Source organism: Microbacterium sp. VKM Ac-2870, from assembly GCF_015350795.1.
Classification (GTDB): Bacteria; Actinomycetota; Actinomycetes; order Actinomycetales; family Microbacteriaceae; genus Microbacterium.
The window spans coordinates 685473-741985 of the sequence record NZ_JADKSH010000002.1 but is presented as its reverse complement, the minus strand read 5'-3'; the positions used below and the strand labels follow the sequence as shown (position 1 = coordinate 741985).

The following is a 56513-nucleotide window of genomic DNA, read 5'->3' as shown; positions in this document are numbered from 1 at the left end:
CGCCGAGGTGTAGTTGGCGGTGAGCAACGAGTCCATCCGGCTCTGGGCGTTCTCGGCCTTCCAGCCCTGGGTGGCCGTCTGCTGGATGTCGGTCTGACCCGACACGACCTTCAGCGTGCCGTCGTCGATCTTCGGCTGCAGCACCTTCATAGCGCCGTTGAAGAAGACCGCCGAGTTGGCGTCGTCGGGCGAACCGGAGAACAGTTCGATGTTCCACGGCGCGCCGTGACCCGAACGCTTCTGCAGACCGTCGAGCAGAGCCTGGCCCTGCAGCTCGCCGACCTTGAAGTTGTCGAACGCGACGTAGAAGTTGACGTTCGGCGTGTTCTCGATGAGTCGGTCGTACGCGATCACCGTGACACCGGCATCCGCAGCCTGCTGGAGCTGCGTACCGAGCTGCTTGCCGTCCTTGGCACCGATGACGATGACCTTCGCGCCATTGGTGATCATCGACGAGATCTGGTTCTGCTGCTCGGCGACCGTGTTGGATGCCGGGGCGTACTGCACGTTCGCCTTGAAACCGGCCGCCTTCAGGCCGTTGTCGAACAGGTCACCGGCGAGCACCCAGTTCTCCGACGTCTTGTCGGGAAGGGCGATGCCGATCGTGGCGTCTGCGGCGAAGCCCGCCGCAGCGCCGGGCGATGCAGACGCATCGCCGCCGCGACCGGAGCTCGAGCAGCCGGTGAGCGCGAGTGCCGTGACAGCGGCCAGGGTGGCTGCTGCAAGAGCGATTCTCTTCATTGATTCATCACTTTCTCTGGTGAGGGTGAGGCGAGTCGGTCCGCGGACCTAGCCCTTGGGAAGGTCGGCCGGCTGGCTCGACTCGTTCGTGCCCGACGTCGGAATGACGGCAGGGACGTCTGTGGTCATCTCGGTGCCTTTGTCACGACGACGCGTGAGCAGACCGATGATGGAGGGGCCGCCGCGTCGCTTGCTGATGACGTCGATGGCGACCGCGAGAAGGAGCACGAGGCCCTTCGTGATCTGAATGGCGTCGGCCTGAGCGCCGATGAGCTGCAATCCGTTGTTGAGGAATGCCATGACCAGACCGCCGATGATGGAGCCGATCACGGTGCCGATACCGCCGGAGACAGCCGCGCCGCCGATGAAGACGGCTGCGATCGCGTCGAGCTCCCAGCCGTTGCCGTCCTGAGGGCCGGAGGCCGTGGCGCGTCCGACGTAGATCATTCCGGCGATGGCCGCGAGCACCGCCATGTTCATCATGACGAAGAAGTCGACGCGACGATCCTTGATGCCGGACAGGGCGGCCGCGAGTCTGTTGCCGCCGACCGCGTAGATGTGGCGGCCGAAGACGGTGTTGTTGGTGAGGAAGGAGTAGATGACCACCAGCACCAGCAGGATGACGCCCGAGATCGGGAAGCTCGTTCCGGGGCGACCAGTCGCGAACAGCCACGCCGCCCAGAGGATGGCGGCCGAGAGGATGACGACCTTGAGGATCGACACCCACACCGGAGCCGAGTCGGCGCCGATCGCGGACTGCTGGCGGCGCAGGCGCCACTCGTTGTAGATGATCCACGCCACGCCGACGAGACCCAGGAGCATCGTGAGCACGTTGAAGTCGACCGCGAGCGGGAGCTCGGGAAGGTAGCCCGAGCCGATGAAGCTGTACTCGGGCGGCACAGGGGTGGTGGTCGACTGTCCGATCCACTGGTTGCCACCGCGGAAGATCAGCATGCCGGCCAGCGTCACGATGAATGCCGGCACGCCCACGTAGGCGACCCAGAAGCCCTGCCAGGCGCCGACGAGTGCGCCAACGACCAGGCCGATGAGGATCGCGACCGGCCACGGCATATTCCACTCGCTCATCGACTGCGCGACGATGATGCCCACGAAGGCGGCGACGGAGCCGACGGAGAGGTCGATGTGCCCCATGATGATGACCATCACCATGCCGATCGCGAGGATCAGAATGTAGGACTGCTGACTGACCACGTTGATCAGGTTCTGCGGCGACAGCGTGGTACCGCCGGTCCAGATCTGGAAGATCACGATGATCAGGATCAGCGAGGCCAGGATGCCGAACTGACGCAGGGAGGAGGTGCTCCCCCCGAACATCTTCTTGATGTCGGCGATGCCGCCGCTTCTCTTGGTGGGAACCGTTTCGGTGCTCATCGCTGTGCTTTCTGTCGTGCGGAGGTCATGCTGCGCATGAGGTTCTCGGGGGTTGCGTCGGCGACGGGCAGATCATCGGTGATCTGGCCCTCGAAGATCGTGTAGATACGGTCGGAGATGCCCAGCAACTCCGGCAGTTCGCTGGAGATGAGGATCACGCCCTTACCCTGTGCGGCAAGCTGCTGGATGATCGCGTAGATCTCGTACTTCGCCCCCACGTCGATACCGCGCGTCGGCTCGTCCAAGATCAGCAGCTCGGGATCGGTGAACATCCACTTGGCGAGGACGACCTTCTGCTGGTTGCCGCCGGAGAGCTTCGAGACACCCACATCGACGCTGGGCGTCTTGATCCGAAGGCGCTTGCGGTAGTCCTCTGCGACGTCGTTCTCGGCGTAGGGGTCGATGACCCCGCGCGGGGCGATCTTCTTGAGCTTGGCGGCGACGATCGAGCGCTTGATCGTGTCGAGCAGGTTGAGGCCCAGCACCTTGCGGTCTTCGCTGACGTAGGCCATGCCGTGGTCGATCGCGGACTGCACGTCCTTGATCGCCACTTCCTTGCCGTCGATGAGGATCTGGCCCGACTCATACGTGCCGTACGAGCGCCCGAACAGGCTCATCGCGAGTTCGGTGCGCCCCGCCCCCATCAGACCGGCGATGCCGACGATCTCGCCGCGGCGCACGTAGAGATTCGAGTGCTTGGCGACGAGGCGCTCGGGGATCTGCGGGTGACGCACGGTCCAGTCGCGCACCTCGAAGAAGACCTCGCCGATGTGCGGCGTGCGGTCGGGGAATCGGCTCTCCAGAGACCGGCCGACCATTCCACGGATGATGCGGTCTTCGTCGACGCCGCCGGAGGCGACGTTGAGTGTCTCGACCGTGCGTCCGTCGCGGATGATCGTGATCGAGTCGGCGATCTGCTCGATCTCATTGAGCTTGTGGCTGATGATGATCGACGTGATCCCCTTGCCCTTCAAGGAGAGGATCAGATCGAGCAGGTGCTGCGAGTCGTCCTCGTTCAGCGCGGCCGTCGGCTCGTCGAGGATGAGGAGCTTGACGTCCTTCGCAAGGGCCTTCGCGATCTCGACGAGCTGCTGCTTGCCGACGCCGAGGTGCTTGACCTGCGTGTCGGGATCGTCGCGCAGGCCGACACGGGCGAGGAGTTCGACGGCCCGCTGTCGCGCCTGAGCCCAGTCGATGACACCACCGCGCTGGATTTCGTTGCCGAGGAAGATGTTCTCCGCAACCGAGAGCTCGGGAATCAGCGCGAGTTCCTGGTGGATGATCGCGATGCCTGCGTTCTCGCTGGCGCGGATGTCGCGGAACTGGACGATCTCGCCGCGGTACCAGATCTCACCGCTGTAGGTGCCGTAGGGATAGACCCCGGAGAGGACCTTCATCAGCGTCGACTTACCGGCGCCGTTCTCCCCGCAGATCGCGTGGACTTCGCCCGTCGCGACGGTGATCGTCACGTTGTTGAGCGCCTTCACACCCGGGAACTCCTTGGTGATGGAACGCATCTCCAGGATCGGCACTGCATCTGCCATCGTGCGCGACCTCCTCGTCGTCGGCTCGTCGTTCTTCATTGATCGGGTGCAATGTGACCGTTCACATCGCTTGAACATCGTGCACCTTCCGAGCGACGTTGTCAATCGCCCGAAACGGCCGTTACCGAAGCGTCACTTTCGCGGTGATGCCGGCGGCGCAGACGACTCTCGGACGACGAGAGACGGCTCCACATTCATGCCCTGAGCGGCATCCTCCGGCACGTCGGGCGCACCGATCGCGCGCAGCAGCGCCGTCATCGCGCGCTCCCCGAGGCCGGCGAACTGCTGGTGCACGGTGGTGAGCGGAGGCCAGCCGTGAGCCGCGAGCGGGATGTCGTCGAAGCCGACGACGCTCACCCGTCCCGGAACGTCCACCCCGACATCGCGGAATCCGTGGATCATGCCGAGGGCCATCGCGTCGTTGGCGACGAAGACCGCCGTGAAATCGAGGCGCCGCGACAGCTCGACCGCCGCGTGGTAACCAAAATCGGCGGTCCAGTCGCCGAGGATGGGCGGCCGTGTGGGCAGGTCGGCATCCGAGAGGGCATGCAGATACCCCTGCATGCGACTCTCCGCTTCGATCCAGTCCTGCGGCCCCGCGACGTGGAGGATCTCGGCGTGCCCGAGAGAGATGAGATGCTCCGTCGCCAACCGTGCGCCCCGCACCTGGTCGTCTGCCCGCTCGGCGATGCCCCGCTCTGCGCTGTGCAGGCCCAGGTACGGGATATCGACGTCCAGCTCGGCGAGCACATCGAACACTCGCACCTGAGGTGCATGGACGATGATCCCCTCCACCGACTGACGGCGCAGATGCTCCACGGCCGCAGCGATGGTCTCCGGCCGCGTGTCGCGAAGATACGCGGAGTTGACCCAATAGCCCCGCTCACGTGCCGCGTCTTCGAGCGCGGCCAGACTGGAAGAGGGGCCGTATTCGCCGCGCGAACCGAGCACGACGCCCAGCGTGTGCGACCGGCTGGTCACGAGGGCGCGCGCTGCCTGGTTGGGCCGGTAGCGCAGCTGCACCATCGCATCGAGAACCCGCTGCTTGGTCTCCGGCCGGATCGAGGGGTGATCGTTGAGAACCCGCGAGACGGTCTGGTAGGACACGTCAGCGGCACGCGCGACATCGCGGATGCTCGCGCTGCGCGCCTTTTCCTCGCCAGCCGACACGGTGCCCTCGCCTTCGATGTGCACGTTCACATTACCGCTCTGCGGCGCGGGCGCCGTCATGCGGGGATCGTCACGTGCGACGGCGCCGGTTGGCCACGATGGCGATGCACAGCACCAGCGTCGCCGCGCCCCAGAGGGCGCAGGCCGGCGGCAGCACACGGTAGGCGAGATGCGCGGCGGTCCACGTGGGTGTGAGCGGTCCGTAGACGAGCAGGCCGATCACCCACGCCGCGACGAGCACGACGGGCAGCGACACCCACCAGAGCCGGCGGACGATCGGCGCCAGGCCCGTCTCGACGTCGGCGGGCGTGCGGCGGCGCAGCCACACGACCGCGGCGATCACCAGGACGATCAGACCGAACGCGCTGGACCCGTACTGCAGCCACTTGAGCCCCATGAGCGGCCCCCAGCGCTCATCGAGCACGGGGAAGAGCCGAGTGCCCCATCTGCCTTCGTGCGTGAAGGCGTCCCAGGCGATATGGGAGGCGACGCCCGCCAGAAGCGACACCAGCACGAGCACCGACGACAGCCACGCCGGACGACGCGACCACCACCTCGGCACTCCCTGTCGGTCCCAGTCGACCGGTAGCCGCTCGGCCAGCCACGACGGTGACAGCGATCGCACGGCGGGACGCAACACGGCGTACCAGAGCACGAGGAGCAACGCCGCGACGAGCGTCGAGACGACGAGGTTCGTGTGCGTCAGCTGGTATGTCAGGGGCGTTCCGCGAAGAAACAGCGGAAGGTCCGGGGTCATCGCGCCGATGGCGATGGCCGCCGCCGGAAGCGGGGTGCGCGCGAACGGCAACGCCACGACGGCGTGCGAGACGGTGAACGGCACGGCGACTCCTTCGGGGCGGATGCCGCCGTCAGCGCCGAGGCTCGAAGAAGATGCCCGCGAGCGTCTTCTTGCCGCGGCGCAGCACAGAGACACCGCCGGGCAACCCACCCGTGACCACCGCACCGTCGTCGTCGGCCTTCACGCCGTCGACACTCACGCCGCCCTGACCGACCGCGCGACGTGCCTCGCTCAGGCTCGTGCACAAACCCGTCTCCACGAGCGCCTGGGCGACAGTGGTCCCGTCGGCGACGGTGGCGTGGGGCAGCTCTTCGAGCGCGGTGCGCAGCGTCGCGGCATCCAGTGCGGCGAGATCACCCGCACCGAAAAGGGCCTCGGATGCCGCGATCACGGCGGCCGTCGCCTCTTCGCCGTGCACCGTGGTCGTCACCTCGAGCGCCAGGCGCTTCTGCGCCGCGCGCCGGAACGGCTCGGATGCCACGAGTTCGGCATACTGCTCGATCTCAGCGCGGGTGAGGAACGTGAAGATCTTGAGGCGCTCGATCACATCGGCGTCGTCGGTGTTCAGCCAGAACTGGTACATCCGGTAGGGGCTGCACATCGCGGCATCCAGCCAGATGGCGTTGCCCTCGCTCTTGCCGAACTTCGTGCCGTCGCTGTTGGTGATCAGCGGTGTACCGATCGCGTGCACAGAGGTTCCCTCGACGCGATGGATGAGGTCGGTGCCACTCGTGAGGTTGCCCCACTGGTCCGATCCCCCCGTCTGCAGGACGCAGCCGTACTGGCGGTGCAGCTCGAGGTAGTCCATCCCCTGCAGGATCTGGTAGCTGAACTCCGTGTAGCTGATGCCCGCTTCAGAATTGAGGCGCGCCGCGACGGCATCCTTCTTCAGCATCGTGCCGACACGGTAGTACTTACCGATCTCGCGCAGGAAGTCGATGGCACTCATCGGCGCCGTCCAGTCGAGGTTGTTGACCATGCGGGCGGCATTGTCGCCCTCGAAGCTCAGGTAGCGCTCCACCTGAGCCCGGAGGTTGCCGACCCACTCCGCGACCGTGTCTTTGGTGTTGAGAGTGCGCTCCGCGGTGGGCCTCGGGTCGCCGATGAGCCCGGTCGAGCCGCCGACGAGCCCCAACGGTCGGTGCCCGGCCAGCTGGAGGCGACGCATGAGCAGCAACTGAACGAGGTTTCCCAGGTGCAGGCTCGGCGCGGTGGGGTCGAATCCGCAGTAGTACGTGATCGGCTCCCCGCCCACCAGGTCGCGCAGGGCGTCCTGGTCGGTGGACACGTGCACGAGGCCGCGCCAGACGATCTCATCCCAGACGTTTTCGAACGTCGGATCGTTGGCGGGAGCCAGCGCACTGGCACTCACAGAGACGGTTTCAGACACGCGTTCCAGGCTATCAGCGCCAGGTACCGCACCTCGGAGCGGCGACCGGGGACGGACCGTTCGCCCGTGCCAGACTGACCGATATGGCCCCGCACATCCCGGCGATCATCACCACCGTCATCGCGATCGCGCTCCTCGTGGCCCTGTGCGCCGCTCTCGCGCTGGTCACGATCGCGCGACGGCGACCGCACGGCATCCTGTTGTCCATCGCTGCGGCGATCATCGCGGCCACCCTCATCGCACTCACTGTGCTGCCGGTCAGAGTGCCGGAGCTCTACGCCGCCGGTCTGGCGCTTCTGGGCGCGGCGCTCGCGGTGGTCGGTGGCGATCCGTTCGCCCGCTGGGTGCTCACTCTTGCCGACGGCGGGCGCACACGGGAGGGCACCCGCGGAGGCATCCTCGTGGAGATGATGACGGAGCGGGTCGGCGACGCGCCCCGTGAAGAGGAGATCCTGCGGGGTGGCACGACGATCGGCTACCTCGAGCGCACAGCCGCGGCACTCGGCATCCTCGCCGGATTCCCCGGCGCCGTCGCCGTCGTCATCGCGTTGAAGGGCATCGGCCGGTTCACCGAGCTCGCCACACCGGCGGCGCGGGAGCGGTTCATCGTGGGGACCATGGCGAGTTTGCTGTGGGCCTGCGCCGTGGCCGGTGTGGTCTGGCTCGCGATCCGCTGACTCACCCGCGCGAGCGGGAACCATCGATCTGATCGCGCAGCTGCGCGAATCCGTCGACGAGGGCGCCGGCGCCGGCCGCACCGAGGGCCTGCGAGACCGCCGACTGCGTGATGCCCTCCGCCGCCGCCAGTTCGGCTTGGGTAACGCCGAGCAGCCGCCCGTAGACGAGACGACGCGTGCGCGCGCTCATCGCGCTCACGAGCTGGTCGCGGGCGAGGAGGTAGGCGTTGGCGAGCCCCAGCTGCACGTGGGCGGCATTCGCGTCGACGGCCACCCAGGTTCGGGCCCCCGGAATCGTCCGGGCTTGCTTCGCATGGATGACATCGATGGCCTCGCGCGCCGCCCACCATCCCGGCCCTTCGGCGAGCGCACCGGCGCGTGAGGGCACCTCGCCGAGTGCGCCGACGCCGACGCCGAACCGGCAGTCGACATCGTCGGGCAAAGCCAGCCGCAGCAGCAGCAGCGCCGCCATCGCGGCATCCAGCGAGGGGTACACCCCCTGCAGCTCATCGCCCACCGTGGATCGCAGCTCGCGAACAGCGAGGGGCACGTCGCGCTCGACGCGGGCGATCGCGTCTTCGAGTAGGCGCTGCGCCGCGGCCCGATCGGGCAGGGTGCGCGAACCGACGATGTCGGCGATGACGGCGACGTTCATGAAAACAGCATATAGCTGATATCGAGAAAATATCAGCCCTTGGCTGTTAATTCAGATCGATCAGGGTCGCCGCCGCGCTCTGCGCGCGAGCGACCAACTCGGCGCGCTGCTCGGATACACGTGCTCCCGCCGTACCGCCGGCCCCCGTACGACTCGCGACCGATCCCTCAATGGACAGCACGCTACGCACCTCAGGAGTCAGCGTCGTCGACACCTCGGCGAGCAGCGCATCATCGGCATCCTCGAGCCCGATGCCCCGATCTTCGCAGGCCCGCACGAGGGAGCCGGAGATCTCGTGTGCATCGCGGAACGGCACGCCCTGCTTCACCAACCATTCGGCGACGTCCGTCGCCAGCGAGAACCCGGCCGGTGCGAGCTCGGCCATCCGCGCCGTGTCGAAGCGCATGGTCGCGACCATTCCCGCGAAGGCGGGGAGCACGAGCTCCAACGTGGCCGCCGAGTCGAACACCGGCTCCTTGTCCTCTTGGAGGTCGCGGTTGTACGCCAGCGGCAGCGCCTTGAGCGTCGCGAGCAGCCCGGAGAGGTTACCGATCAGTCGCCCCGCCTTACCGCGCGCGAGCTCGGCGATGTCGGGGTTTTTCTTCTGCGGCATGATGCTCGAGCCCGTGGAATAGCCGTCATCGAGCGTGACGAAGCCGAATTCGCGGGTGTTCCAGATGATGATGTCCTCGGCGAAGCGGGAGATGTCGACCGCGATCATCGCAGCGATGAAGGCGAACTCCGCAACGACGTCGCGTGAGCTCGTGCCGTCGAGGGAGTTCTCAGCCGGTCGCGCGAGACCGAGACGGTCGGCGATCAGCTGCGGGTCGAGACCGAGCGTCGCCCCGGCGAGCGCTCCCCCACCGTACGGCGAGACGGCCGCGCGCACCGACCAGTCGCGCAGGCGCTCGAGATCGCGCACCAACGGCCACCCGTGCGCCTGCAGGTGATGGGCGAGCAGAATGGGCTGCGCGTGCTGCAGATGCGTGCGTCCGGGCATGATCGCCTCGGCGTGGGCATCGGCCTGCGCGACGATGGCGTCGATGACGCGGAGGACGTCGCGCGCGATGACCCGCGCATGATCGAGCAGATACAGACGCACGAGGGTCGCGATCTGGTCGTTGCGGCTGCGTCCGGCGCGCAGCTTGCCGCCCAGCGCGGGCCCGACCTCGGCGATGAGCGCAGCCTCGAGCGCGCCGTGCACGTCTTCGTCGCCAGGCTGGGCGACGAGAGTTCTGTCCTGCACGGCGGCGGCGAGCGTGTCGAGTGCCGCGTGCATCCGCGCCTCTTCGTCGGCCGTGAGGTAGCCGGCAGCGGCGAGCGCGGCGGCGTGGGCGTGCGAGCCGGCGAGGTCGTAGGGCGCGAGCACCCAATCGAAATGCGTCGAACGGCTCAGCGCTGCCAGTTCGGGCGAGGGCCCCGAGGCGAATCGAGCGCCCCAGAGCGCGCCGTCGTTCGTACCGTGCGGTGTCGTTTCGCTCACCGCACCAGCCTACCGAGCCCGCTGACCGCCCCCGTTGCCGCCGGCTCGCTTCGGTCGCTTCACCTGCGCAGTCGCCCCGGATCCGGAAGGAGAGGCCGGTCAGCCGGGGACGACGACCCGCGTGGCGAAACCCAGTGCGCGCTCGAGCGGCCCGCGGCCGAGGAACACCGCCCAGGCGGTGCAGAAGACGAGCGTCGCGAGGACGAACGGCCAGAACGGTTGCAGCGCGCGGAACCCGGCCAGGTCGTGGACGTCTCCGAGCGACAGCGACGCCCAGATCCCCCACGCCACGATCTGCCCCACATATGCCGTCAGCGGCATCGCCCCGACGGCGCGGATGGGCAGCACGGCGACACGCATCGGCGTGCGACAGATCAGCAGACAGAGTCCGATCACGGCGAGCGCGAAGCCGCCGGAGCCCACGGCTTCGAAGACGCCGCCCGAGTGCGCCTCATCGGAGAGCACGCGTCCGAGGTACGACCCACGCGGCGCGGACGAGAACGCCGATGCCGCGAGGGCGACGATCGCGCACGTCGCGCCCGCCGCCACCAGCACGACCTGGGTGCGCCACGCCCGCAGATCGGACCGCGCGGCGGCCAGTCCCGCGATCATGAAGGCCGCCCACAGCGGGAACGGGTACTGCCACCCGAGCAGCAGCACGAGGTCGCCCCCGACCTCGCCCGCGTTCAGGAGAGCGGTGTCGATCGACGGCAGCACCCAGGGCACGACGAGTGCGATCGATGCCGCGAGCATCCACAGCGTGCGCACCGACAGTCGCACGAGCGGAAGGGCCAGCAGGAAGAGGATGCCGTAGGCCTGCAGGATGACGAACACGGGAACGCCGGTAGCGCTCAGCATCATGCCGATCGCCCAGAGAATCGCCGCGCGGACTGCCAGCCGGCGCCGCGCCACCGTCAGCGACCTCCCGGACAGGGGCTGGGTGCCCGCACTGCCAGCCCGCCCCGTCATGAGCGCGATCGACACGCCCGCGACCGTGGCGAACAGGATCGACGAGCGCCCGTTGACCACATCGAGCCAGGTCAGCGGTTGCGTCGGGTCGAAGGGATCGATGACGAGGAGGTGCGCCGCGAACATTCCGAACACCGCGAGCCCGCGCGCCAGGTCGATCCCCGCCAGGCGGCTCACGGCCGACAGCGCGCGGGACGGAAGCATGCCGCGGCCCGTCGCGCTCATCAATCCCCCGGCGCCCGGGTCACTGCTGGCGCAGCAGCCAGACGAGCAGCGCCTTCTGCGCGTGAAGACGGTTCTCTGCCTCGTCCCAGACCACACTCTGCGGACCGTCGATGACCTCGGCATCCACCTCGTATCCACGATCCGCGGGCAGGCAGTGGATGAAGATGGCGGCGGGATCGGCGAGCGCCATTGTCTCCTGCGTCACCTTGTAGCCGCCCAGGTCGTGGACGCGCTGGATCTTCTCCTCCTCCTTGCCCATCGACACCCACGTGTCGGTGACGATGACGTCGGCGCCGGCCGCGGCCTCGGTCGGGTCAGTGAACAGTGTCACCGACCCGCCGGTAGCGGCGGCGATGCGATCGGCGTCGGCGATCACGTCGGCACGCGGCGCGTAGGAGGCCGGCGAGGCGACCCGCACATGCATGCCTGCGGTGACACCGGCCAGCACGTACGAGTGGCCCATGTTCGAGGTGCCGTCGCCGAAGAAGGTGAGGGTCAATCCCTTGAGCTCGCCCTTGTGCTCACGGATGGTGAGCAGGTCGGCGAGCAGCTGGCACGGGTGGAAGTCATCGCTGAGAGCGTTGATGACGGGAACCGTCGTGCCGCGCGCCATCTCCTCGAGACCTGCCTGCGCGTAGGTGCGCCAGACGATGGCCGCGACCTGACGCTCGAGCACGCGTGCCGTGTCGGAGGGGGTCTCCTTGCCGCCGAGCTGGCTGTTCGCGGTGGAGATCACGAGGGGTGATCCGCCGAGATCGGCGATGCCGACGGCGAAGGACACACGCGTGCGCGTCGAGCTCTTGTCGAAGATCACCGCGACGGTCTGGGGCCCCTCCAGGGGCTTCAGCTTCCAGCGGTCCTTCTTGAGCGAGACCGCGAGGTCGAGGATCTCGGACTGCTCGGCCGGGCTCAGGTCGTCGTCGCGGAGCAGGTGGCGGGTCATGCGGAGACCTCCGTGGTCGAGGAGTCGGTGTCGGATGCGTCGAGCACGAGCGCATCGGCGACGGTGGAGAGGGCGCGCGCGAACAACTCGACGAACTCGTCGATCTCGACGTCGCCGATCGTGAGAGCCGGCGCGATGCGGATGGTGCTGTCATTGGCGGCGTTGACGATGAGGCCGTGCTGCTGGGCCGAGGCGACGACGGCGCCGGCGACGGGATGCCGCAGGGCGACGCCGATCAGCAGGCCCTGACCGCGGCATCCGTCGACGAGGGGCGACGCGATGTCATCGATCGCCGCCCGCAGCTGCGCCCCGCGGGCGGCGGCGTTGTCGACCAGACCTGTGCGTTCGATCTCGCCCAGCACGGCCAGCGAGGTGGCGGTGGCCAGCGGATTGCCGCCGAAGGTCGAGCCGTGCGTGCCCGGATAGAAGAGCTCGCTCGCCGCACCGAAGGTGATCAGGGCGCCGATCGGGAACCCACCGCCGATGCCCTTCGCGACGGTGATCGCGTCGGGGACAATGCCCTCGTGCTGGAAGGCGAACCATGCCCCGGTGCGTCCCGCTCCGGTCTGGATCTCGTCGATGATCAGCAGGGCGCCGTGGCGCTCCGTGATCTCGCGCGCGGCAGCCAGGTAGCCGTCGGGCAGCGGCACGACGCCGGCTTCCCCCTTGATCGGCTCGACGAACAGCGCCGCGACGGTCTCATCCATCGCCGCCTCGAGAGCCTGCACCGTCGAGTCGAGGAACTCGACACCGGGCACCATGGGGAGAAACGGCGCCTGCATGTAGGGCTTTCCGGTGAGAGCGAGCGTACCCATCGTGCGTCCGTGGAAGGCGTCTTTCAGAGCCAGGATGCGGGGGCGCGCGGCGCGACCGTCGCCTGCAGCACCGTGGAGTCGGGCGAGCTTGAACGCCGCTTCATTCGCCTCGGCGCCCGAGTTCGCGAAGTACACGCGTCCGGCATCGCCCGCACCGGAGAGGCGCTTGAGTTCGGCGGCGAGCGCCAGCTGCGGCGGCGTCGCGAAGAAGTTCGACACATGCGACAGGGTCGCAGCCTGACGGGACACGGCCTCGACGAAGACGGGGTGGGCGTGACCGAGCGAGGTCACAGCGATGCCCCCGAGGAAGTCGAGGTAGCGGCGCCCGTCGGCATCCCAGAGCGACGATCCCTCACCGCGCACGAACAGAGCCATGCGCTCACCCGCGTTGCGGACGAGGTCTCGCGACGCATCGTCCTGCCACATCGCCGCTGCCGCCTGCTGCACGCCGGTCATCGTGCCACCACCTCTGTTCCGATTCCGTGTTCCGTGAAAACCTCCACCAGCACCGAGTGGGGCTGACGGCCGTCGATGATCGCGGCCGTATCGACCCCGCCGTCGACGGCGTCGAGGCAAGCCTGCATCTTGGGGATCATGCCCGACTCGAGCCGCGGCAGCATCGCGCGCAGCTCCTCCGCCGTGAGGTGCGAGACCAGAGAATCCCGGTTGGGCCAGTCGGCGTAGAGACCCGCGACATCAGTGAGCACGACGAGCTTCGCCGCACCGAGGGCGATGGCGAGGGCGGCCGCCGCGGCATCCGCGTTGACGTTGAGCGAATGGCCGGGGTTATCCAGGTCGGGAGCGATGGAGGACACGACGGGGATGCGCCCGGCCGCCAGCTGGTCGAGCACGGGCTGGGGGTCGACGCGCACGACATCGCCGACCGCGCCCAGGTCGTGCTCGGTGCCGTCGATGACAACGCCGCGGCGCCGCCCCTGAAAGAGCCCCGCGTCCTCACCGGAGACGCCCACGGCGAACGGGCCGAACGCATTGATGCGGCCCACGAGCTGTGGATTCACCTGGCCGGTGAGCACCATCCGCACGACACTGATCGCCTCGGTGGAGGTCACCCGGTATCCGCCCTTGAACTCGCTGGGGATGGCGAGCCGGTCGAGCATCTGCGAGATCTGCGGACCCCCGCCGTGCACGACGACCGGCTTCACCCCGACGAAGCGCAGGTAGGCGATGTCCTGCGCGAAGGCATCTTGCAGCTCTTCGGAGACCATGGCGTTGCCGCCGTACTTGATCACGATGACCTGGTCGCGGAAGCGCTGCAGCCAGGGCAGCGATTCGATGAGCACCGCAGCCTTCTCGGCGGCCTGCTCGGGCGTCGTCTGCTGCACGTTGTCTGTCATGAGCTGTACGCGCTGTTCTCGTGGACGTAGTCGTGCGTCAGATCGTTCGTGCGGATCGTGGCCTGCGCGTCACCCGCTTTGAGGTCGATGAGCACGTCGGTGGCGCGGGGCGTGAGGTCGACCTCCTCGCGCGGACGGTCGGGCGCCCCGGCGCTGCACAGCCGCACGCCGTTGAAGCTCACATCGACCGCGTAGGGGTCGAAGACGGCCTGGGTCGTACCGATCGCGGCGAGCACACGGCCCCAGTTCGGGTCGTTGCCGAAGATCGCGGCCTTGAAGAGGTTGTTGCGGGCGACAGAGCGGCCGACCTCGACGGCGTCATTCTCGGATGCCGCACCCACCACCCGGATGGTGATGTTGTGGCTGGCGCCCTCAGCATCCGCCTGCAGCTGCGCGGCGAGATTCGTGCACACCTCGATCAGTGCCGCGCGGAACGCGTCGCCGTCGGGCGTCACCCCGCTCGCACCGCTGACCAGGAGGGTCACCTGGTCGTTGGTCGACATGCAGCCGTCCGAGTCGAGCCGATCGAAGCTCACCCGTGTGGCGGCACGCAGGTGCGCGTCGGCGTGCTCCGCCGTGAGGATCGCGTCGGTCGTGATGACCACGAGCATCGTCGCCAGCCCGGGCGCGAGCATGCCGGCGCCCTTCGCCATGGCGCCGATCGTCCAGCCGTCGCCTCGGAACGTACTCGTCTTGGGCACGGTGTCGGTGGTCATGATGGCGCGCGCCGCGTCTTCGCCGCCGTCGGGCGTGAGCCCAGCGATCGCCGCCTCGGTACCGGAGAGCACCTTCGCCCGGAAGACCTCGTCGCCCGTGCCGATGAGTCCGGTGGAGCAGACGAGCACGTCCCCCGGACTGACGTGCAGCAGCTCCCCCGCCTTCTCGGCGGTCTGGTGCGTCGTCTGAAAGCCGAAGCTGCCGGTGAAGCAGTTCGCGCCGCCGGAGTTCAACACGATCGCCTCGACCGCTGCGTCCTGGATCGCTTGCTGCGACCAGAGGATCGGGTTCGCCTTCGCGCGGTTGCTTGTGAAGACGGCGGCACCGACCTTCAGCGGACCGCGGTTGACCACGACGGCGACGTCGGGCTTGCCGGTGGACTTCAGGCCGGCGACGACACCTGCCGCCTCGAATCCCTGGGGGGCGGTGACGCTCACGGTGCCACTCCATTCACGGTCAGGCCCGTGGCCTCGGGAAGGCCGAGGGCGATGTTCATCGACTGGATGGCGGCACCGGCGGTGCCCTTGACGAGGTTGTCGACGGCGGTCACCACCACGACGCGGTTCGCCGCACGGTCGATTGCCATCCCCATGAGCGCGGTGTTGGCACCGAGCACGTCCGCGGTCCGCGGGAAGCGTCCAGCGGGCAGCAGCCGCACGAACGTCTCGTCGTGGTAGGCCTGCTCCCACGCGGCGCGGATCTGCGCATCGGTCACGTCGCCCACGATCGGGGCGGTGGAGGTGGCGAGGATGCCGCGGGCCATCGGCACCAGCACGGGCGTGAACGAGATGCGGGCGTCAGCGGCCCCGGCCGCGGCGAGCGCCTGCTGAATCTCGGGAATGTGGCGGTGCGTGCCGCCGACGGCATAGGGGTTGGCGCTACCGAGGATCTCGGTCGCGAGGAGGTTGGTCTTCAGGCTCTTGCCCGCGCCCGACGGGCCGACGGCCAGGACGCTGACGATGTCGGACGGATCGATGACGCCGGCGGCGACTCCGGGAACGAGACTGAGCGCGACAGTGGAGGCGTTGCAGCCCGGGGCGGCGATGCGCGAGGCCCCGACGAGGCCCTCGCGCTGCTTCGCGCCGCCCGACCCGACGATCAGCTCCGGCACTCCGTAGGTCCACGGGTCGTGGAACTCTCCCCCATAGAACGCGTCCCACGCCGCCGCCGACGTCAGCCGGTGGTCGGCGCCGGCGTCGATCATGAGCGCCGTGTCGGCGAGCGCGTCGGTGTACTGCCCGGACTGTCCGTGCGGGAGGGCGAGGAAGACGATGTCGTGGCCGGCGAGCACCTCGGGCGTCGTCGGCTGCAGCGTGAGGTGCGCGAGCGAGCGCAGATGCGGCTGGTGATCGATCAGCGGATCGCCGGCGTTGCTATGCGCGGTGACGGTGCGGATCTCGACATCGGGGTGGGCAGCGAGCAGGCGCAGGATCTCGCCGCCGGCATAGCCGGAAGCGCCGGAGACGGCGACCGAAGAGGTCATTGTTCAACCTTATTGTCTGGAAGCGGTGGGCTCGGGACGGCGACACCGGCGGCTCGACCCGCTGCAGCAGCGGGGAACACGCGGAGTCGCCTACAGTCGGCGGCCGGCCAGACGTCGGCGCGCGCCACGCACCGTCGAAACGGTGAGAGCGGCGGCCGAAGACATGCGGTGACCGTATCGCGCGACGCGGGTCGGCCGCAAATCGGGGCGACGCGACCGTCGGGCGAGTCGGCGAGGTCAGGCGAGGTCGGCGATGAGGGCGAGTTCGTCGGCACGGCGCAGCCCGGCCGCCCGTGCTCGCTCCAGGCCGCGGGCCCGCTCATCGGCGAGCACGCGCTCGATCGTGGCGACCAGCGGGGCGAGCTGCCCTCCTTCCGCGCGGTACCGCGCGTGGGATCGGCGCGCGAACCCCGGCACGTCGTCGGGCAACCAGAGGGGCAGCGACCGCGGTCCGGCCCAGTACTCGACCCCGTGCTCGCGCAGCCAGCGCGGTGGCGCCGCGACCGGCTCGCCCGTGTGACCGGCCACCGCACGGGCGGCCTCCAGCATGGCGCGCAGCGGCAGGCTGTCGCCGACGGCGTTGACGGCGCCGGTGGCCGTCGACTGGCCGCACGAGACCACGAAGGCCGCGAGATCGTCGATATCGATCACCTGCGCCGCCGCGTCGGGAGCGTCGGGCACGAGCACGGGACCGGACCCGGCAGCTGCGAAGCGCGCGGCCCAGTAGCCGAATCGGTCGGTCGGGTCACCGGCGCCGACGATCAAGCCCGGGCGGACGACAGCGGCACGACCGACGAGCCCCGCCCGCACGGCCGCTTCGGCGGCGGACTTCTCCCGCCGATAGTCGTAGGGATCTCCCGGCTCGGCCGGCACCGCGAGCGGGGCCGACTCGTCGGCGCCCGGGTCGTCATCGTCGGCGTAGGCCGACACGCTCGACACGTAGGTGAGGTGCCCGGCGCGCTCGCCGAGAGCCGCGACGGCGGCGCGCACATGAGAGGCGCGAGAGGAGATGTCGACGACCTCGTCCCAGGAGCGATCTCTGACGGCCTCGTACGCCGCCTCATCGTCCCGGTCGCCGACGATGTGTCGGACGCCGTGCGGCGAGGGCCGAGATCCGCGCGTGAGACAGGTGACGGCGGCCCCGGCATCCCGCCACTTCTCTGCGATGCGCGATGACAGCCAGCCGCTGCCACCGAGGACGAGGACGTCGGTCATGCGCTGTGCCGTCACGTCGTGGGGAACGCCTTGATGCGCTGCAACAGATCGGGACCGGTGCGATCGAGCGTGCGACCTCCGAGCCACACGCCCAGAGCGGCGGCACCGCCGCCGACGACGATACCGACGGCTAGTGACACCCAGCCCCACACCGCCGCGCCGGTGACGAGTCCGATGATCGCGAACACGGCGGCGGGTACGCCGATGACCGCGCACGCCCCCATCACGACGAACACGAGCAGGCCGGTGAGGAACGTCTGACCCGGCACGCTCTTGAACGGACTGTCACCGGGTGCGGCGACGGGGGTGACGATCAGCGCGGACGACACAGCCGACACACCGTAGCCGCCGAGCACCAGCCCGAGCGAGGCGCCGAGGATGCCTGGCAGGTGCTGGGTCTTGCCGCCGATGGTGGTCGTCACGATGGCGACGAGGACGACGAGCGGGATGCCGATGGTCGCTGCACCGAGTGCACGACCGAGGCGATCGTCGCGACCGCGGATGCCGGTGGAGAGCACCGAGGCGAACGCGGTGCCGTCGTACGACACATCGGTGTATCCGGCCAGGCACAGCACGAAGGCGACGAGGACGGCCGACGCCGCGAACGTGAAACCGTGGATGCCGCCGGTGAAGGCGAACAGCAACGGGAACAGGGGAACGACGAGCAGCTGGCGGAGGTACCGCGGATCGCGCAGCCACGCGGTGAGCGCGCGCGCCCAGGTCGCCCCGATCCCGCCGGTGGGCATACGTCCGAACAGTCCGAGTGCGCCGCGACGCGCGACGCGCACCGTGCGCTGACGCGGCGCCGTGGTCGCACCGTGGAGGGCACGCGCCCAGAGCCACCAGAGCACGCCGAGGGTCGCGACGGCAAGCAGGAACCGCAGCGTCGCGAGGCCCCAGGCGCCGGAGGCCACGTCGGCCGGAACAGCCCACGCGGCGCCGATCGGGGTCCACCCCAAGACGTCCGCGATCTGCTGAAAGCGCTCACCGATGTTCCGCGTCGAGGTGAACAGCGCGAGTGTTCCGGTGACGATGGGGCCGGCCATGATCAGCAGCACCAGCACGACGGTACCGATCAGCTCGCGGCCGCGGCGATTGCCGCCGAGGCCCGTCGACAGCGCCGACACGAGCCGCGAGGCCACCACGCACGTGAGCACCGCCAGCGCGACACACGGAACGGCGATGACCGCGGCGAGCGGCCAGCGCACCCAGAGCGCCAGGGTCGCCAGCGTCGCGATCGACGTGGCGATGCCGGGGATGCCGGTCACTCCGGTGGCCGTCAGCGCGGTCATGATCTGCCGCGTGCTGAGCGGGAACGGTGCGAGCTTCTCGGCGTCCACCGTGGTGTCCATGCCGGTGACGAGCACGGGGCCGAGCACCCAGCCCAGCAGGAGGGCGGATCCACCGACCACGGCGAAGGCACGGGCGACATCCAGTCCCTGGAACAGTGCGGTCGCGATGAGGCTCGAGATCGTCACGCCGAGGATGCTGATCGCCCACAGGATGCCGAAGCAGAAGCCGACGAGCTGCCACGGGCGCCGGGCGAGCGTGTTACCGAGAATCCGGTACCGCAGCCTCAGGACTGTCGCAACCACTGCGGGCCCTCCGAAGTGTGGCGGCCGCCGACGAGCGAGAGGAAGCGGTCCTGCAACGACTCGCCCGCGCGCACCTCGTCGACGGTGCCGGCGGCGAGCACGCGACCAGCCGCGATCACGGCGACGTGGTCGCACATGCGCTGGACGAGATCCATCGAGTGGCTCGAGATGATGATCGTGCCGCCCGACGAGGTGTACGAGCGCAGCACATCCTCGATGTTGGCCGCCGAGACCGGATCGACCGACTCGAACGGCTCGTCGAGCACGAGCAGTCGCGGTGCGTGCACGAGCGCGCAGGCCAGAGCGACCTTCTTGGTCATGCCGGCGGAGTAGTCCGCGACGATCGTGCCTGCGGCCTCGCCGAGATCCATCAGCGCGATCAGATCGGCGACACGCCCCGCGATCTGCTCCCGCGGCACGGAGAACATCATGGCGGTGTACGTGATGAGTTGTTCGCCCGTGAGTCGATCGAACAGGCGCACGCCGTCGGCGAGGTTGCCGATCATCGACTTCGCACGCACCGGATCTGCCCACACGTCCACCCCGTGCACCCACGCCGTGCCCGCATCGGGCCTGAGCAGGCCCGTCGCCATGGACAGCGTCGTGGTCTTTCCGGCACCGTTGGGGCCGACGAGACCGTAGAACGATCCCGGCGGAACGATGAGATCGACACCGCCCACGGCCATCTTGTCGCCGAAGCGTTTCGTGAGCCCGGTCAGCTGCAGGGCGGGGACCATCTGCGTGTCAGTCATCCCCACCGACACTAGCCCGAGCCATCGGGTCGGCGCGATGGTGTGCTCTGGAGCGCGGGCTACCGCAGAGTCCACGAGCGCAGATGCCGCCAGGTGAGTGTTTCCCACCAGGCGTCGTACCAGCTGTGCGCGGTGTGGAACTCGAACAGTGACACGGTGTCGCAGAAAGATCGCGAGGGAATTGCGACCGGCAACCCGTCGACGAAGTCGCGCACCTCGCGGTAGAGGTCGGGGCGTCGGGCCAGATCGTGCGAAGCCAGTGAGAGATGCGCGTGGAACTGATCGGGGGTGCGGGGGCTCAGACGGTCGTCACCGATGACCCCGAGCGGCAGCACCGCATCGAAGATCGCGCGCGCCAGACGCTGAAGCTCGCCATCCGGCTCTGCGCGTTCGCCGGTGTGGACGTCGATCGGGATGCCGGGGTCGGGCGTGCGGATGCCGGCAGTGATCAGCAGGACGGGTGGCCTGGCGGCCACCGCCCGGTCGACGGCCGCCTCCAGCTCCTCCACCGACGTCGCGATGGCGAGCGAACCCTGGATGGTCACGTGCGGCGGAAAAGCCGCCGCGGAGATCAGGCCGAATTGCGCGCGTAGCGCGTGGGTGATCTGAGTGACCGCCCACGCCATGGTCGGATCCGGACGCAGGAAGATGCCGTACCGCGGCTCAGGCATTGCTCTGCTCCTTTCGAGAGGGGAGCATCCACGAGCGCAGGTGGGTCCACGCCAGGTCGTCCCACCACCGGCCGTCCCAGTCCGCCGTGAAGGCGAAGAGGGAGACGACCTCCGCGACAGAACGCGCCGGCCAGGTGATCGGCAAACCGGCGATGAAATCCCCCACCTCGGCGGCCAACCGCGGCTCGACCAGCAGATCGTGCGAGGCGAGCGAGAGGTGCGCCCAGAAGTGCGGGCTGTCGATGGGGCCGACCAGATAGTCCTCGCGCGGCAGGGCGAGCGGCAGCACCGCACCCCGCACCCGATCGGCGAGCGCGACCAGGGGCTCGTTGACGCCGCCGACCCCGTCGGAGTGGACATCCATCAGCCAGCAGGGGCCGTCGGCGACCACGCCCGCATTGTGCAACGGGAAGCAATCAACTCCATCCAGCGCCTCATCGATCGCCGCCTCGACCTCGGCGGCCGAAGCCGCCCTGAGATTGCCGATCAGGGTGGCATGCGGCGGGAAGGCTCCGGCCGAGACGAGACCGAACTGCGCACGCAGCGCATCCGTGATCTGGGTTACCGCCCAGCACGTGGCCGGGTCGGGGCGGAGGAACACGCCGTAGCGCACATCGTCCATGGTTCTGCTTTCGTGTCGAGGTGTCGGGGTGTGAGAGCGGTGCGGGATGCCGCGCGATGCGGATGTCACCCGCCGAGCTGGTCGCGGTACTGCTGCAGCACGTCGGCGGTCGCCGCTCGCGCCGTCGTCAACGCGTCGGCGACTGACGTCTTGCCGGAGAAGGCGGACTGCATGGCCGAGACGATGACCTTGCGGATGCCCGTCATCGCCCCGGTGAGACAGCCGGCGGTCGCGGGTACCTGCGGCACCGCGTTCACCTGGTCGAGGAACACCTGCGCCGAGGGCTGCGCAGCGAGGTAGGACTTCTCGGTCGACGAGGAATCGACCCCGATGTTGATCGGGATGTAGCCCGTCGTCTGGGAGAACTGCTCCTGGGCCGGCGCCGAGGCGAGGAACGACTCGAGCTTCCACCCCGCGACCTTCTGCGCATCGTTTGCTGTCGCGCTCAGCCAGAGCGCCGATCCGCCCACCACAGTGCCGGACGAGCGGGGATCACCGGACAGCGGATAGCGAGCGGCCGTGTAGCCCGTCATGCCCGACTTCGCGATCGCGCCGGCGGCACCGGAGCTGTTGAACATGAGCGCGACCTTGCCGGCGGCGAAGGCAGCCACGGCGGCGTTTCCATCGGTACCCACGTCGAGTCCGGCACCCGAGGTGTAGATGTCGGTGAGGGTGGAGAAGGCAGCCACCTGCGCCGGGTCGTCGAAGGCGACGGCGGTCGGCTGACCGTCGGCGCCACGCCCATTGTCGGGTGCGCAGTACTGCGCGCCGGCTGCGGCGGTGGCCTGTTCGAACCACCAGCCGTCCATCGCCTGGACGAAGCCGGCCTGACCGGTCTTCTGGGCCACCAGCTTTGCGACGCGGGCGACGTCGTCGAGCGAAGACAGGGGAACATCGGCCGGCAGCCCGGCCTGGGCGAGCAGTTGCGTGTTGACCCAGAGCACGGGAGTGGAGGTGTTCATCGGCACCGCCATGAGATGCCCGTCGGTGCTGTAGTAGCGCCGTGCCGCAGGGCGCAGATCGTCGAGGTTCAGCTCGCCGGGATTGGCCGCCGCCATCGCTTCGGGCGACATCGAACGCTGCACGTCCCGCATGTACCCCGACGCGATGTCGCCGGCCAGCATGACGGTGGGGCTCGAGCCGTCCTTCACGCTCGCGGTGTACTTCGCGAGGAGATCGTCATAGGTGCCCTGGAACACGGCATCAACGTGGATCTTGCCCGCATTCTGGGCGTTGAACTGGTCGACGAGGCTTTGCAAGGCCTGTCCGTTCACGGCGCCCAGGCCGTGCCAGAGGGTGATGTCGACCTCGCCGGCACCGTCCAGTGCCGAGGCGCCGGGTGCGGCCGACGTCGACGCAGGAACGGCGCCGCCGGACGAGCAACCGGCAAGAGCGAGGGCGGCGAAGGCGGCGATGGTCGCCAGGGTGAGCTTCTTCATGAGGGTTCTCCGGGTTCAGGTGAGAGGGGAACGGAATGAGCGGACGGCGTCAGCGCAGCGCGCCGGCGGCCATGCCGCCGATGAGAAAGCGCTGGCTGACGATCACCAGCAGCACGGTGGGGATCAGAACGAGCGCGGCGCCGGCGAAGATGACGGGCGGAACCGCGATCTCCCCCGCCACGAGCTGGCTGACACCCACCTGAATCGTGCGGTTCTGGGGTGAGTCTGTGATCAGCAGCGGCCAGAAGAAGCCGTTCCAGGCCGACAGTGCGCTCCAGAGTGCGGCCGTCGTCAGGTGGGCACGGCACGACGGCAGCACGACGCCCATCAGCGAGCGAACGTGACCGCAGCCGTCGAGCCGCGACGCCTCCCACACCTCGAACGGGAACGCCGCGAATGCCTGACGCAGGAGGAAGACGGTGTAGCCGGCGGCAAGGTACGGCAGAACGATGCCGAAGACGGTGTCGCGGAGCCCCATGGAGCTCACGAGGTCGTAGTTCGAGATCGTCAGGCTCTCACCGGGGACGCCGAGGGTGACGATGATGGCTCCGAACGCGATGCCGCGCAGGCGCCAGCGCGGAAACACCAGCGCGTAGGCCGCGAGCACCGAGGTGATCAGCTGCGCGGCGGTCTGCAGGACCACGACGGTGATGCTGGTGAGGTACTGGGGAACGAAGGGGACGGCCCCGAGGGCAGTCGCGATGTTGTCGAAGGTGAGCCGGCTCAGTGGCGGAAGCAGCCCCGAGCGGAGGAACTCCCCCGTCGGAAAGAACGCCGAGGCGAACGTGAGGTAGACCGGCAGCAGAACGATCGACACGAGGACGGCAATGGCGGCGCCGCGCGCGACGCGTCCGAAGCTCGACCGCGGTGCGCGATCGCGACTCCGGCGGGCCGGGATGGTGAGTGAGGGGTTCATGCGTTGTTCTTTCGACGCGACAGCAGGAAGGGAATGGCCGTGACGGCTCCGACCAGGAGCACCAGGAACGTCGCGACGACCGACGCCTGCGAGTAGTTCGCCGTGCCTCCGCCGAAGGCGAGCTCGTAGAGCGTGAAGACGAGGGTGCGCGTGCTGTCGCTCGGGCCTCCGCGTGTGAGGACGAACACCTGCGCGAATGTCTGCAGCCCGCTGATCATCTGGGTGACGATCAGGAAGAAGATGCTCGGCCACAGCAGAGGAAGCAGGATGGAGCGGATCAGTCGCACGCCGTGGGCTCCGTCGAGGCTCGCTGCTTCGAGCACGTCGTCAGGCAGGTTACGCACGGCGGCGATCATCACGAGGAAGGCGAATCCCGACTCGTACCAGCCGGTCGCGAGAGAGATCGACGCGACCGCCCACCCCGGGTCCTGAAGCCACGGCGGGCCGTCCACCCCGATGCGCGCCAACATGTCGTTGATGACCCCCACCGACGGAGCGAACAGACCCGCGAAGACCGCGGAGGCCGTCGCCGCGGAATAGGCGAACGGCAGGGAGAGGATGACCTGGAACACCCCACGGCCCGGAATGCGCTCGCGCAACAGCAGCGCCCCCATGACGGCGATCGAGACCGCGATCGCCGTCGCACAGGCCGCGATCACCAGCGACGTGCCGACGCTGCGCACCAGCGTCGGGTCAGTGAAGAAGCGCCCCCAGTTGGCAAGCCCCACGAATCGACTCGGGTTGCCGAGCAAGTCGCTGCCGAACAGACTCAGCTGGATGCCGCGGCCGACAGGGATGTAGACGAAGACGGCGAGCAGGACCAGAGCGGGCAGCACCAGCCACGGCCCGATGCCGGCGCGTGCGCGTCGCGTGCGCACCCCCGATGTTGTCGTCGGCATCCCGCCTCCTCGTCTGCGTTCCGGGAACGTTCCCGGACACACGACGATAACAAGCGGATCCGCGGATTCGGGAACGTTCCCGGAACGCGGAAGTGAACAATCGGTGACACGTCGAGGGCTATGACGCGAGTGGGGGCGGGCCGGTCGTCCGACCGACGACGAGCTCGCCTCGGAGCACCTGTTCACGCGGGAGCGCACCGTCTTCCAAACGTTCGACGAGATCATCGATCGCGGCGCGGCCCATCTCCGGGACGGGCTGACGGAACGTGGTGAGCCCCAGCAGGGGCGTCGCCAGCGGAGACTGCGCGTCAAGCCCGGTCACCGACAGATCGCGCGGCGCCTGCAGCCCGGCGCGGTGCACCTCTTCGAGCGCCCCGACGGCGGCCTCGTCAGTGGGACACATGATCGCCGTCGCCCACCGCTCCCCCACGATGTAGGCGACCTGGGCCCGGACGTTGCGATCGCTGGGAACCGGATACCACCGCGCTTCGCCTCCGGCCCCGCGCACGGCCTCGGCCATCGCGACGGTGCGGAGGTTCTGGCTGAGCGAGTAGGAGGCGTCCACGCCCAGCACGGCGATGCGACGATGCCCGAGCGCCATGAGGTGGGCGGCCAGGTCGGCACCGGCACCGGCGTCGTCGGCCGAGATGAAGCTCGCTCCCTCGACGCTCTCGCGGCGGCCGACCGAGGTCAGCGGTACGCGCGCGACGACGGGAACGAGTTCCTCCACCGACAGCTGCGCCGACGACAGGACGATCCCGTCGACGCGGAGCGAAACCAGAGTGCGCAGGGCCCGCACCGCCGACGCGGGGGTGAGTTCGGCGCCGCCGACCACGGTGATCAGGCGATAGTCACGCTCTTCCGCTTGCTGTTCCAGAGCGGTGGCCAGCACGCCGTAGTACGGGCGGGTCATGTCGCGCAGCACCGCTCCCAGGATCCGGGTGCGTGTGCGCAGCCCCTGCGCCATGGAGTTCACGACGTAGCCGAGCTTCTGCGCGGCCGCTTCCACGCGCTCTCGCACCTCGGGACTCACCTCGCCCTGGCCGGCGAGGGCGCGCGAGACGGCCGACTTCGAGACCCCGGCCTCCGCCGCCACATCCAGAATGGTGACCGAGCGGGCTCGAGAGCTCACGAAGCCCCCGGCGAATCGGTGGGCACCAGGGCAGCCAGGGTATCGGCGGTCACCCGATCAGACTCCCACAGGCGCGCATCCCATCCAGCCCGACACGCAGCGGCCACGTTGGCGGGTCGGTCGTCGAAGAAGAGGAGGTCTCGTCCGTCGACCCCGAGGACCTCCTGCACGTGCGCGTAGATCGCCGCCTCCGGTTTGAGCACGCCGAGCTCACCCGAGAAGAACCAGTCGTCGATCAGTGGCGCCCACTCGCGGGTTCGTGCGGCTTCAGCAAGCTCGCGAGGCGCATTCGAGACCACCGCGAGCGGAACTCCGGCCTCCGACAGTGCAGCCAGAGTCGCCCTCGCTGCAGGGCGGATGTCGGTCCATGCCTCGGCATCCATCAGCGAGAGCTCCGCGATCAGGTCATCCTCGGCGCCCATCCCGAGATCGGTGAGCACCGCCGTCCAGAACCAGGATGCCGGGGCGCCGCGATCGTGGCGGTCGCGGTGCCGCCAGTACGCCGCCGACAGCTCGGATATTGCCGATCCCGCACGGGCGGCGAGGGCGGCGAAGAGCGAGGGGGCAGAGGCGAGCACCTCACCGAGGTCGAACGCGACCGTGCGACGCGCGACGATGTCACGCATCGGTACGCCGACGATGGCGGCCATGGCGAGATCCGACACCCACAGGTGGGCCGCCCACCCCGCCGCCCGCGCGGCCTCGACGTTCTCGGCACGATCGTCGATGAAGACGATGCGGGCGGGATCGCAGACGCCGAGCTCCTTCGCGACATGGGCGAACAGGGGGGCATCGGGCTTGGCGAGACCGATCTCCGCAGAGAAGAACCAGTGCGTGACCGATCGCGCCCAGCCGCGCTCCCGCGCACGCGCCGCCAGTGCGCGCGGGGCGTTGGAGACGATGCCGATCTCCGCCCCTGAGGCGGCTACCGCCCGCAGGATCGCGGCGGCCTCCGGGCGGATGCGCGTGGCCGACTCGGCATCGGCGCGGGCGAGTTCCGCGATGAGGTCCGGACCGGGTTCACCGCCGCCGGCGTCCCTGATCACCGCTCGCCAGTAGTGCTCGACGCTCGCACCCAGGTCGTATTCGTCCCGGTACCGCCAATAGGGCTCGGCGAGCGCCGAGGCATCCACCCCGGCGACGCGACCGAGCGTTTCGAAGCGCTGGGGAGCCGACGAAAGCACGCCCCCGAGGTCGAACAGGACGAGGGCAGGGGCGGCTGTCATGGTCCCATCCAACCGGGAACGTTCCCGGTTTGCAACTGGCGCCGTGCGCTGCGAGGTCGCGGTGATGTGCGCACAATGTCCGGGCACGATGCCACGATGAGGCCATGCTGCAGACACTCGCCGTCGCCGGCTACCGATCGCTCCGCGACGTGATCGTGCCGCTCGGACCGCTCACCGTGATCACCGGTCCCAACGGATCGGGCAAGTCGAACCTCTACCGCGCGCTGCGCCTGCTCGCCGCGGCCGCCCACGGGGAGATGATCGGCGCCCTCGCGCGCGAGGGCGGGCTGCCGTCGGTGCTGTGGGCCGGCCCGGAGAGCGGTGGATCGCAGGGAACCGTACGCCGGGGGCCCATCGCGGTGCAGCTCGGTTTCGCGTCGGATGAACTCGGCTATCTCATCGACCTCGGCATCCCGCAGTCCGACCCGACGATCGCCAATCCCTTCGCCCGCGATCCGGAGATCAAGCGCGAACAGGTGTTCGCCGGCCCGACCGCTAAGCCCGCTGCGCTCCTGATCGACCGGCTGCGGCAGAACACGAGGGTGCGCGACGGACGCTGGATAGACCTGGACCAGCGCCTCGCCCCGTACGAGAGCATCGTCACCGATCTCGCCGACGGCGACACCGCCCCCGAACTGCTGGCACTGCGCCGCATGATGGGCGGCTGGCGGTTTTACGACCACTTCCGCGTGGATGCCGATGCGCCGGCTCGGCGACCGCAGGTCGGCACCCGGACGCAGACCCTATCGCACGACGGGGCGACGCTGGCGGCGACGTGGGCGACAATCGCGGATGCCGGTCAGGGTGCAGCGCTCGAGCGTGCCGTCGACGATGCCTTTCCCGGTTCCGGTGTCGACATACAGGCGAGCGAGGGACTGTTCCGACTCACCCTGCGCCAGAGCGGATTGCTGCGTCCGCTCGACGCCGGGGAGCTCTCCGACGGCACCCTCCGGTACCTCCTGCTGTGCGCAGCCCTTCTGCCCGCACGCCCCGCTCCCCTGCTCATCCTGAACGAGCCCGAGGCCAGCCTGCACGTCTCGCTGCTGCCTGCCTTGGCACGGCTGATCGAGAGCGCCGCAGCGCATACGCAGGTGCTCGTCGTCTCGCACGCGAAGGAGCTCGTCGATGCCCTTCCCGCGTCGGCGCGCGTGCATCTGAGCAAAGACACGAAGGGCACGGCGGTGGAAGGCCAGGGGTTCATGGATGTGCCGGCGTGGCATTGGGGCTCGCGCTGAGCCCCAATGCCAGGGACTACTCGCGAATCGTGGCCCCGTAGCGCTCCGCCGCCACGGCGACACCGGCGAGCTTCGCCTCGGTCGCCTCGGACGCCGTGAGCGTGCGGTCTGCCGCACGGAAACGCAGCGCGAACGTCAGGCTCTTGGTCCCCTCCGCCAATCCCGCACCCCGGTAGTCATCGACCAGACGCACCGACTCGAGCAGATCGCCGGCACCCTCGACGAGCGCGGCCTGCACATCGCCTGCCACGACGTCGTCGCCCACGACGAGTGAGACGTCCTGGGTGGCGGCGGGGTAGCCCGACAGCGACGGCGCGGCATCCGGAGCGCCGGCCAGCCCCAGCACGCCGTCCAGGTCCATCTCGGCGACGTACACGCGACCATGCAGGTCGGCGTCGGCGGCCACCTGCGGCAGCACCTCGCCGACGTAGCCCACCTCGACGCCGGCGACGGTGAGGATGCCGGTGCGTCCGGGGTGAAGCGCTGCGCGCTGCCCCTGTGCAACGTCGATGCGCACCCCAGCGGCTGCGGCGATCGTCCGCACGGCGCCGAGCGCGTCGGAGAGGTCGGCGGCCACGGCGGACTGACCCGGGTGCTTCGACACGATGTCCCCGGCCAGCAGCACGGCCGCGTGACGCGGCTGCGGCGGCAGCGCCGCGTTGAGAGCGGCCAGCGTGTCGTCGTCGGGGCGGACGGCGAGCGGCGGCACCGTCGCGGTGCCGTACTCCACCCCCTTCTGCGGCGCGAAGACGGAACCGGTCTCGAAGAGCGCCAGATCGGTGAAGCCGCGCGCCTGATTGCGGTGCGCGACCGCCAGCAGACCCGGAATCAGCGAGCGACGCAGGTACGGGGCCTGACCGTCGAGGGGGTTCGCCAGCTTGACCGATGGGAGCGGCTCGCCTGAGGCAGAGCCGTGCAGAGCGTTGGCCTCGGCGGTCGAGAACGGGAACGACGGCGTCTCCACGAAGCCCGCGGCCGCGAGCGCGTTGGCGACGCGGCGCCGGCCCTTCTGCAGCGCCGTCAGCCCGCGGCCGGAGGGCGGCGTGGGCAGGATCGAGGGGATGCGGTCGAGCCCGTGGATGCGGGCGACCTCCTCGGCGAGCGTCCACTTGTCGGTCAGATCGGGGCGCCACGTCGGCGGGATCACGATCCACCCGCCTCCCGCGATGTCGCGGGGCTCGGGCTCGTCGAAGACGAGAGCCTCGGCGAGCGCATGATCGATGTCGGTGACTTCGCAGCCGACCATGTCGAGGGCGCTCGTGATCTCGGCATCCGTGTAGTCCACGCCGATCAGCGTCGACACGAACGTACCGGGCAGCTCTATGCCCTCGACGAACACCTCTGCGAACAGCGCGCCGCCCACCTCGGTGTCGAGCGTGCCGCCGGCGAGCTCGACCATCAGGTCGGCAACACGACGCGCCGCGACGAAGGGCAGCAACGGGTCGACGCCGCGCTCGAAGCGACGCGACGCCTCGGAGGGAAGCTTGTGCCGGCGTGCCGTGCGGGCGATCGTGATGGGGTCGAAGATGGCCGCCTCGATCAGCACGTTGCGCGTGGCATCCGTCATCTCGGTCGTGCCGCCGCCCATCACACCGGCGAGGCCGATAGGACCCGACTCGTCGGTGATGAGCAAGTCTTCGACGCTAAGCGTGCGCTCTTTGCCGTCGAGGGTCGTGAGCTTCTCGCCCTCCGCGGCGCGGCGCACCGTGATGCCCCCCCGCAGCAGATCGAAGTCGTACCCGTGAATCGGGTTGCCGAGCTCGAGCATCACGTAGTTCGTGATGTCGATCAGGATGCCGAGAGAGCGGACGCCGGCAAGCGTCAGTCGTGAGACCATCCACGGCGGCGTAGGCCGGGTGGGGTCGACACCGCGGACGACGCGCACGACGAACTCACTCGCCCCGATGCGTCCGCGAAGCGGCAGCTGGTCGTCCACGACGATCGGGAAGCCGCTGCCGGGCTGGACGTCGTCCCACTCGTGTGCGGCGGGGTCGCGGAAGGCGGCGCCGGTGGCGTGCGAGTACTCGCGCGCGATCCCGCGCAGCGAGAGCGCATAGCCACGGTCGGGGGTGACGTTGACGTCGACCGCGACGTCGTCGAGGCCGAGGAGGGCGATGGCATCGGTGCCGACCTCGGGGTCGAGGCCGAGCTCGACCAGGCGGAGAATGCCGTTGTGCTCGTCGCCGAGGCCCAGCTCGCGCGCCGAGGCGATCATGCCGTCTGAGACGTGGCCGTAGGTCTTGCGTGCCGAGATCGGGAAGGGTCCGGGCAGCACCGCGCCCGGCAACGACACGACGACCTTGTCGCCTTCGACGAAGTTCGAGGCACCGCAGACGATGCCGCGCACTCCCCCGTTCGCCTCGCCGACGTCGACCTGGCACCACCGGATGGTCTTGCCGTTGGACTGCGGCTCCGCGTCGAACGAGAGCACCTGGCCGACCACGACGGGTCCGCTGATCTCGAACGCGATCGCCTCTTCCTCCTCGAAGCCCACCGAGACGAGCGCCGCGAAGACGTCGTCGGTCGTCGCGTTCTCGGGAAGCTCGACGTACTCACGCAACCACGACAGAGGGACGCGCATCAGACCACCATTCCGAACTGTTCACTGAAGCGGACATCGCCTTCGGCCATGTCGCGCATGTCTTGCACATCGGTGCGGAACATGAGCGTGCGCTCGATGCCCATTCCGAATGCGAATCCGGAGTACACCTCGGGGTCGATACCCGCCGCGCGCAGCACGTTGGGGTTGACCATGCCGCATCCGCCCCACTCGATCCATCGGGCGCCGCCCTTGAAGGTCGGGTGCCAGAGGTCGAGCTCGGCGGACGGCTCGGTGAACGGGAAGAAGTTGGTGCGAAAGCGTGTCTTCGCCTCGGCGCCGAAGAGCACCTTGGCGGCGTGGTCGAGCGTTCCCTTGAGGTTCGCCATCGTGATGCCCTTGTCGATCACCAGGCCTTCGAACTGAGTGAAGGCGGGCAGGTGGGTCGCGTCGAACTCATCGGTCCGGTAGACGCGTCCCGGGCAGAGCACGTAGATCGGCAGCTCGCGCTCGAGCATCGAACGCACCTGAACGGGGCTCGTATGCGTGCGCAGCACGAGGTGGCGCTCGACCGGGTCGACGAAGAAGGTGTCCTGCATCTGACGGGCAGGGTGATCGACGTCGAAGTTGAGGGCGTCGAAGTTGAACCACTCATGCTCGAGTTCGGGGCCTTCCGCAATCTCCCACCCCATACCGACGAAGAGGTCGGCGATCTCCTCCTGGAGCAGTGAGATCGGATGGCGCGCCCCGACGCGGCCGCGCGGTGCGATCGCCGTGATGTCCACCCGCTCGGCTTCGAGCTTGGCAACCGACTCCGCGGCAGCGAGCTCTTCCTCTCGGGCCACGAGCGCCTGGGTCACGCGTCCGCGCGCCTGTCCGACGAGCTTGCCGAAAGCGGCCTTCTGGTCGTTCGGGACGTTCCGCAACTGCGCATTGAGCTGGGCGAGGGGCGAACCATCGCCGGCATGCGCCGCGCGGGCCGCCTTGAGCTCGGCCGTGGAGCCCGCCGCAGCGATCGCCGTCAGGGCGTCGGCGACTGCGGCATCCACGTTCTCTGCGGTGATTGCGCTGGTGATCTCGGGTGCGTCAGACACAAAAGAGGAGTCTACCGGCGGGTCGGCCGACCCTCAGGACGGGGATGCCGAGCTCGGCGATCTCCACCTCAACCCCGACCGGCGCTGCCCGGGTCGTGCTTGCCTGCCCGCGTCTGCAGCGCGATCAGCTCGGTGTCGGTGCCCTGCGCGACCGGATGATGAGGCGCACCCCCCTCGTTGGCTTGCTGCTGCTGACGGCGCTTGCTGCGCTGCTCGATGCGGTAGGCGACGTAGCTGAGAGCGAGACACATGGCCACGTAGATGGACCCGCCGATGATGGCGGTCTGGATGAGCGGCGAGGCGTAGACCGCGTTGGAACCGAGCAGCTTGATGACGTAGAGCAGTTCGGGGTAGGTGATGATGAAGCCGAGCGCGGTGTCCTTGAGCGTGACGACGAGCTGCGCGACGATGACCGGCATCATGGCGCGGATGGCCTGCGGCAGCAGGACGAGGCGCAGGACGCCGGCCTTCCGGAGCCCGATCGCGTAGCCTGCCTCGCCCTGCCCGCGCGGCAACGATTCGACTCCTGCGCGGATGACCTCGGCGAGCACCGATCCGTTGTACGCGATGAGCGCGATGACGACGGCCCAGTAGGGCTCCATCCGCACCCCCACGACCGGAAGGCCGTAGTAGAGCAACATCATGAACACCAGCACGGGCACGGCCCGGAGGATCTCAGTGATCCATCCCACGGGTACGCGGATCCACGCGTGTTCGGAGAGCCGACCGATGGCTAGCACGAAGCCAAGAACAAGGGCACCGGCGGCCGCGGCAGCGAAGGCCGCCAGGGTAGCCACCGCGCCGCCCAGCAGACGCTGCCAGATCGCACCGTAGGAGAAGATCTCCCATTTGTCGGCCGCGAACTGGCCGGTCGCCGCGAAGCGCCAGATCACCCATCCCACAGCCGCGAGGATGACGAGAATGGTGGCCGCACCGAGAATGCGGTTGCGCGCGACGGCGCGCGGGCCGGGGACGTCGTACAGCACCGAGCTCATCGCGCGACCTTCCATCTGCGCTCCATCGCGTTCTGCAACCACGCGAGCAGCAGCACCATGGCGACGAAGATGATCATGACCCACAGCAGGGTCACCAGCTGGTTTTCGCCGCGCTCACTGAGGTTGCTCCGCACGGATCCGAGATTCAGAACCGAAAAGCCTGCAGCGACGGTCGTGTTCTTCAGCAGGGCGATGAGAACGCTCATCATGGGCGGGATGACCGACCGGGTGGCCTGCGGCAATACCACGAGCGTCATGACCTGGCCGAACGTGAGCCCCAGAGCGCGGGCCGCTTCGGCTTGCCCCACCGGAACGGTGTTGATACCGGAGCGCAGGGTCTCGGCGACGTAGGTGGCGGTGTAGACACCGAGCGCAAGAGTCGACAAGAGGATCGCGTCGATGCGTTCACGTAGGAGGATCGGGAGGCAGAACGCGAAGAAGAACATCACGAGGGTCAGCGGGGTGTTGCGGATCCAATTCACGTAGACCGCGCCGACCGCACGTGCGACCGGAATGGGCGACACGCGCATAGCTCCCACGATGAACCCGAGGACGAGCGCGAGAACGCCGCCGCCGAAGAAGAGCACGAGCGTGCCGCTGATCGCCTCGCCCCAGAGGTCGAGGTTGTCGGTGATGACTTCCACCGTGCCGCCTTCCGTCGTCTACTGTCCTGTGCGGGCTAGACAGCGGTGGCGGCGCGTCGGGCGCCGCCACCGCTGTGGGTCAGCCGGCCGCGTCGACCTTCGGCTGCGTGGCCTTGACGCCGGACGCACCGAGGTTCTTGTCGAAGATCGCCTGCCAGGTCGAGCCACCATCGGTGAACATCGCGTTGATGAATGTCTGCAGCGCGGTGTCACCCTTCGCGATGCCCACGCCGTAGCGTTCCTCGCTGAACGGCTCGCCCACGACCTTCAGAAGGTCGGGTGTCTGCGCCGCGTAGCCGATGAGGATGGCCTCGTCGGTCGTGACGGCGTCGACCTGCCCGTTCTTGAGGTCTTCCACGCACGCGGAGTAGGTGTCGTACTCCTTCGTCTTGGCGGGAGTCTCCTCCTTGATCCGTTGGATCGAGGTGGAACCCGTGGCCGAGCACACGGTTTCGTCGGCCGTCAGGGAGTCCTTGCCTGTGATCTTGTCGTTGCTCGCGGCGACGAGCAGGCCCTGGCCGGTGATGAAGTAGGGGCCGGCGAAGGAGATCTGCTGTTTGCGCTTGTCGGTGATGGAGTACGTGCCGACGTAGTAGTCGATGTCGCCGTTCACGATGGCCTGCTCGCGGTTTGCGGAGGCGATCGGCTGGAACTGGATCTTGTCCTCGGCGATACCGAGCGATGCGGCGATCCAACGCGCGATGTCGACATCGAACCCACTGCGCGTGTTGTCGACCGGGTTGAGGTAGCCGAGACCGGGCTGGTCCTCCTTCACGCCGACCTTGACGACGCCCGCGCTCTTGATCTTGTCGAAGGTGGGGCTGCCCGCGATCGTCACGTCCGTCGCGACGGTCCACGGGGTCTCGGCGGCGGCGCTGGCCCCGTCCGTCGACCCGGGTTCTGCACCCGGAGTGCCACTGTTGCACGCCGTCAGGGCGAGGGCGGCGATGGCGAGGCCGGCCAGTGCGCCGGCGATTCGAGTCTTCTGCATGTGAGTCTCCTGTTTCGTATCTATCTCTCGTTGACCGCGCCGGTGCAGGGCGCGGACGTCTTCATCAGTGCGTGATCAGCTTGGAGAGGAAGTCCTTCGCGCGGTCGCTCTTGGGTGCCGTGAAGAACTCGTCGGGGCTCGCCTGCTCGACGATCTGGCCGTCGGCCATGAAGACGACGCGATCGGCGGCCTTCCGCGCGAAACCCATCTCGTGAGTGACGACGATCATGGTCATGCCGTCCTGCGCGAGGCCGACCATCACGTCGAGCACCTCGTTGATCATCTCGGGGTCGAGCGCACTGGTGGGCTCGTCGAAGAGCATCACCTTCGGCTTCATCGCCAGGGCGCGTGCGATCGCGACGCGCTGCTGCTGACCGCCGGAGAGCTGAGCCGGCAGCTTCGACGCCTGGTGGGCGACACCGACGCGCTCCAGAAGCACCTTCGCTTCGGCCTCGGCATCCGCTTTCTTCATCTTCTTCACCTTGATCGGCCCGAGGGTCACGTTCTCGAGGATCGTGAGGTGCGAGAACAGGTTGAACGACTGGAAGACCATGCCGACGTCGGCACGGAGCGTCGCGAGCGCCTTGCCCTCTTTCGGCAGCTCTTTGCCGTCGATGGTGATCGTGCCCGTGGTGATCGTCTCGAGGCGATTGATGGTGCGGCAAAGCGTGGATTTGCCCGAACCGGACGGGCCGATCACCACGACGACCTCTCCACGGTCGACCGTGAGATCGATGTTCTTCAGCGCGTGGAAGTCGCCGTAGTGCTTCTCGACGTTGCTGACCACGACGAGCGGATCCCCACGGCGCACCGTGATGTTGGAGGTCGCCGGGGTCGCATTCGGAATCGACATGGGGCCAGCCTAGGCAGAAGCTATGGACCCGTCACAACTTATGCACAGGATCTTGACCGACTCGTCATCGATCCGGAACAATCCGCTCTAGCGGCTGCCGCGCTGCGCGAAAGCCGTTTCGTACAGGCAGACACTGGCCGCCGTCGCGAGGTTCAGAGACTCCGCACGGCCGTAGATCGGCAGACGCAGAGAGACATCGACGAGGTTCAGTGCGTCGTCCTCGAGACCGCGGGCCTCGTTGCCGAACAGCCACGCGGTGGGCTCGGCCAGCACGTCACGGCGGGCGAGGAAGTCCTCTCCCCCGACATCGGCGGCGATCACCCGCAAGCCCGCGGCGTGCGCGCGTTCAATGGTGCTCGCCAGGTCTGCGCCGACCGCGACCGGCAGGTGGAACAGCGACCCGGTCGTCGCGCGGACGACTTTCGGGTTGTAGGGATCGACGGTGCGGCCCGTCAGCACCACGGCATCCGCTCCCGCCGCGTCGGCGGCACGGATGATCGTGCCCAGGTTGCCGGGGTCGCGCACCTCTTCGCAGATCGCGATGAGGGTCGGGGATGCCGCGAACACGTCCTTCAGCGACGTCGGCGACTGGCGCGCAACGGCCACGATCCCCTGCGGAGTGACGGTGTCGGCCATGGCGTCGAGCACCGCCTCGGTCGTGAAGACGACCTCGAGGTCGGCCTCCCGCGCCGCGTCGCGGATGTCCTGATGCCGCTCCATCGCCGTGGGGGTCGCGAACAGCTCGACCAGGGTGTCGGGACGGAAGGCGAGCGCCTCGCGGGCGGCCTGCGGTCCCTCGAGCAGGAACAGCCCGGTCTCCTGCCGAGCGCTGCGCTTGGTCAGCTTGGCCACGGCGCGCACACGGGGCGATCGGGGGTTTTCGAGCACGCTCTCATCCTAGAGAAAAAGAAGGGGCGCCCTCCGTACGGGGGGCACCCCTTCTTCGTGCTGTGTGCGGTGATTACGCCTTGGGCGCGTTCACGTCCGCCGGCAGCGCCTTCTTGGCGGTCTCGATGAGCGACGCGAACGTCTTGGGCTCGTTGACGGCCAACTCGGCGAGCATGCGACGATCGACCTGCACGCCCGCAAGACCCAGACCCTGGATGAAGCGGTTGTACGTGAGGCCGTTGGCGCGGCTCGCGGCGTTGATGCGCTGGATCCACAGGCGACGGAAGTCGCCCTTGCGCTTGCGACGGTCGCGGTACGCGTAGACGAGGGAGTGGGTGACCTGCTCCTTGGCCTTGCGGTACAGGCGCGAACGCTGACCGCGGTAACCGGATGCGCGCTCGAGGATGACGCGACGCTTCTTGTGGGCGTTGACTGCCCGCTTGACTCTAGCCATTTCTTCTGTTTCCTAGCCTTATCTGCAAATCAGGATGCGTCGGCGCTCAAAGGCCGAGGAGCTTCTTGGCGACCTTGGCGTCGCCGGGAGCGAGAACCTGCTCCTGGTTGAGGCGGCGGGTGCGCTTGCTGGCCTTGCCCTCGAGGTTGTGGCGCATGCCGGCCTGCTGCTTCATGAGCTTGCCGCTTCCGGTGACCTTGAAGCGCTTCTTGGCACCCGAGTGGGTCTTCTGCTTCGGCATTTCTCTTCCTTCGTTGTGGTTCCCGCGGAGCGGGGATTCAGGGGTGCGTCACTCCGCCGGGGTGGCGGCGGGTTCGGCGACGGGGGCGTCGTCGGGCTCGTCGCCCGTCGTGGTGCGCGCCTGGCGCGCCGCCTCCTTGTTGGCAGCGCGCTGTGCGTTCTGCTCGGTCTTGACCTCGGACTTGTTCTTGTGCGGTGCGACGACCATGACCATGTTGCGACCGTCGATGGTCGGGTTCGACTCGACCGTGCCGAATTCGGCGACATCCTCGGCGAACTTGCGCAGCAGACGCACGCCCTGCTCGGGACGCGACTGCTCGCGACCGCGGAAGAGGATCATGGCCTTGACCTTGTCGCCCGCCTGCAGGAAACCCTCGGCACGCTTGAGCTTGGTCGTGTAGTCGTGCGCCTCGATCTTCAAGCGGAAGCGGACCTCCTTGAGGACCGTGTTGGCCTGGTTGCGGCGCGTTTCCTTGGCCTTCTGCGCGGCCTCGTACTTGAACTTGCCGTAGTCCATGATCTTGACCACAGGCGGCTTCGAGTTGGGAGCGACCTCGACCAGGTCGAGATCTGCTTCCTGAGCGAGGCGCAGCGCGACCTCGATGCGGACGACGCCGACCTGCTCACCCGCGGGTCCAACGAGGCGAACCTCGGGAACGCGGATGCGGTCATTGGTGCGGGGATCGCTGATGCGGAACTCCTTAGTCGTACGGGTGGGTGCCACCGGACACAGGGGTGTGTCTCGGGCGGAAGATCATCACAGCCACCCCGCACGACGCGGACGTCGGCTTCGTTTCTGCACCCTCACCCGAACGGGTTTCCCCGAGGGCTACCCCGTCGGACGGGGCGGAGTGCGCGACCCGGTAGCCTGGAGCGGCAAGCGCGGGTGGGATGTGATCCTCTTTCGATCCGGAGTAGAACACTCCGGCGCCCGCATAGTCTAGCAGAGAGCAGCACGTGGATACGATTCCCTCCTCCCCCGACCATTCCGAAGCCGAACGGCTCGCCCGCTGGGAGGAACGGGAGCGCGCCGCGGCGGCCGCCAGCCGTGACATCGCCGACGTCCCCGCCGTCGAGGTCATCACGACCGCCGCCGTTCACCTGATGAGCGCCGCCGCTGTGAAGACGGGGCTGGCGGACGATCCCGACGAGCAGCTCGACCTCGACGAGGCGCGAAAGCTGATCAATGCTCTTGCCGGGCTCATCACCGCCGGAGCACCCGAGATCAGCGACATGCACGCACGATCGCTGCGTGACGGCCTGCGCTCGCTGCAACTCGCGTTCCGCGAGGCGTCCGTCATCGCCGATCCCATCGGCAAGGGCCCCGGGGAGAAGTGGACCGGGCCCGTCACCTGAGCCCGGTGCGGCAGGCCAGACGGAGAGGAACCGCGGATCAGCCGCGGACGAGTTTGACGGTCAGCGAATCGACCAGCACGGCGATGCGATCGTCGTTCGCCCATCGGGCCGCAAGGCGCTGGAGGATGGCGTCGAGTTCGGTCTGATCCAGTCCGTCGACGAGGTGCAGCCGCACGATGAGCTCCGGCCCGCGCAGGCGGGCATCGGGGTCGCCGTTCGCGACGGAGAGATCGAGCACGCCGAGTTCGGCTCCGATCGACGCCTGCAGTCCTGCGAAGACCTCGGGCGAGGTGTGCGCCGGCTCCCAGGCATGGCCCTGACCGATGGCCCAGACGGCCGGGCGGCGCAGCACGAACTCCGTTTCGGATGCCGGATCGATCACGATCAGGTCGGTGTCGTCGGCCGCGGCGGACAGCGCCGTGCGGATGCCGTCGGCCGGCACCGGGCGCGCCGTTCGATCCCATGCGGCCATCGTGGCCACCGACGTGAAGACCGGCAACACCGGGCGACCGTCGGGTGCGGCCACGGTGACGATCGACAACTCTTGGGTCTTATCGACGGTGTGACCGGAGGGCGCGATGCCCACATCGCCGGCCTCGGCGACGAGCGGGATCAGCAGCCGCGCCGAACGATAGGCATCGACGATCGCACCGGCATCCCCGGTGCCCTCGCGGAACGCCGTCAGCGCGGCCAGCAGCGCCGGGTCGGCAGAGCCGTCGTCGCCGGAGCGCGGGTTGGGTTCGAACGCCCGCCCGCTCCAGGGCACACCGGCGGAGTCGGCACCGCCCGCGGCCTCATCAGCCTGCGGCGACATCCAGCGCCTCGGCGAGCGTGAAGGCGCCGGCGTAGAGAGCCTTGCCGACGATGGCACCCTCGACGCCCAGGGGGACGAGCTCGCGCAGCGCCGCGATGTCGTCGAGGTTGGAGATTCCACCCGAGGCGACGACGGGCTTGACCGTCCGGGCCGTGACCTCGCGCAAGAGCTCGAGGTTCGGGCCCTTGAGCGTGCCGTCCTTGGTGACGTCGGTCACCACGTAGCGGCTGCACCCGGCATCCTCGAGGCGGGCGAGCACCTGCCAGAGGTCGCCGCCGTCGCGGGTCCAGCCACGGGCGGCGAGCGTCGTGCCGCGCACGTCGAGACCGACGGCGATCGCGTCGCCGTAGCGGCCGATCACATCGGCGGCCCACTCCGGGTTCTCCAGCGCGGCCGTGCCGAGGTTGATGCGCGCCGCGCCAGACTCGAGAGCCGCGTCGAGCGTCGCATCATCGCGGATGCCTCCGGACAGCTCCACCTGCACGCCCTTGAGCTGTTTGATGACCTTGCGCAGCACGGCGGAGTTGTTGCCCCGGCCGAAAGCGGCGTCGAGGTCGACGAGGTGCACCCACTGAGCCCCGTCGCGCGCCCACGTCAGGGCCGCCTCGACCGGGTCTCCGTAGCTGGTCTCGGTTCCCGCCTCACCTTGAGTGAGGCGCACCGCCTTGCCGTCGGCGACGTCCACAGCGGGCAGCAGGATCAGTTCGGGGGTCGACGCGAAATCGTTCATGGCTCCAGTGAGGGTTTCAGTGACCGCGCGATGCGGACACGGGACACACAAGCAGAGAGACTACCGGGCCTGTGGGAGGGCCGAGATCCAGTTACCGAGCAGGCGGATGCCGGCCGCGCCGCTCTTCTCGGGGTGGAACTGGGTGGCGGAGAGCGGACCGTTCTCGACGGCGGCGAGGAAGGGTGTTCCGTAGTCGCACCAGGTGACGGCCGGCTCACGGAAGGGGCGCGTGACCTCCATCGACCAGTGCTGGGCTGCGTAGGAGTGGACGAAGTAGAACCGCTCGTCTTCGATCCCGCGAAAGAGCGTCGACCCCGCGCCCGCCCGCACCGTGTTCCACCCCATGTGCGGCAGCACGGGAGCATCGAGCTCCGTGACGGCACCGGGCCATTCGCCGAGGCCCTCGGTCTCTTCGCCGCGCTCGACACCGTGCTCGAACATCACCTGCATCCCCACACAGATTCCGAGCACCGGAAGACCGCCGGCCAATCGCCGCTCGATGATCTCATCGCCCCGCGTGGCCCGCAGGGCATCCATCACGGCGCGGAAGGCGCCCACACCGGGCACGACGAGGCCCGCGGCATCCTGGATGAGCCCGCGATCGGATGTCAACCGCGCGTCCGCCCCCGCGGCGACGAGCGCCTTGACCGCCGAGTGCACATTGCCTGAGCCGTAATCGAGAACAGCGACGAGGGGGGCGCCGACGGTCTCCTCGCCGCCCTCGGTCACAGGGCTCCCTTGGTGCTGGGAATGCCGTGCACGAGAGGATCTGGGGCCTTCGCCTGGCGGAATGCTCGCGCGAAGGCCTTGTACTCCGCCTCGGCGATGTGGTGAGGATCGCGCCCGCCCAGCACCGTGACATGCACCGTGAGCCCGGCGTTGAACGCGAGCGCCTCGAATGTGTGGCGCACGAGCGAACCGGTGAAGTGACCACCGATGAGGTGGTACTCGAATCCGACCGGCTCCCCCGAGTGCACGAGATAGGGACGCCCGCTGATGTCGACGACCGCCTGCGCCAGCGCCTCATCGAGGGGGACGAGCGCGTCGCCGTAACGGGAGATGCCGCTCTTGTCGCCGAGCGCCTGGCGAATCGCCTGACCTAGGACGATCGCGGTGTCTTCGACGGTGTGGTGAGCGTCGATGTCGGTATCTCCGGACGCCCGCACCGTCAGGTCGGTGAGCGAGTGCTTCGCGAAAGCCGTCAACAGGTGGTCGAAGAACGGCACCGTCGTGTCGATGTGGCTCTGCCCCGTGCCATCCAGGTCGAGGTCGAGCTCGATGGTGGACTCGCTCGTCGCGCGCCGGAGCGACGCCGTGCGGGAGGCAGAAGTGCTCATGGTCCGAGTCTACCGAGCGCCCGCGACCGCGCCCCGTGTGTTACCCCCGGCCGCCGCCGGGCCCGAGCGCAGCGAGCGCATCGAGGAAAGCCGTCGACTCTTCTGCGGTGCCTGCCGTCACCCGGAGACTGTGGGCGATGCCGACATCACGAATCAGCACGCCGCGGTCGTAGAGCGCCTGCCAGGTGGATGCCGGGTCTTCGACACCGGAGAACAGCACGAAGTTCGTCCAGCTCTCGAAGGGCTGGTAGCCCAACGCATCGAGCGTGGCCGAGATGCGATCGCGCTGGGCAACGATGTCGTCGACCATGGCGAGCATGGCGGGAGCGTGGCGCAGCGCGGCTGTTGCAGCCGCCTGCGTAAGGGCACTCAGATGGTAGGGCAGGCGCACGAGACGGAGCGCGTCGATGACGGCCGGGTCGGCGGCGAGGTAGCCGACACGCGCCCCCGCGAAAGCGAACGCCTTGCTCATCGTGCGCGAGACGACCAGCCTCGGACGATCGGGCAGCAGCGCGAGCGCCGAGCGCGAATCGCGAGGGGCGAACTCCTGATAGGCCTCATCGACGATGACCATGCCGGGGGCGGCGTCGTAGACGGCTTCGATCACGTCGAGGCCGAGCGGCGTGCCGGTCGGATTGTTGGGCGCGCACAGGAACACGATGTCGGGCTGCGCGCGATCAACCTGCGCGGCCGCGTCTTCGGGCGTCAGCGCGTAGTCGACGCCGCGCGTGCCGTTCACGTATGCGGCGCCGGTCGCGCGAGTCAGCAGCGGATACATGGAGTACGTCGGCGCGAAACCGAACGCTGTGCGTCCCGGCCCGCCGAATGCCTGCAGCAGGTGCTGCAGAACTTCGTTGGAGCCGTTCGCTGCCCAGATGTGATCTGCTGCCAGCCCGTGACCGAGGTAGTCGGCGAACCCCTCCCGCAGCGACGTGAACTCACGATCCGGATAGCGGTTCACCTCACGCAGCGCGCGAGCGATGCTGTCGAGAATGTCATCCGCCACCTCTTCGGGTACCGGGTGCGTGTTCTCGTTGACGTTCAACGCCACGGGAAGCGGTGCCTGCGGGGCACCGTACGGGGTCAGACCGCGCAGGTCGTTCCGGAGGGGCAGATCATCGAGGCGGACACTCACCTTGAACATCGTAGACGGCCGCACGCACGCGGGATGCGGCCGAGGCGTCGGGACTCAGTTGCCCGAGGTGTACTCCGCCGGGATCGCGATGCTCTCTCCCACGTCGAGGCTGCCGGACGGCAGGGCGTTGAGACGCACGATGGCGTCGACCGCGTCTCGCGGGTCGACGTCGGGAGCGACGGCGCGGGCAATCGACCAGAGCGTGTCGCCGGGCTGCACGGTGATGTGAGTGAACGTCACGCCGGATGCCCCCTCGTTCGACGCGAGAGCCCCGCCGCCGGAGACGATACCGATACCGAGGGCGACCACGACGGGAACGGACGCGAGGAACGCGACGACGCGACGACCACGGACGGTCAGCCGCAGACGCGTCGTCGGTGCCGCCGCGATGACACGGCCGCGGGGCGAGGCGCCGAGGATGTCGATCGTGGTCATGGGTTCCTCCTAGGAGTATGTCTCCGGGTGTCGAGAGATTCGCATCCGATTCTCGGCCGGGAGGACCGGATGCGAATCTCTGTACCGAATGTATCTTCGATTTTGTTCGAGTGTCAAGTACCCGCTTCTCGCAGATGAATCGAAGACGACACGCGGGCGCGTGCCGGTCGAGACTGCGAAAACCGGATACGGTTTCGACAAGACGACCCCATCACCTACCTCCGACATTCGAAGGCGACGCCTTCTGGGGGACGCGATCGAAGGAGCGCGCGACATGGCCGAGAAGCCTCAGACACGCCGACGGAAGAGCCTCAGCGAAAAGCAGCTGAAGATCCTCGAGGTGATCCAGACCTCCATCGCCCGCCACGGCTACCCGCCGAGCATGCGCGAGATCGGCGATGCCGTCGGACTGAAGTCGCTGTCGAGCGTGACCCACCAACTCAACCAGCTGGAGCTCAGCGGCTACCTGCGGCGCGACGCGGGCAAGACCCGCGCGATGGAGGTCCTCATCGACCTGCCCGGCGCGGCCGCGGAGAACCCCGCCGACCTCGCGCCCGCCCTCGGCGATGCCGCCCTCGTTCCCCTCGTGGGACGCATCGCCGCCGGCGTGCCGATCACCGCCGACCAGCAGGTCGAGGAGATCTTTCCGCTGCCGCGTCAGCTCGTGGGCAAGGGCGATCTGTTCATGCTCAACGTCAGCGGCGAGTCCATGATCGACGCCGCCATCTGCGACGGCGACTGGGTCGTCGTGCGCTCACAGCCGACGGCCGAGAACGGCGACATCGTGGCCGCCATGCTCGACGGCGAGGCCACGGTGAAGACCTTCCGCCAGCGCGACGGTCACACGTGGCTGCTCCCCCGCAACTCGGCATTCGAGCCGATCCTCGGCGACGACGCCGTGGTACTCGGCCGCGTCGTCGCGGTTCTCCGCGCCATCTGAGGATGGCCACCGCGCGCGCGACACCAGAGACGTCGGCGCGCGGGGGGATGCGCGGCGATCAGGCCACGCCGACGCGCTCTCGCACCCGTTCCGTCGCTGAGACGAGGTTCTGCAACGCCGCCACGGTCTCCTCGTAGCCGCGCGTCTTCAGCCCGCAGTCGGGGTTGACCCAGACCTGGTGCAGGGGAAGCTCGTCCGCGGCGCGCTGCAGCAACTCCTCGATCTCGTCGACGGTCGGAACGCGCGGCGAGTGGATGTCGTAGACGCCCGGCCCGATGCCGTGCGAGAAGCCCGACGCGGCGATGTCGTCGATCACCTCACCGCGGCTGCGCGCCGCCTCGATCGAGGTGACGTCGGCATCCAGCGCGGCGATCGCGTCGATGACGGCACCGAACTCGGAATAGCACAGGTGCGTGTGGATCTGCGTGGCATCGGCCACGCCCGCGGTTGCCAGGCGGAACGAACGCACCGACCAGTCGAGGTACGACGGCTGATCGGCCAGCCGCAACGGCAGCAGTTCGCGCAGCGCCGGCTCGTCGACCTGGATGATGCGGATACCGGCCGCTTCGAGGTCGGCGATCTCTTCTCGCAGAGCGAGCGCGACCTGGTCGGCCGTCACGGCGAGCGGCTGGTCGTCCCGAACGAACGACCATGCCAGGATCGTCACCGGGCCGGTGAGCATGCCCTTCACGTACTTCTCGGACCGCGACTGCGCGTACGTCGACCAGGCGACAGTGATCGGCGCCGGACGCGACACATCTCCCCACAGGATCGAGGGCCGCGTGGCGCGCGAACCGTACGACTGCACCCACCCGTTCTCGGTGACGGCGAACCCGTCGAGGTGCTCGGCGAAGTACTGCACCATGTCGTTGCGCTCCGCCTCGCCATGAACGAGCACGTCGAGGCCCAGGTCTTCCTGCAGCTCGATGACACGATCGATCTCCGCCCGCAGGAACTCCTCATACTCCGCGCTGCCGAGCTCGCCGCGACCGTGAGCGGCACGCGCGCGGCGGATATCGGCCGTCTGCGGAAACGAACCGATCGTGGTGGTCGGCAGGGTCGGCAGTCCGAGGGCACGCTGGGCGACGTCACGCTCGGCGAACGGCGCGCGCACGGATGCCGCGGCGTCCAGCCCCGCGAGGCGTTCGCGGATCTCTCCGTCGGCGACTCCGGGCGCCGTCCGGCGGTCGGCGAGGGCGGCGTCGGCCGCCGCGAGCTCGTCGGTGATCGCGGCGCGCCCGGCGACGAGACCGCGTGCGAGGGTCGCGACCTGGGCGACCTTCTGATCCGCGAACGCGAGCCACGATGCGAGGCGCGGGTCGAGCGCCGGCTCATCGGCGACGTCGTGCGGCACGTGCTGCAGCGATGTCGAGGTGCCCACGGCGACATCGACGCCCCGTGCGCGCAGGCGATCGAGGCGGTCGGCGGCGGCCGACAGGTCCCCTCGCCAGATGTTGCGCCCGTCGATCACCCCGGCGACGATCGTCTTGCCCGACAGGCCCTCCACATCGCCGGGGAGCTCGCTCGCGCGGTACAGATCGACCGCGAGCGCCTCCGCCGGCGCCGCCGAGAGCACACGCCATGCACCCGCCGTAAGGGGACCGTACGGTGCGGCCACGAGAATGCGGGGCCGGTCAGCGGCGGCACCGAGCACGGCGTACGCCCGTTCCGCAGCGGTGGCGAGACGGTCGGCGTCGATGCCGAGGCTCTCGCTCACGAGCGCGGGCTCGTCCAACTGCACCCAGTCGGCTCCGGCGGCACGCAGCGTCTGGAGCAGCTCGACGTAGACCGGGAGGAGGTCATCGAGACGGTCCAGCGGCTCGAAGTCGGCGGGCGCGGCATCCGCCGCCTTCGACAGCGCGAGCAGCGTCACCGGGCCGACGATCACGGGCCGGACCGTGACGCCGTCGGCGGCCGCTTCAGCGACCTGCTGCGCGAACCGATCGTGCGACAGGGCGAAGCGGGTCTCTGGGGCGATCTCGGGAACGAGGTAGTGGTAGTTCGTGTCGAACCACTTGGTCATCTCCAACGGCTGACGCGCGCCGTCACCTCGCGCCGCGGCGAAGTAGGCCGAGAGCGTCACAGCCCCATCGGCCCCGCGCAGCGCGTCGAAACGCGCGGGGAGAGCCCCGACGGCGGTGGCGGCGTCGAGCACCTGGTCGTAGTACGAGAAGGTTTCCGGAATCGCCGAATCATCGCGACCGAGTCCGAGAGCGGCCAGGCGCTCGCGCGTCTGACGGCGCAGTTCGGCAGACTCGCGCTCGAGCGCGTCGACATCGAGGGCGCCCGCCCAGTGACGCTCGACGGCGCGCTTCAGTTCGCGGCGGCGACCGATGCGGGGGTAGCCGAGGATGGTTCCGGCCGGGAAGGACGTGGTCATGGGGTCGTCTCCTCAGGGATGAGTCCGGCGGCGCGGAGCACGGCCAGCACGGTGTCGTGGTTGTTGAAGGCGTAGAGGTGGATGCCGGGTGCACCGCCGTCGAGCACGGCGCGCGCCAGTTCTGCGGCGTGCGCGATGCCGACCGCACGCTGTGCGGCGTTGTCCGCGGCGGCATCGAGGGCGGTCGCCAGGTCGTCGGGGCGCGGATCGCCGGTGAGTTCGAGGACGCGCCGCAGCCGGCCGGGCGAGGTGATGGGCATGATTCCGGGGAGGATCGGCATCGTGACACCCGCCCGCCGCGCACGGTCGACGAACTCGAGGTACTCCTCGGCGTGGAAGAACAGTTGCGTGATGGCCGAGGTGGCACCCGCGGCCTGCTTGGCGAGCAGTGCGTCGATATCTTCGAACCGGTGGCGCGAGCGGGGGTGCCCGTTGGGGAACGCCGCCACCGAGATCTCGACGGGTTCACCGGCAGCAACCTCCGCGGCGCCGGGCACGCCCGGGATCTCCTGCTCGCGGTAGGGGGAACGCTCCGCCTGCACACGATCGATCAGCTGCACGAGCTGGGCGGCCGACTCGAGGTCGCCGAGGGCGACGTCATCCTCGGTGGCCCCGGCGGGCGGATCGCCTCGGAGCGCAAGAAAGCGCGTGATGCCCGCGTCGAGGAACGTGCGGATGACGCCGGTCGCTTCGGCGTAGCTGCTGCCGACGCAGGTGAGATGAGCGACCGGGGGCACGTCGGTCTCGCGGAGGATATGGGTGAGCACCGCCAGAGAGCGGTCGGTGGTGGAGCCGCCGGCGCCGAACGTGACGGAGATGAAGCGAGGGCGGATGCCGGCGAGAACCCGGATCGTCTCGTACAGCGCCGGCAGGCCATCGCTCGTGCGCGGCGGATAGATCTCGAACGAGACCGCAGCCGCGCCCGGCAGGGCCGTGATCGCCTCACCGGCGATCGGCGCGGTGGCGCGGGGTTCGTGAGACATCATCGCTCGGGTTCGCTCTCGGGTCAGGGACGTTCAGCCGGACGGCCGCGGGTAGCGCACAGATGTGCGGGTCGCGGGCGGGTGCCGGGCTCGGCTGTCGCTCCTGCCCGGAGAATCCGGGCGGCCCGCTCACGCGGGCGTCGATGGCACCACTGTAGGGCCACCGACACCTCCGTCGCCGTTGTATGACGACACGTTTCAGAGCGATCGCGCAGGCCGGTGTCTCGGGCACCGCGTAGCGTTGCCGTCATGGTCGATGTGAGTCCCTATGGATCCTGGCCCTCCCCCGTCACCGCCACCTGGGCGTCGACGGCGTCGGCGCGGATCGACGGCGCCGCCCTCGTCGGTGAGGACGTGTGGTGGGCGCAGTCGCTTCCCGAAGAGGCCGGGCGCACGGCAGTGCTCCGCCGCGATGCCGACGGCACCGTCCACACCGTGCTCCCCGCACCGTGGAATGCGCGCTCCGGCGTGCACGAGTACGGCGGGGGGTCGTGGGCCGTCGACGGCGAATCCCGACTGTTCTTCGTCGAGCGCAGCGACCAGCAGGTGTGGGTACTCGCCCCGGGCGAGGCGCCCCGCCGGCTCACCGACGACGCCGATGTCCGCTACGGCGGGCTTCGCCTCAGCGCGGGCATGCTCCTCGGCATCCGCGAACGGGCCGGACGCGACCGGGCGGTGGTCCGCATCGACGGTGACGGCGCCGGAGCGAGCGATCTGGTCGCGGGCAGCGACTTCGTCGCACAGCCGGTGCTCTCGCCGCGCGGCGACCGCCTGGCCTGGATCGCGTGGAACCACCCCGACATGCCCTGGGATCGCACCGTCCTGCGCGTCGGGCGCATCGAGGGCGGCACGGTCTCGGAATGGACGGACGTGACCGACGGCCACTCGTCCGCGCTGCAACCGGAGTGGGTGAGCGACGAGGAGCTCGTCTTCCTGGACGACACCACGGGCCGCTGGAATCCCTGGCGCGTGCGGCTGGATGACGATGCGAGCCGCACGCCGATCGCCCCCGCCGACGCCGACACGGGCGGACCGCTGTGGTCTCTCGGCTCGCGCTGGTTCGGCGTGCGTGCCGACGGTGGGCTGATCGCCGTGCGGACGCAAGGTTCAGACCAGCTCGTCGCCGTGGATGCCGCAGGCGCGGTGACCGACATCGACATCCCTGCCACCTCCTGGCTGATGATCGAGGCCACCGTCGGCCACCGCGCGCTGGTCTCGGGGATGGCGCCCGGGCTCAGCGGCATCTGGCTCATCGAGCTCGGCGATGCCGCCGGAGGCCCCGGATCACCGGAGGTCTCGCTGGTCGTGGGTGAGACTTCCGATCTTCCGGGCGAACGTCTCGCGGAGTGGATGCCGCCGACGCGACCGCTCACCGTCGACGGCCCGACGGGAGCGGTGCACGCGTTCGTGCACCCGCCGACCCATCCGCGAACTGTTGGACCGACCGACGAGCGCCCGCCGTACCTCGTGCTCGTACACGGTGGGCCCACGGGACACGAGGGCGGCGTCGCCGACAGCAAGACCCTGTTCTTCACGAGCCGGGGCATCGGCGTGCTCGAGGTCAACTACGGAGGCTCGACAGGGTACGGACGCGCGTACCGCGACCGCCTCCGCGGACAGTGGGGTGTCGTCGACGTTGCGGATGTCGCCGCCGCGGCATCCGGGCTCGCGGCCGGCGGCGACGCCGACCCGAAGCGCCTCGCCATCAAGGGCGGCTCCGCCGGCGGGTGGACGGTGCTCGCCGCGCTCGCTCGCACCGATGTGTTCGCCGCCGGCATCTCGCGCTACGGCGTCGGCGATGCCCGCGCGCTCGCCGCGGACACGCACGACTTCGAATCGCGCTACCTCGACGGGCTGATCGGTCCGCTGCCCGCGGCCGAGGACGTGTACATCGAACGATCACCGCTGACGCACATCGATGGTCTCCGCGTTCCCGTGCTGTTGCTGCAGGGCTCGGACGATGCGGTCGTCCCCCCTGCTCAGGCCGAAGCGATCCGCGATGCGCTCGCTGCCCACGGTATCCCGCACGCCTACGTGCTGTACGAGGGCGAAGGCCACGGCTTCCGGCGGGCCGAATCGGTCGTGCACGCGCTCGAGAGCGAGTTGGCGTTCCTGGGACAGGTGTTCGGGTTCGACACCCCCGGCGTACCGCCGATCGCGCTCGATTGAGGGCGCTCGCGTCTCGACTCCTCGCTGCGCTCCTCGCTCAACGATTCGAAACGCAGGGCCCCGTCAGACCGCGTACGGCGCGAGATCGGCCGCGAGGCGCGCGGACACGTGGGCGTGCACCGCGGTGCCGTCTTCCTCGTGAGAGGTCGAGACGATGTGGCCCGACTCGTGCACGGCACTGATCAGGTCACCGCGGTCGTACGGCACCAGAGCACGCACTTCCACGGCGGGAAGAGGCAGCGCCTCCTCGATGACAGCACGCAGCTGGTCGACACCCTCGCCGGTGCGCGAGGAGACGAACAGTGCGCCGGGCTCCAACCCACGCAGCACGAGTCGTGTGTCGTCGTCGACGAGGTCGGCCTTGTTGAACACCACGATCTCGCGTGTGGACCGAGCACCCACATCGCCCATGACATCGCGGACGGTCGCGAGCTGCGCGGCCGGATCCGGGTGGGATCCGTCGACCACGTGAACCAGCACGTCGGCGTCGCCGACCTCCTCCAGCGTCGAGCGGAAAGCCTCGACCAACTGGTGCGGCAGGTTCCGCACGAAGCCGACCGTGTCGGTGAGCGTGTAGACGCGGCCGTCGGATGCCTCGGCGCGGCGCACCGTCGCATCCAGCGTCGCGAACAGCGCATTCTCGACGAGCACTCCGGCACTGGTCAGGCGATTGAGCAGGCTCGACTTTCCGGCGTTGGTGTAGCCCGCGATCGCGACCGAAGGGATGGTGTTGCGCTTGCGCTCGCTGCGTTTGGCCTCGCGCGCGGGCGCGAAGTCCCGCAACTGCTTGCGCAGCTGCGCCATCTTCGTGCGGATGCGGCGGCGATCGAGTTCGATCTTCGTCTCACCGGGGCCGCGCGAGCCCATGCCCGCACCTCCGGCGCCGACCTGCCCACCGGCCTGACGGCTCATGGAGTCACCCCATCCACGCAGGCGCGGGAGGAGGTATTCGAGTTGCGCGAGTTCGACCTGTGCCTTGCCTTCACGGCTCTTGGCGTGCTGGCTGAAGATATCGAGGATGACGGTGGTGCGGTCGATGACCTTCACCTTCACGACGTCCTCCAGCGCGCGGCGCTGGCTGGGGGCGAGCTCGGTGTCGGCGATGACGGTGTCGGCCCCGACGGCGGCGACGAGGTCTCGAAGCTCTGCGGCCTTGCCGCGGCCGATGTAGGTGGCCGGGTCGGGGTGCGGACGACGCTGGAGCACACCGTCGAGCACGACGGCCCCGGCGGTCTCGGCGAGCGCCGCCAACTCGCGCAGCGAGTTCTCCGCGTCTTCCTGCGAGCCCTGCGGGTAGACCCCGACGAGCACGACGTTCTCCAGACGCAGCTGGCGGTACTCGACCTCGGTGACGTCTTCGAGCTCGGTCGACAGCCCGGGCACGCGGCGCAGCGCGGCACGCTCTTCGCGATCCCACTGGTCGCCGTCCGTGTCACCGTAGGAGACGGTCGCGGCATCCTGCAGCGCCTGGGCGGCCCCGAAAATGCTCGCGCTCGAGCGCGACTCGGAGTGCGCCAGCACACGATCCACCGGGTCGAGCGGCGTCTCATCGCCCTGCGCGTCGGTGGTGTCGGTGGTGTGGGTCATGGATTCCTTCCAGGTCAGCCTTGCAGTCTACCTCCCGCGAAGGCGGGCGGCTCCGGTACGCTCGCAGGATGGGGAGTGACCACTACTTCAGCGCCTCCCCGTCCAGCGCCGAGAATCTCCGCCGCATCCGAGTGTCCCTGGGTGGACGCTCTGGCGAGGTCACGACCGCGGGCGGGGTGTTCAGCCCCGACCACGTCGACGGGGGCACGTCGGTGCTTCTCGCGAACACGCCACCACCGCCGCCGGGCGGACATCTGCTCGATCTGGGCTGCGGGTGGGGGCCGATCGCGCTGAGCCTCGCGGTGCAGTCGCCGCACGCGACGATCTGGGCGGTCGATGTCAACGACCGCGCCCTCGATCTCGTGCGCCGCAACGCCGAGGAATGGCAGCTGCCGAACATCGTCGCCTCGCGACCGGAGGACGTTCCCCCGGAGGTTCGCTTTCGCGGCATCCGCTCGAACCCGCCCATCCGCGTGGGTAAGAACGAGCTGCACGGTCTGCTGGAGCAGTGGCTTCCCCGCCTCGACGAGCGCAGCGATGCCTGGCTCGTCGTGCAGCGCAACCTCGGTTCTGATTCCCTGCAGCGCTGGCTGGCCGCGACGTTCGACGACGGCTATTCGATCACGCGCGCGGCGACCGGACGCGGCTTTCGCGTGCTGAAGGTGCGTCGACACGGCTCGCTCGCGACCGGAGCCATCGAACTTCCCTGAAGAGACCCACCTCGGCCGCGAGCACGCGCCGTCGCCGCGCTCTCAGGCGAGCGTGACCTCACCGGAGTACACGAGCGCCGCCGGGCCCGAGAGCAGAACGTGATCACCGTCGGCTTCGCCGACGATGCGCACGCCCAGGATGCCGCCGGGCACTTCCACACTCCAGCGATCGGGGGCTGCGGGTCCCGCCCAGTGCCGGACGGCGAGCGCCGCGGCTGCGACACCGGTGCCGCAGGAGAGCGTCTCCCCCACGCCGCGTTCGAACACGCGCATGCGGATCGTGCCGACACCGCCCCGCACGAGCGGGTCGGCGGGAACGACGAACTCGACGTTCGCGCCGTCGGCAGGATCGGGCTGGAGCTGGGGTTGCACCGTGAGATCGAGAGCCTCGAGCTCAGCGTGGCTCGACAACGCCACGACCACGTGCGGGTTGCCGACGTTGATTCCCTGTCCGGGCCGCGCGACGTCGAGTCCCTTCGCCTTGACCACCACATCGCCCTCGACCGCGAACGCGCCGAGGTCGACCTCGAAGCCGAGATCGCTGCGGGTGAGGGTCTTGGCTCCGGCACGCGTGCCGATCCGCAGCGGGGCGTCGTCGATCGTCGCCCGTCCCGTGTCGACGAGGAACTTGGCGAACACGCGCGTGCCGTTGCCGCACATCTCGGCCGCGGAGCCGTCGGCGTTGCGGTAGTCCATGAACCACTCGGCATCCGTCATCGACGCACCGGCGCCGATGCGGGCCGTGCGGACGACGCGGAGGATGCCGTCGGCACCGATGCCGAAACGGCGATCGCACAGAGCGGCCACCTGATCGACGGTCAGCTCGAGCGCGCCGTCGTCGTCCGGCACGATGACGAAGTCATTGCCGGTGCCGTGACCTTTGGTGAAGGCGATCGTCTCTGCCACGCGCCCAGTCTACGGGCCGGTCGATAGCTCGGACTCAGCTGCCGATGAGGGCCCCGGCGTCGATGTCGGGGGCCACCCATCGGATGCCGCCGTAGCGGCGGAACCACGACACTTGGCGCCGCGCATAGCGCCGCGTCAGCGCCTGCGTCTGCGCGATCGCCTCGGCCTCATCGAGGTGGCCGGCGAGCTGCGCCAGCGCCTGGGCGTAGCCGATGGCGCGGCTCGCGGTCAGGCCGCGTTCGAGGCCGCGGTCGCGAAGCGCGCCCACCTCGTCGAGGAGCCCGTCGCGCCACATGCGCTCGACGCGGTCGTCCAGCCGCGCGACCAGAGTGGGTCTGTCCACGTCGACGCCGATCACGGTCGTCGGATCATGCCAGGGCGTGGGAGCCTGCGGGAGGACGGCGCCGTGTCCACTGTCCCCCTGGAGCGCGACTTCGAGCGCACGCACGATGCGCCGGCCGTTGCGGGGGTCGATGCGTTCCGCGGTGGTGGCGTCGAGGGCGCGCAGACGCTCGACGAGAGACGCGGGCCCGTCCCTCTCGAGATCGGCTTCCAGCTGCGCCCGCAACTGGTCGTCGTGGGGCGGAAAGCGGAAATCGTAGACGACGCTCGACACATACAGTCCCGAGCCCCCCACCAGGATCGCGTCCGCTCCGCGGGCGAAGATCCCGCCGATCGCGTTGCGCGCGGCATCCTGGTACGCCGCCACCGCCGCCTCGTCAGTGACGTCGAGCACGTCGAAGAGATGATGCGGGATGCCGCGACGCTCGGCGGGAGCCAGCTTCGCCGTGCCGATGTCCATCCCGCGATAGAGCTGCATCGCATCGGCGTTGACGATCTCCGCCGCACGCCCGCGAGCCGACAGCGCCTCCGCCATACGCAGCGACAGGTCGGTCTTGCCGGTGCCCGTCGCTCCGACGACGACCCAGAGTCGAGATGTCACCGAGACGATTCAGCCGAGACGCAGGGTCGGCAGTCCGAGCGACACCGCGCGCGGGGCCCCGTCACCGCTAGCGGGAGCCGGCACACCGCACGACTCCGCCTGCGTGCGATCCCACGCGTCGCCGGCACGCGTGCGGCGAATGCGCAACGGCGCGCCATCGGGGCTGTCGGCGAGCAGGTGATAGGGAGCCGCGTGCGTCACGGTCACGGCCACGACGTCGCCCGGGCGCGGGACGGCTGATCCTTCCGGCAACTCGAAGTGCACGAGGCGGTTGTCTTCGGCGCGCCCGGTGAGGCGGCGCGTCTCGGCATCCTTCTTGCCTTCGCCTGTAGAGACGAGAACCTGCACCTTACGACCGACCTGCGCCTGGTTCTCTTCGAGGCTGATGCGCTCCTGCAGGGCGGCGAGGCGCTCGTATCGCTCCTGGACGACGGCCTTGGGCACCTGGTCGGGCATGGTCGCGGCCGGGGTGCCCGCTCGGATCGAGTACTGGAACGTGAACGCGCTCGCGAAGCGGGACTGTTCGACGACCCGCATCGTCTCTTCGAAGTCGGCGTCGGTCTCGCCCGGGAAACCGACGATGATGTCGGTGGAGATCGCGGCGTTCGGGATGCGCTCGCGCACGCGGTCGAGGATGCCGAGGAAACGGTCGCTGCGGTACGAACGTCGCATCGCCCGGAGGATGCGGTCGGAGCCCGACTGCAGCGGCATGTGCAGCTGAGGCATCACCTGCGGGGTCTCGGCCATGGCGTCGATGACGTCGTCGGTGAAGGCGGCAGGGTGCGGGCTCGTGAACCGGATGCGCTCGAGCCCAGGAATCTGCCCCGCCGCGCGCAGCAGCTTGCCGAACGCCTGCCGGTCGCCGAACTCCACGCCGTAGCTGTTGACGTTCTGGCCGAGGAGGGTGACTTCGATCGCACCGTCGTCGACGAGCAGACGGATCTCGTTCAGGATGTCGCCGGGGCGGCGATCCTTCTCCTTGCCGCGCAGGCTCGGCACGATGCAGAACGTGCACGTGTTGTTGCAGCCGACCGAGATCGACACCCAGCCGCTGTGCACGGCATCGCGTTTGGTGGGAAGCGTGGAGGGGAAGACCTCCAGCGCCTCGAGGATCTCCAGCTCGGCGTCGCCGTTGTGGCGCGCGCGCTCGAGCAAGCTGGGGAGCGAGCCCATGTTGTGGGTGCCGAAGACGACGTCGACCCACGGCGCCTTTTCGAGCACGGCATCCTTGTCCATCTGTGCCATGCATCCGCCGACGGCGATCTGCATCCCCTCGTGCCGATCCTTGCGGCTCTTCAGGTGACCGAGCGTGCCATACAGCTTGCCGGCGGCGTTGTCGCGCACGGCGCACGTGTTGATGACGACGATGTCCGCTTCTGCGCCCGCTTCGGCGGGGACATAGCCGGCGCTCTCGAGCGAGCCCGAGAGCCGCTCGGAGTCGTGCACGTTCATCTGACAGCCGAAGGTGCGCACCTCATAGGTGCGGGCGCGACCGTCGGCGGTGACGGCGGCGTCCGAAGGCGCGATCAGCGTGGGCGTGGCGGACGGAGAAGTCATGGTCCGTTCATTCTACGATCCGCCGACGCCGTTCCGGCGGGCTGCAGACACCCCAGGAGGTTAGGGTACCCTTGCCTTTGCCCACCCCGGCCACACGGGGCTCGGAGAACCAAAGGAGTCCCATGGCAGCGAATGTCTCGCGCGCCCTGCGCACGATCGCCCTTGCCGCCGTCGCGGCGACGGGCCTCACCGCCCTGACCGGGTGCGGAGCCTCTGAGCCCGTTCCCGCTGCCGCAAGCGGCGCGGCGGCCGGCGAGGGCCGCACCAGCTATCCGCTGACGATCGAGAACTGCGGAACGACGGTGACCATCACCGCCGCCCCGACCCGCACCGTCTCACTCGATCAGGACTCCACCGAGATTCTGCTCTCGCTGGGTCTGCAGGACCGCATGGTCGGCACGGCCTCCTGGACCGATCCCGTGCTCCCGGCCCTGGCCGACGCGAACGCCGCCGTTCCGCGCCTGGCCGACAACGCTCCGACGTACGAGGTGCTGATGGGCGCGGACCCCGATTTCGTCACCGCCTCGTTCGGCCGCCACTTCAAGGAGGGCGGCGTGGTGACACGCGACCGGCTGGCTTCCAGCGGCATCCCGTCGTACCTCGCACCCAGCGACTGCGACAATGGCAAGAGCGTCAACGGCGGCACCGGGCAGCGCACGACCCCACTCACGGTCGACACGCTCTATACGGAGATCCGCGAGCTCGCGACGATCTTCGACGTGCAGAGCCGCGGCGACAAGCTCATCGCCGACCTCACGAGCCGTGCCGCGGCGGCCACGCAGGGGATGGACTTCTCCGGCGCCTCTGCGGCCTTCTGGTTCGCCGACACGAAGACGCCCTACGTCGCTGGGGGCCTCGGCTGGGCACAGATGCTGGCCTCCATGACGGGGATGACCAATGTGTATGCCGGCAGCACGGACGACTGGCCGGGCGTCGGCTGGGAGTCGATGGTCGCGGCGCAGCCGTCGGTGCTCGTCGTGGGCGATCTGCAGCGTGATCGCTTTCCCGGTGATCGCCTCAATGACAAGCTGACCTTCCTCACGCAGGATCCGCTTGCCCGCACGATTCCCGCCGTGCAGACGAACTCGATCATCGCGTTGCACGGTGCCGAGCTGAATCCGTCGATCCGCTTCGTGGACGCGCTGGAGAAGATCCGTACCTGGTGGGACACCAAGAAAGCGCAGGGATGAGCACGACGACGATGCCCACGACGGCAGCGGAGGCGCCGCGCCGCGGGACCGGCAGAGTCGGCGCCCCCCTCGTCGTCGGGCTGGGTGTCGTCGCGCTCATCGCATCGGTGGCCGCGGCGATGACGTTCGGCGCGGCCGACGTCTCGCTGGTGAACGTTCGCGACATCGTCTCGAACAACCTCGGCCTCACCGATATCCCCGTGCGCGCCGCCGCGAACGCGATCGTCTGGGAAGACCGGCTACCGCGGGCGCTCGTCGCCGCCGCGTGCGGGGCGGGCCTGGGGCTCTGCGGCGTGGTCATGCAGGCGCTGCTGCGCAACCCGCTGGCCGATCCCTTCGTGCTGGGGGTGTCTTCGGGCGCGTCGACCGGTGCGGTGCTGGTCGCCGTCCTGGGACTCGGTGGCGGCGCGCTGGGGCTGTCGGCCGGCGCGTTCGCCGGCGCGCTGATCGCGTTCGCGGTCGTGCTGTTGCTCGCGCGCGCGGCGGCCGCGGCCACCTCGGGCGTCATCCTCGCCGGTGTCGCCGGCACCCACTTCTTCTCGGCCGTGACGTCACTGGTCGTCTTCGCCTTCGCCGACTCCGA

The 56513-nt window shown here is 69.0% G+C and carries 54 protein-coding genes (2 of these 54 cut by a window edge); 8 read left to right on the top strand and 46 right to left on the bottom strand.

Annotated features, from left to right (window positions below):
* The 6 genes from ITJ43_RS07360 to tyrS form a co-directional block, all read right to left on the bottom strand.
* Nucleotides 1-741 carry the 5' portion of a sugar-binding protein gene (locus ITJ43_RS07360; protein ID WP_194583157.1) on the bottom strand. Its footprint begins 381 nt before the window's first position, so 741 of the gene's 1122 nt are visible here — the first part of the coding sequence; the start codon lies at nt 739-741; its stop codon lies beyond the left edge, outside the window.
* Between the two features lie 48 nt (nt 742-789).
* Entirely contained in the window at nt 790-2133 is a 1344-nt protein-coding gene (gene mmsB, locus ITJ43_RS07355) for a multiple monosaccharide ABC transporter permease (protein WP_194583156.1), read from the bottom strand.
* The gene (gene mmsA, locus ITJ43_RS07350; protein ID WP_194583155.1) at nt 2130-3677 is read right to left on the bottom strand and encodes a multiple monosaccharide ABC transporter ATP-binding protein; all 1548 of its coding nucleotides are present in this window, start codon (nt 3675-3677) and stop codon (nt 2130-2132) included. The genes mmsB and mmsA overlap by 4 nt, the downstream gene beginning before the upstream one ends.
* Nucleotides 3678-3809: 132 nt before the next feature.
* Nucleotides 3810-4907 (bottom strand): LacI family DNA-binding transcriptional regulator, encoded by a 1098-nt coding sequence (locus tag ITJ43_RS07345; protein WP_228495492.1) that lies wholly within the window; start codon nt 4905-4907, stop codon nt 3810-3812.
* A 10-nt stretch (nt 4908-4917) separates the two neighbouring features.
* Nucleotides 4918-5688 carry a DUF4184 family protein gene (locus ITJ43_RS07340; protein ID WP_194583154.1) on the bottom strand — a complete coding sequence of 257 codons (771 nt, stop codon included), beginning with the start codon at nt 5686-5688 and terminating at the stop codon, nt 4918-4920.
* Between the two features lie 28 nt (nt 5689-5716).
* Nucleotides 5717-7036, bottom strand: coding sequence for a tyrosine--tRNA ligase (gene tyrS / locus ITJ43_RS07335; RefSeq protein ID WP_194583153.1), 1320 nt, complete (start codon nt 7034-7036; stop codon nt 5717-5719).
* An 83-nt stretch (nt 7037-7119) separates the two neighbouring features.
* On the opposite strand from tyrS, the gene ITJ43_RS07330 reads away from it, so the two are divergent.
* Nucleotides 7120-7713: a hypothetical protein gene (locus ITJ43_RS07330; RefSeq protein WP_194583152.1), complete on the top strand. Its 594-nt coding sequence runs from the start codon at nt 7120-7122 to the stop codon at nt 7711-7713.
* 1 nt (nt 7714) lies between these two features.
* Here ITJ43_RS07330 and ITJ43_RS07325 read toward each other — a convergent pair whose 3' ends face one another.
* The 18 genes from ITJ43_RS07325 to ITJ43_RS07240 form a co-directional block, all read right to left on the bottom strand.
* A complete protein-coding gene (locus ITJ43_RS07325) occupies nt 7715-8368 on the bottom strand; it encodes a SatD family protein (protein ID WP_194583151.1) in 654 nt (217 codons plus the stop codon).
* A 46-nt stretch (nt 8369-8414) separates the two neighbouring features.
* Complete coding sequence (argH, locus tag ITJ43_RS07320) at nt 8415-9851, bottom strand: argininosuccinate lyase (RefSeq protein ID WP_194583150.1); 1437 nt, start codon at nt 9849-9851, stop codon at nt 8415-8417.
* A 99-nt stretch (nt 9852-9950) separates the two neighbouring features.
* Entirely contained in the window at nt 9951-11024 is a 1074-nt protein-coding gene (locus ITJ43_RS07315) for a heparan-alpha-glucosaminide N-acetyltransferase domain-containing protein (protein ID WP_194583149.1), read from the bottom strand.
* 40 nt (nt 11025-11064) lie between these two features.
* The gene (argF, locus tag ITJ43_RS07310) at nt 11065-11988 is read right to left on the bottom strand and encodes an ornithine carbamoyltransferase (RefSeq protein WP_194583148.1); all 924 of its coding nucleotides are present in this window, start codon (nt 11986-11988) and stop codon (nt 11065-11067) included.
* On the bottom strand, nt 11985-13259 hold the full coding sequence (locus ITJ43_RS07305) for an acetylornithine transaminase (protein WP_194583147.1): 1275 nt from the start codon (nt 13257-13259) through the stop codon (nt 11985-11987). The genes argF and ITJ43_RS07305 overlap by 4 nt, the downstream gene beginning before the upstream one ends.
* On the bottom strand, nt 13256-14158 hold the full coding sequence (argB, locus tag ITJ43_RS07300) for an acetylglutamate kinase (protein WP_194583146.1): 903 nt from the start codon (nt 14156-14158) through the stop codon (nt 13256-13258). The genes ITJ43_RS07305 and argB overlap by 4 nt, the downstream gene beginning before the upstream one ends.
* Nucleotides 14155-15312, bottom strand: coding sequence for a bifunctional glutamate N-acetyltransferase/amino-acid acetyltransferase ArgJ (gene argJ / locus ITJ43_RS07295; RefSeq protein WP_194583145.1), 1158 nt, complete (start codon nt 15310-15312; stop codon nt 14155-14157). The genes argB and argJ overlap by 4 nt, the downstream gene beginning before the upstream one ends.
* On the bottom strand, nt 15309-16358 hold the full coding sequence (gene argC, locus ITJ43_RS07290) for an N-acetyl-gamma-glutamyl-phosphate reductase (protein ID WP_194583144.1): 1050 nt from the start codon (nt 16356-16358) through the stop codon (nt 15309-15311). Before argC ends, argJ begins: the two co-directional genes overlap by 4 nt.
* Before the next feature lie 237 nt (nt 16359-16595).
* Nucleotides 16596-17573, bottom strand: coding sequence for an NAD-dependent epimerase/dehydratase family protein (locus ITJ43_RS07285; RefSeq protein WP_194583143.1), 978 nt, complete (start codon nt 17571-17573; stop codon nt 16596-16598).
* Between the two features lie 11 nt (nt 17574-17584).
* Nucleotides 17585-19168 carry a hypothetical protein gene (locus ITJ43_RS07280; RefSeq protein ID WP_194583142.1) on the bottom strand — a complete coding sequence of 528 codons (1584 nt, stop codon included), beginning with the start codon at nt 19166-19168 and terminating at the stop codon, nt 17585-17587.
* On the bottom strand, nt 19150-19920 hold the full coding sequence (locus ITJ43_RS07275; protein ID WP_194583141.1) for an ABC transporter ATP-binding protein: 771 nt from the start codon (nt 19918-19920) through the stop codon (nt 19150-19152). The genes ITJ43_RS07280 and ITJ43_RS07275 overlap by 19 nt, the downstream gene beginning before the upstream one ends.
* A 59-nt stretch (nt 19921-19979) precedes the next feature.
* Nucleotides 19980-20591 (bottom strand): 2'-5' RNA ligase family protein, encoded by a 612-nt coding sequence (locus tag ITJ43_RS07270; RefSeq protein ID WP_194583140.1) that lies wholly within the window; start codon nt 20589-20591, stop codon nt 19980-19982.
* The gene (locus tag ITJ43_RS07265) at nt 20584-21213 is read right to left on the bottom strand and encodes a 2'-5' RNA ligase family protein (protein ID WP_194583139.1); all 630 of its coding nucleotides are present in this window, start codon (nt 21211-21213) and stop codon (nt 20584-20586) included. The genes ITJ43_RS07270 and ITJ43_RS07265 overlap by 8 nt, the downstream gene beginning before the upstream one ends.
* Before the next feature lie 65 nt (nt 21214-21278).
* Nucleotides 21279-22652 carry an extracellular solute-binding protein gene (locus ITJ43_RS07260; protein ID WP_194583138.1) on the bottom strand — a complete coding sequence of 458 codons (1374 nt, stop codon included), beginning with the start codon at nt 22650-22652 and terminating at the stop codon, nt 21279-21281.
* A gap of 49 nt (nt 22653-22701) precedes the next feature.
* Complete coding sequence (locus ITJ43_RS07255) at nt 22702-23568, bottom strand: carbohydrate ABC transporter permease (protein WP_194583137.1); 867 nt, start codon at nt 23566-23568, stop codon at nt 22702-22704.
* Complete coding sequence (locus ITJ43_RS07250) at nt 23565-24467, bottom strand: carbohydrate ABC transporter permease (RefSeq protein WP_194583136.1); 903 nt, start codon at nt 24465-24467, stop codon at nt 23565-23567. Before ITJ43_RS07250 ends, ITJ43_RS07255 begins: the two co-directional genes overlap by 4 nt.
* A 118-nt stretch (nt 24468-24585) precedes the next feature.
* Entirely contained in the window at nt 24586-25599 is a 1014-nt protein-coding gene (locus ITJ43_RS07245; RefSeq protein WP_194583135.1) for a LacI family DNA-binding transcriptional regulator, read from the bottom strand.
* Nucleotides 25596-26825, bottom strand: coding sequence for an HAD-IA family hydrolase (locus ITJ43_RS07240; protein ID WP_194583134.1), 1230 nt, complete (start codon nt 26823-26825; stop codon nt 25596-25598). Before ITJ43_RS07240 ends, ITJ43_RS07245 begins: the two co-directional genes overlap by 4 nt.
* Before the next feature lie 104 nt (nt 26826-26929).
* Here ITJ43_RS07240 and ITJ43_RS07235 point away from each other — a divergent pair, with 104 nt between their 5' ends.
* Nucleotides 26930-28060 carry an AAA family ATPase gene (locus tag ITJ43_RS07235; protein ID WP_194583133.1) on the top strand — a complete coding sequence of 377 codons (1131 nt, stop codon included), beginning with the start codon at nt 26930-26932 and terminating at the stop codon, nt 28058-28060.
* 16 nt (nt 28061-28076) lie between these two features.
* On the opposite strand, the gene pheT is transcribed toward ITJ43_RS07235, so the two are convergent.
* The 10 genes from pheT to infC form a co-directional block, all read right to left on the bottom strand.
* Nucleotides 28077-30641, bottom strand: coding sequence for a phenylalanine--tRNA ligase subunit beta (pheT, locus tag ITJ43_RS07230; protein ID WP_194583132.1), 2565 nt, complete (start codon nt 30639-30641; stop codon nt 28077-28079).
* On the bottom strand, nt 30641-31693 hold the full coding sequence (gene pheS / locus ITJ43_RS07225; protein ID WP_194583131.1) for a phenylalanine--tRNA ligase subunit alpha: 1053 nt from the start codon (nt 31691-31693) through the stop codon (nt 30641-30643). Before pheS ends, pheT begins: the two co-directional genes overlap by 1 nt.
* Before the next feature lie 68 nt (nt 31694-31761).
* Nucleotides 31762-32688 (bottom strand): amino acid ABC transporter permease, encoded by a 927-nt coding sequence (locus ITJ43_RS07220; RefSeq protein ID WP_194583130.1) that lies wholly within the window; start codon nt 32686-32688, stop codon nt 31762-31764.
* Nucleotides 32685-33332: an amino acid ABC transporter permease gene (locus tag ITJ43_RS07215; protein ID WP_194583129.1), complete on the bottom strand. Its 648-nt coding sequence runs from the start codon at nt 33330-33332 to the stop codon at nt 32685-32687. Before ITJ43_RS07215 ends, ITJ43_RS07220 begins: the two co-directional genes overlap by 4 nt.
* Before the next feature lie 79 nt (nt 33333-33411).
* Nucleotides 33412-34323, bottom strand: a complete 912-nt coding sequence (locus ITJ43_RS07210; RefSeq protein ID WP_194583128.1) for a glutamate ABC transporter substrate-binding protein — start codon at nt 34321-34323, stop codon at nt 33412-33414.
* A gap of 64 nt (nt 34324-34387) precedes the next feature.
* The gene (locus tag ITJ43_RS07205; protein WP_194583127.1) at nt 34388-35176 is read right to left on the bottom strand and encodes an amino acid ABC transporter ATP-binding protein; all 789 of its coding nucleotides are present in this window, start codon (nt 35174-35176) and stop codon (nt 34388-34390) included.
* Nucleotides 35177-35263: 87 nt separating this feature from the next.
* Nucleotides 35264-36064 (bottom strand): TrmH family RNA methyltransferase, encoded by an 801-nt coding sequence (locus tag ITJ43_RS07200; protein ID WP_194583126.1) that lies wholly within the window; start codon nt 36062-36064, stop codon nt 35264-35266.
* A gap of 73 nt (nt 36065-36137) precedes the next feature.
* Entirely contained in the window at nt 36138-36518 is a 381-nt protein-coding gene (gene rplT / locus ITJ43_RS07195; protein WP_194583125.1) for a 50S ribosomal protein L20, read from the bottom strand.
* A gap of 46 nt (nt 36519-36564) precedes the next feature.
* Nucleotides 36565-36759 carry a 50S ribosomal protein L35 gene (gene rpmI, locus ITJ43_RS07190; RefSeq protein ID WP_194583124.1) on the bottom strand — a complete coding sequence of 65 codons (195 nt, stop codon included), beginning with the start codon at nt 36757-36759 and terminating at the stop codon, nt 36565-36567.
* 48 nt (nt 36760-36807) lie between these two features.
* Complete coding sequence (gene infC / locus ITJ43_RS07185) at nt 36808-37482, bottom strand: translation initiation factor IF-3 (RefSeq protein ID WP_194583123.1); 675 nt, start codon at nt 37480-37482, stop codon at nt 36808-36810.
* 233 nt (nt 37483-37715) lie between these two features.
* Here infC and ITJ43_RS07180 point away from each other — a divergent pair, with 233 nt between their 5' ends.
* Entirely contained in the window at nt 37716-38114 is a 399-nt protein-coding gene (locus ITJ43_RS07180; RefSeq protein WP_194583122.1) for a DUF1844 domain-containing protein, read from the top strand.
* Between the two features lie 37 nt (nt 38115-38151).
* Here ITJ43_RS07180 and ITJ43_RS07175 read toward each other — a convergent pair whose 3' ends face one another.
* The 6 genes from ITJ43_RS07175 to ITJ43_RS07150 are packed head-to-tail and all read right to left on the bottom strand — an operon-like array spanning nt 38152 to nt 42565.
* A complete protein-coding gene (locus tag ITJ43_RS07175; protein ID WP_194583121.1) occupies nt 38152-38928 on the bottom strand; it encodes an SseB family protein in 777 nt (258 codons plus the stop codon).
* Nucleotides 38912-39658 carry a bifunctional 1-(5-phosphoribosyl)-5-((5-phosphoribosylamino)methylideneamino)imidazole-4-carboxamide isomerase/phosphoribosylanthranilate isomerase PriA gene (gene priA, locus ITJ43_RS07170; protein ID WP_194583120.1) on the bottom strand — a complete coding sequence of 249 codons (747 nt, stop codon included), beginning with the start codon at nt 39656-39658 and terminating at the stop codon, nt 38912-38914. The genes ITJ43_RS07175 and priA overlap by 17 nt, the downstream gene beginning before the upstream one ends.
* Nucleotides 39659-39718: 60 nt before the next feature.
* Nucleotides 39719-40387, bottom strand: a complete 669-nt coding sequence (gene hisH / locus ITJ43_RS07165; RefSeq protein ID WP_194583119.1) for an imidazole glycerol phosphate synthase subunit HisH — start codon at nt 40385-40387, stop codon at nt 39719-39721.
* The gene (gene hisB / locus ITJ43_RS07160) at nt 40384-40995 is read right to left on the bottom strand and encodes an imidazoleglycerol-phosphate dehydratase HisB (RefSeq protein ID WP_194583118.1); all 612 of its coding nucleotides are present in this window, start codon (nt 40993-40995) and stop codon (nt 40384-40386) included. The genes hisH and hisB overlap by 4 nt, the downstream gene beginning before the upstream one ends.
* A gap of 40 nt (nt 40996-41035) precedes the next feature.
* Nucleotides 41036-42139, bottom strand: coding sequence for a histidinol-phosphate transaminase (locus tag ITJ43_RS07155; RefSeq protein ID WP_194583117.1), 1104 nt, complete (start codon nt 42137-42139; stop codon nt 41036-41038).
* A 45-nt stretch (nt 42140-42184) separates the two neighbouring features.
* Nucleotides 42185-42565, bottom strand: coding sequence for a LysM peptidoglycan-binding domain-containing protein (locus ITJ43_RS07150; RefSeq protein WP_194583116.1), 381 nt, complete (start codon nt 42563-42565; stop codon nt 42185-42187).
* Between the two features lie 274 nt (nt 42566-42839).
* Here ITJ43_RS07150 and lexA point away from each other — a divergent pair, with 274 nt between their 5' ends.
* Nucleotides 42840-43505 (top strand): transcriptional repressor LexA, encoded by a 666-nt coding sequence (gene lexA / locus ITJ43_RS07145; protein ID WP_194583115.1) that lies wholly within the window; start codon nt 42840-42842, stop codon nt 43503-43505.
* A gap of 58 nt (nt 43506-43563) precedes the next feature.
* Here the strand turns inward: lexA and metE are convergent, their stop codons facing one another.
* On the bottom strand, nt 43564-45885 hold the full coding sequence (gene metE, locus ITJ43_RS07140) for a 5-methyltetrahydropteroyltriglutamate--homocysteine S-methyltransferase (RefSeq protein ID WP_194583114.1): 2322 nt from the start codon (nt 45883-45885) through the stop codon (nt 43564-43566).
* The gene (locus ITJ43_RS07135) at nt 45882-46868 is read right to left on the bottom strand and encodes a methylenetetrahydrofolate reductase (protein WP_194583113.1); all 987 of its coding nucleotides are present in this window, start codon (nt 46866-46868) and stop codon (nt 45882-45884) included. The genes metE and ITJ43_RS07135 overlap by 4 nt, the downstream gene beginning before the upstream one ends.
* 249 nt (nt 46869-47117) lie before the next feature.
* Here ITJ43_RS07135 and ITJ43_RS07130 point away from each other — a divergent pair, with 249 nt between their 5' ends.
* Nucleotides 47118-49037, top strand: coding sequence for a prolyl oligopeptidase family serine peptidase (locus tag ITJ43_RS07130; RefSeq protein ID WP_194583112.1), 1920 nt, complete (start codon nt 47118-47120; stop codon nt 49035-49037).
* A 63-nt stretch (nt 49038-49100) separates the two neighbouring features.
* Here the strand turns inward: ITJ43_RS07130 and hflX are convergent, their stop codons facing one another.
* On the bottom strand, nt 49101-50624 hold the full coding sequence (gene hflX / locus ITJ43_RS07125; protein ID WP_194583111.1) for a GTPase HflX: 1524 nt from the start codon (nt 50622-50624) through the stop codon (nt 49101-49103).
* A gap of 68 nt (nt 50625-50692) precedes the next feature.
* On the opposite strand from hflX, the gene ITJ43_RS07120 reads away from it, so the two are divergent.
* On the top strand, nt 50693-51334 hold the full coding sequence (locus ITJ43_RS07120; RefSeq protein ID WP_194583110.1) for a class I SAM-dependent methyltransferase: 642 nt from the start codon (nt 50693-50695) through the stop codon (nt 51332-51334).
* A gap of 42 nt (nt 51335-51376) precedes the next feature.
* Here ITJ43_RS07120 and dapF read toward each other — a convergent pair whose 3' ends face one another.
* From dapF to miaB, 3 genes are read right to left on the bottom strand one after another with little or no spacing between them, the layout of a single operon-like run.
* On the bottom strand, nt 51377-52240 hold the full coding sequence (gene dapF, locus ITJ43_RS07115; protein WP_194583109.1) for a diaminopimelate epimerase: 864 nt from the start codon (nt 52238-52240) through the stop codon (nt 51377-51379).
* Between the two features lie 34 nt (nt 52241-52274).
* The gene (miaA, locus tag ITJ43_RS07110) at nt 52275-53183 is read right to left on the bottom strand and encodes a tRNA (adenosine(37)-N6)-dimethylallyltransferase MiaA (RefSeq protein WP_194583108.1); all 909 of its coding nucleotides are present in this window, start codon (nt 53181-53183) and stop codon (nt 52275-52277) included.
* Between the two features lie 9 nt (nt 53184-53192).
* Nucleotides 53193-54740, bottom strand: a complete 1548-nt coding sequence (gene miaB, locus ITJ43_RS07105) for a tRNA (N6-isopentenyl adenosine(37)-C2)-methylthiotransferase MiaB (protein WP_194583107.1) — start codon at nt 54738-54740, stop codon at nt 53193-53195.
* A gap of 122 nt (nt 54741-54862) precedes the next feature.
* Between miaB and ITJ43_RS07100 the strand changes: the two genes are divergently transcribed.
* The gene (locus ITJ43_RS07100; protein ID WP_194583106.1) at nt 54863-55930 is read left to right on the top strand and encodes an ABC transporter substrate-binding protein; all 1068 of its coding nucleotides are present in this window, start codon (nt 54863-54865) and stop codon (nt 55928-55930) included.
* A protein-coding gene (locus ITJ43_RS07095) for an iron chelate uptake ABC transporter family permease subunit (RefSeq protein ID WP_228495491.1) crosses the window boundary here: on the top strand, nt 55927-56513 show its 5' portion. 484 nt of this gene lie beyond the right edge of the window; 587 of the gene's 1071 nt are visible here — the first part of the coding sequence; it begins with the start codon at nt 55927-55929; the stop codon falls past the right edge of the window. The genes ITJ43_RS07100 and ITJ43_RS07095 overlap by 4 nt, the downstream gene beginning before the upstream one ends.

What these genes read in the sequence shown, in the direction of transcription:
- ITJ43_RS07205 (WP_194583127.1), bottom strand. Translation starts at nt 35,176, where the DNA reads ATGTCGATTCCGAATGCGACCCCGGCGACCTCCAACATCACGGTGCGC.
- argC (WP_194583144.1), bottom strand. Translation starts at nt 16,358, where the DNA reads ATGACCTCTTCGGTCGCCGTCTCCGGCGCTTCCGGCTATGCCGGCGGC.
- ITJ43_RS07155 (WP_194583117.1), bottom strand. Translation starts at nt 42,139, where the DNA reads ATGTTCAAGGTGAGTGTCCGCCTCGATGATCTGCCCCTCCGGAACGAC.
- ITJ43_RS07250 (WP_194583136.1), bottom strand. Translation starts at nt 24,467, where the DNA reads ATGCCGACGACAACATCGGGGGTGCGCACGCGACGCGCACGCGCCGGC.
- ITJ43_RS07240 (WP_194583134.1), bottom strand. Translation starts at nt 26,825, where the DNA reads ATGACAGCCGCCCCTGCCCTCGTCCTGTTCGACCTCGGGGGCGTGCTT.
- ITJ43_RS07220 (WP_194583130.1), bottom strand. Translation starts at nt 32,688, where the DNA reads ATGAGCTCGGTGCTGTACGACGTCCCCGGCCCGCGCGCCGTCGCGCGC.
- pheT (WP_194583132.1), bottom strand. Translation starts at nt 30,641, where the DNA reads ATGCGCGTCCCTCTGTCGTGGTTGCGTGAGTACGTCGAGCTTCCCGAG.
- ITJ43_RS07325 (WP_194583151.1), bottom strand. Translation starts at nt 8,368, where the DNA reads ATGAACGTCGCCGTCATCGCCGACATCGTCGGTTCGCGCACCCTGCCC.
- ITJ43_RS07345 (WP_228495492.1), bottom strand. Translation starts at nt 4,907, where the DNA reads ATGACGGCGCCCGCGCCGCAGAGCGGTAATGTGAACGTGCACATCGAA.
- ITJ43_RS07120 (WP_194583110.1), top strand. Translation starts at nt 50,693, where the DNA reads ATGGGGAGTGACCACTACTTCAGCGCCTCCCCGTCCAGCGCCGAGAAT.
- miaB (WP_194583107.1), bottom strand. Translation starts at nt 54,740, where the DNA reads ATGACTTCTCCGTCCGCCACGCCCACGCTGATCGCGCCTTCGGACGCC.
- ITJ43_RS07175 (WP_194583121.1), bottom strand. Translation starts at nt 38,928, where the DNA reads ATGTCGCCGCAGGCTGATGAGGCCGCGGGCGGTGCCGACTCCGCCGGT.
- ITJ43_RS07130 (WP_194583112.1), top strand. Translation starts at nt 47,118, where the DNA reads ATGGTCGATGTGAGTCCCTATGGATCCTGGCCCTCCCCCGTCACCGCC.
- ITJ43_RS07235 (WP_194583133.1), top strand. Translation starts at nt 26,930, where the DNA reads ATGCTGCAGACACTCGCCGTCGCCGGCTACCGATCGCTCCGCGACGTG.
- ITJ43_RS07330 (WP_194583152.1), top strand. Translation starts at nt 7,120, where the DNA reads ATGGCCCCGCACATCCCGGCGATCATCACCACCGTCATCGCGATCGCG.
- ITJ43_RS07210 (WP_194583128.1), bottom strand. Translation starts at nt 34,323, where the DNA reads ATGCAGAAGACTCGAATCGCCGGCGCACTGGCCGGCCTCGCCATCGCC.
- ITJ43_RS07270 (WP_194583140.1), bottom strand. Translation starts at nt 20,591, where the DNA reads ATGCCTGAGCCGCGGTACGGCATCTTCCTGCGTCCGGATCCGACCATG.
- priA (WP_194583120.1), bottom strand. Translation starts at nt 39,658, where the DNA reads ATGAACGATTTCGCGTCGACCCCCGAACTGATCCTGCTGCCCGCTGTG.
- rplT (WP_194583125.1), bottom strand. Translation starts at nt 36,518, where the DNA reads ATGGCTAGAGTCAAGCGGGCAGTCAACGCCCACAAGAAGCGTCGCGTC.
- ITJ43_RS07265 (WP_194583139.1), bottom strand. Translation starts at nt 21,213, where the DNA reads ATGGACGATGTGCGCTACGGCGTGTTCCTCCGCCCCGACCCGGCCACG.
- ITJ43_RS07275 (WP_194583141.1), bottom strand. Translation starts at nt 19,920, where the DNA reads ATGACTGACACGCAGATGGTCCCCGCCCTGCAGCTGACCGGGCTCACG.
- argF (WP_194583148.1), bottom strand. Translation starts at nt 11,988, where the DNA reads ATGACCCGCCACCTGCTCCGCGACGACGACCTGAGCCCGGCCGAGCAG.
- ITJ43_RS07100 (WP_194583106.1), top strand. Translation starts at nt 54,863, where the DNA reads ATGGCAGCGAATGTCTCGCGCGCCCTGCGCACGATCGCCCTTGCCGCC.
- rpmI (WP_194583124.1), bottom strand. Translation starts at nt 36,759, where the DNA reads ATGCCGAAGCAGAAGACCCACTCGGGTGCCAAGAAGCGCTTCAAGGTC.
- hisB (WP_194583118.1), bottom strand. Translation starts at nt 40,995, where the DNA reads ATGAGCACTTCTGCCTCCCGCACGGCGTCGCTCCGGCGCGCGACGAGC.
- ITJ43_RS07315 (WP_194583149.1), bottom strand. Translation starts at nt 11,024, where the DNA reads ATGCTTCCGTCCCGCGCGCTGTCGGCCGTGAGCCGCCTGGCGGGGATC.
- metE (WP_194583114.1), bottom strand. Translation starts at nt 45,885, where the DNA reads ATGACCACGTCCTTCCCGGCCGGAACCATCCTCGGCTACCCCCGCATC.
- ITJ43_RS07255 (WP_194583137.1), bottom strand. Translation starts at nt 23,568, where the DNA reads ATGAACCCCTCACTCACCATCCCGGCCCGCCGGAGTCGCGATCGCGCA.
- lexA (WP_194583115.1), top strand. Translation starts at nt 42,840, where the DNA reads ATGGCCGAGAAGCCTCAGACACGCCGACGGAAGAGCCTCAGCGAAAAG.
- ITJ43_RS07260 (WP_194583138.1), bottom strand. Translation starts at nt 22,652, where the DNA reads ATGAAGAAGCTCACCCTGGCGACCATCGCCGCCTTCGCCGCCCTCGCT.
- mmsB (WP_194583156.1), bottom strand. Translation starts at nt 2,133, where the DNA reads ATGAGCACCGAAACGGTTCCCACCAAGAGAAGCGGCGGCATCGCCGAC.
- ITJ43_RS07305 (WP_194583147.1), bottom strand. Translation starts at nt 13,259, where the DNA reads ATGACCGGCGTGCAGCAGGCGGCAGCGGCGATGTGGCAGGACGATGCG.
- mmsA (WP_194583155.1), bottom strand. Translation starts at nt 3,677, where the DNA reads ATGGCAGATGCAGTGCCGATCCTGGAGATGCGTTCCATCACCAAGGAG.
- argB (WP_194583146.1), bottom strand. Translation starts at nt 14,158, where the DNA reads ATGACAGACAACGTGCAGCAGACGACGCCCGAGCAGGCCGCCGAGAAG.
- ITJ43_RS07135 (WP_194583113.1), bottom strand. Translation starts at nt 46,868, where the DNA reads ATGTCTCACGAACCCCGCGCCACCGCGCCGATCGCCGGTGAGGCGATC.
- ITJ43_RS07285 (WP_194583143.1), bottom strand. Translation starts at nt 17,573, where the DNA reads ATGACCGACGTCCTCGTCCTCGGTGGCAGCGGCTGGCTGTCATCGCGC.
- ITJ43_RS07150 (WP_194583116.1), bottom strand. Translation starts at nt 42,565, where the DNA reads ATGACCACGATCGACATCCTCGGCGCCTCGCCCCGCGGCCGTGTCATC.
- hflX (WP_194583111.1), bottom strand. Translation starts at nt 50,624, where the DNA reads ATGACCCACACCACCGACACCACCGACGCGCAGGGCGATGAGACGCCG.